The organism is Rhodococcus ruitaii (assembly GCF_055230935.1).
This window is the reverse complement of sequence record NZ_JBUYWC010000019.1, coordinates 1-56874: the sequence shown is the minus strand read 5'-3', so window position 1 is coordinate 56874 and position 56874 is coordinate 1. Positions and strand designations below refer to the sequence as shown.

Below are 56874 nucleotides of genomic sequence, written 5' to 3'. Positions count from 1 at the left end.
GCAGTGAGATCGGCGCCGGCACAGAAATGGCCCCCGGCTCCCCAGAGGACCGCGACACGCTGCTCGTCGTCGGCGTCGAACTGTTCGAATGCCTCGCGGAGCTGCGCAGCCATCGGCCCGTCCACGGCGTTCCTGCGCTCGGGACGGTTGAGCACGATGGTGGTGACGGCACCGTCTCGTTCGACGACCACGTCAACGTCACCACGATCCGGGGCAGACATGAGTTGTTTCTAACACCCGCCGAGGCCGCAGATCTGCCGTATGGCGCGATTCGTCGGCCCTGCATGCGAACATATGTTCGTGTCCGCCCGAGCAACGATCCTCCACGCCGATCTCGACGCGTTCTACGCGTCCGTCGAGCAACGCGACGATCCGTGGTTGCGGGGCAAACCCGTGGTCGTCGGTGGCGGGGTCGTTCTGGCTGCAAGTTACGAGGCGAAGGCATACGGAATCAAGACACCCATGCCGGGCCGTGCAGCACGTGCACTGTGCCCGCACGCGATCTCGATGCCGCCACGCATGGACGCCTACTCGCGGGCCTCGCAGGAGGTGTTCGCAATCTTCGATCGGGTCTCGTCCGTCGTCGAAGGGATTTCCATCGACGAGGCCTTTCTCGACGTATCGGGGCTGCGGCGTATCTCGGGCGAACCGGCCGACATCGCGGCACGCCTGCGCGCCACGGTCCGGACCGAGGTCGGTCTGCCGATCACCGTCGGTGTGGCCCGGACGAAATTCCTTGCGAAGGTCGCGAGCGGAGTCGCGAAACCCGACGGGTTGCTCGTCGTCCCACCAGACCGAGAACTCGAGTTCCTCCATCCGCTGCCCGTCGAACGCCTGTGGGGTGTGGGTGCGGTCACCGCCGCGACCTTGCACGCACGCGGGATGCGCTCGGTCGCCGATATCGCTAACGAATCCGAATCCGACCTCGTCGCGCTGCTGGGCCGAGCTACAGGCCGACACCTGCACGCGCTCGCGACCGGACACGACCCACGACCGGTCCACCGCCGACGCCGACGTTCGATGGGTGCCCAGCACGCGCTCGGCCGCGGAGCACACAGCATCGAGTCGGTGGACGCAACGCTGCAACTGCTCGTCCGCAAGGTCGCCGGCCGGATGCGCCTCGCCCACCGGATCGGCCGCACGGTGGTACTGCGGCTGCGCTTCGCCGATTACACGGGTGTCGCGCGGTCGCACACACTCGGTGTCCCTACCGCACGCACCGACATCCTCACCGACGCCGCACGCGCCCTGCTCGAATCAGCGAGGCCCCTGCTTACCGATCGCGGGCTCACCCTGATCGGGGTCACGGTGACGAATCTGGCTGGCGAGGGCATCGAACAACTCGAGCTTCCCTTCGACGAACCGGTGCCGCCACACGATCCGGTATCACACGAGATCCCCACGAGTCACCGTCCGATCGACAGGCACGCCCTCGACACGGTCCTCGACGAAATCCACAATCGTTTCGGCGCCGGCGCGCTCACCTCCGGGACGCTGATGGGCCGCGACCACGGGCAAGGAGTGCCGATGCTCCCCGACTGACCACTGAACTCAGACCGACGAGATGTCGTCGGGGCCGGGCAGCCCGTCCACGAACTCCTTGCCCTTCTCGAAATGCTCGTGCCCGACGATGACGAACAGTCCATGGGAGCTCCCCACGATCGCGTCCGGATCTGCGAACGGACCGTCGACGATGCGCACCTCGGCGCTCGTGTACACCTTGCGGCGCACCGTTCCCTCGACCCGGGCGGTGAATTCGAGGACCGCCCCCAGCGGAATGGGACGCGTGAAGTCGGTGCCCAGGTGACCGGTGACCACGGGCTTCCGGAGGACGGCGTTGCATGCGAAACCCTGGATTTCGTCGAACGCGGTCATGAGGATGCCGCCGTGGATGAAGCCGGGTCCGCCCTGGAACCGGGTGGCCACCTCGAAGCGGCCCTGAACGGAGAGTCCCTCTCCGACGGTGCACTGCATCGCGAGGCCGGTCGGCTGATCGTCGCCGCAACCGAGACATTTGGACCAGTGCTGCGGTATCGGCGTACCCGGACCGGGGAGATCCTCGCGAAGATCAGGAACGACGAGGTCGTCGGGCAGGGTCCAGAGACTACTCATGAGCAAGTAATGTAGTTGCGCGCTCGCTTGCGACTTTCCGTGGTCGGCGCAAGTGTGACGAGAACCGCACGTGCAGCCAGGAGGACTTCGCACATGATCGAGTCGGCCGACGCTGCGACGTTGAACGAGACAATCGCGCGTCTGGCACCCGGCACAGCACTGCGAGACGGCCTCGAACGCATCCTGCGGGGCCGCACGGGCGGTCTGATCGTGCTCGGCTTCGACGAGCGTGTCGCATCGATCTGCGACGGCGGATTCGAACTCGATGTCGAGTTCTCCCCGACCCGGTTGCGGGAGCTGTCGAAGATGGACGGCGCGGTGGTGGTGTCCACCGACGGCACCCGGATCGTGCGCGCGAACGTGCAGCTCGTGCCCGATCACCGCATTCCCACGGTCGAATCCGGCACCCGGCATCGCGCCGCCGAACGTACCGCCATCGAGACCGGGTATCCCGTGGTGTCGGTGAGTCAGTCGATGAGCATCGTCAGCGTGTACGTCGAAGGACGTCGGCACGTGATCGACGATTCGGCGATGATCCTCTCCAGGGCAAACCAGGCCGTGGCGACACTCGAGCGGTACAAGGCCCGTCTCGACGAGGTCACCCGGCAGCTTTCGGTGGTGGAGATCGAAGACATCGTGACGTTGCGCGATGCGCTCACGGTCGCGCAGCGCCTCGAATTGATGCACCGCCTGTCGGTGGAGATCGAGCAGGACATGCTCGAGCTCGGCACCGACGGGCGGCAGCTCGCCCTGCAACTCGAAGAACTCGTCGGCGACAACCTGCTCGCACGTCAGCTGCTCGTGCTGGACTATCTCGCCGGCACCGATTCACCGTCGGTCCTCGACGTGGAGCAAGCGCTCGACGCACTGGGCGGCCTGACCGACGTCGATCTGCTGGATCTGACGACACTCGCACGGGCGTTCGGCTATCCGAACACCATCGAGGCTCTCGACACCGCGATGAGCCCGCGCGGATACCGCGTCCTCAATCGTGTTCCGCGGCTACGGGCACGTCAGATCGACCGGCTGGTGAGCGCTTTCGGAACACTGCAGGGGCTGCTCGCCGCGACAGCCGCAGACCTTCAGGCCGTCGAAGGCATCGGGGCGCTGTGGGCGCGGTACATCCGTGAAGGCCTCTCCCGCCTGGCCGAGGCATCGATCAATCACTTCGACTGATCAGCACGACAGGACCTGACCCGATCCGGCCGAACGGCTCACGCTGTCACGTTGAACGGTTCCGGCGTGCTGCGCAGACCACCGAGTTGCCCGACGACCGTGTATGCCCCCGGTTGGACCGGTTCCCGCGGTGTCTCGCATCCGGGCTCGGACGTCGTTCCAGACCACCGCACGGAGAAGGCCGCCTGATCGCCGGGCTGGAGCGAACGCACGTCGGCGGTCGAGTCGGGGAAACAATCGGTGTTCGCCCATACACGCTGGTTACCGTCGAGGGTGTACACGAGAACCTGCTGGAGTCCTGCGCCGAGGTCGCGTTCGCACGAGGACGTCCCGATGTTGGTGATGACGATCGTGAACTCCGGTTCGGTTCCGACCTGATAGTTCGGCTCGCCGGCCGTCACACGCACCGCGAGCGATTGATCGGAACACTGCCCTGGCGCCGCCGATGCCGACGCCGCGGTGGTGCCTGATTCAGCAGCATCCGGCTCAGCATCCGAAGTGGTGGACGACTCGGAGGACTCCGACCCGGACGTCGTCGCGGAGTCGGTGCTGCCGGATCCACCGCCACCCGAGCCGCCAGTGTCCGAACCGGCCTCTACACCGGAGCCGTCCGGTGTGGTCGTGGTGGTCTCGGACATCGCGGTCTCGGAGGCCGCCGGGTCCGTTTCCGGATCGTCGCCGCCGGTGAAGGCGAGAACCGCCCAGACGACCAACGCCAACACGACCACCGCGACGACGATCGCGAGAACACGGCGTCGCCAGTAGATCTCAGGAGGAAGTGGTCCGTTGGGTTCAAACACCCTTCACACGGTATGTGTCAGCTCGGACGATAGCCACATGGTCGTCGGCGTGTCGCGTCAGTCTGTGTCGCGTTCAGTCCGAGGTCACACCGATGTCGCCGATGTGACCCTGCAGCTGTACGTGGCCGTCGTCGAGCTTGTACGTCACACCGGCGATAGCGCACCTGCCATCGGCAATACGTTCCGCGATGATCTGCGAGCGTTCGGTGAGCAGCTTGCCCGTTTCCACGACGTGGCGCGCCTCGAGTTCGTCGACGGTCTTGAGCCCTTCTCGGCGTCCGAGAAGAATCGACGGAGCAACCCGCTCGACGATGCTGCGGATGAAGCCCGACGGAACGTCGCCGCCGTCGAGCGCCGAGAGTGTCGCACCGACAGCACCGCAGGTGTCGTGCCCGAGCACGACGATGAGCGGCACGTCGAGAATCTCCACGGCGTATTCGATCGAGCCCAGCACGGAACTGTCGATGACATGCCCCGCGGTTCGCACGACGAACATGTCGCCCAGACCCTGATCGAAGATGATCTCGGCGGCGACGCGGGAGTCGCCGCAGCCGAAGAGAACGGCAGTGGGATGCTGACCGTTGACGAGTTCCTCGCGGCGGTCGATGCCCTGACTTGGGTGCAGCGGGGTGTCGCTGACGAAGCGCTGATTACCCTCGGTCAGGGCCTTCCACGCTGAGACGGGATTCGAGTTCGGCATATGCGCATTATCCACCCGCGCACATTGCGGGATTCACGCGGATATCTTTTTCCGGTGAACGACACCGAACTGCTGACACTGAAGGAGACGAGATGACGGTCGATTCCGCCACGTTGCTGCGCTGGTACGCCGCCGACGCGCGGGATCTTCCATGGCGCCGCGAGAGCGTCACGGGCTGGCAGATCCTCATGTCGGAGATCATGCTGCAGCAGACCCCGGTCGCGCGGGTCGCGCCGATCTGGGAGGAGTGGGTCCGGCGCTGGCCGGTCCCGTCGGTGATGGCGGCGTCGAGCCAAGCCGAGGTGCTGCGGGCGTGGGGCAAACTCGGATATCCGCGTCGTGCGTTGCGCTTGCATGAGTGCGCCGGGATCCTCGCCGCCGAACACGACGACCGGGTGCCCGACGACGTCGAGATCCTGCTGTCGCTCCCGGGGATCGGTGAGTACACGGCACGGGCGGTCGCGTGTTTCGCGTACGGGCAGCGTGTACCCGTGGTCGACACCAATGTGCGACGTGTCGTCGCCCGAGCCGTCCTGGGCAATGCGGAACCCGGAAACCCCTCCACCCGAAAGGATCTCGCCGCAGTCGAAGAATTACTCCCGCGCACCCGGACGCACGCCGCGACATTCTCTGCTGCGCTGATGGAACTCGGCGCGACGGTGTGCACCGCGCGGAACCCGGCGTGCGATCGCTGCCCGCTCCCCGAATGCGCGTGGGTGCAGGCCGGCCGACCCGCTCACGACGGACCGGCCCGGCGCGTACAGAAATTCGCCGGCACCGATCGTCAGGTGCGCGGAAAACTGATGGCCGTCCTCCGCGAGAGCGAAATGCCCGTCGAACGTCCGGCACTCGACCAGGTGTGGCTGACCGACCCGGGACAGCGCGACCGGGCACTGCATTCGCTGCTCGTCGATGGGTTGGTCGAACAGACCGACGACGGGCGCTTCGCCCTCGCCGGTGAGGGCGCGCGCTAGCCGAGGCGCTGTCCGGGCCGGTCGAGAGTTTTCAGGAATCGTTCCACTTCCGTGCGGTACGCGTCGGGTCTGTCGTCGTGAACGAGATGCCCGGCGCCGACGATACGCACGTAATCCGTACCGGGCCGGGCGCTCATCTCACGCATCTGCCCGTCCGGGGTGATGGTGAACTCACCCTCGATGAGCAGTGCGGGGACCCGGATCGAACACCATTCGTTCCAGAAGTCGCGGGTGCCCCATTCCTCTGAAATGTCGCGGAACGTCGCGACCGCACCGTGGAGATGCCAGCCGTCGTCGCGGCGCTCGAACGAGTCCAGGAAGTACCGTCCGGCCACCGGACCGAAGAAGTCGATCATCGCCTGGTCGGTGGCGAACGGCTGAGGCCACTGCTCGATCATCGCGGCCCAGTTCGCTGCCGTACGTCCGCGGAAATCCGGAGCCATGTCCTCGATCACCAGGGCCGCCACACGATCGGGATGCGCGGCCGCGAGGCACCATGCGTGCAGCGCGCCCATCGAATGCCCGACGACCACGAGTGGCTCGTCGAACCCGTCGAGGTGGGACACCAGATCCTCGACGAACGCGTCGGTGGTCAACTCCGGAGGCGCGGAGCGTCCGTGCCCCGCCGCATCGAAAGTGTGGACGTGACCGTACTCGCGCAGCCACGGCACGTGGCGTCGCCAGGTGCGCGCGCTCCCCATCAATCCGTGCAACAGCAGGATCGGACGTCCACTACCACCTTCGTCGTGCAACACAGTCGCCCAAGATAGCGGAGTAGGCTCGCGCGCATGGCAGTCGTGAAGATCAACGCAATCGAAATCCCTGAGGGTGCAGGCCCCGAACTGGAGAAGCGGTTCGCCAATCGTGCGCACACCGTCGACAACTCCAAAGGCTTTCTGGGATTCCAACTCCTCCGCCCGACGGCGGGCGAGTCCCGCTACTTCGTCGTGACCCAGTGGGAGACCGAAGAGGACTTCGCTGCGTGGCGCGACGGTGATGCCCGCGCAGCCCATGCCGGCGAGGCCAAGAAGCCTGTTGCGTCGGGTGCATCCCTGCTCGAGTTCGAGGTCGTCCTCGACGTCAAGAAGTCCTGATGGTCGTGCCCGGTGGATCCGGGCGCGAGTTCACCTGTCCCGATGTGAGCGCCGGCCGGAGAAACATCACTCCGGCCGGCTACCGGTCGCTGGAGATGGTGCGTGAACTGGGTACCGACGACGAGATCTTCGATGCCGCATCCGACCGGTTGTTCGGCTGGCACATGCATCGTGCCGCCGGTATCCGGGTGGCGCACGGAACACCGCCGCCCGCTGTCGACGTCGATGTATGCCTCGAATGGGGCATCGGTCCGATTCGAGCGTCGGCCTGGTGCCGGGTGATCGAGGTCGTCGACGAACCCGACCGTCGAGGTTTCTCGTACGGCACGCTCACCGGGCATCCCGAGAGCGGCGAGGAGACGTTTCTCGTCGAACGCAACGCCGACGGACGCGTCACCGCTCGGATCTCCGCCTTCTCCCGCCCCGCACGCTGGTACACCCGGATCGCGGGCCCGCTCGGTCGCCTGGTGCAGCGCCGGATCACGCAGCGCTACCTCGACGGGATCGCCGACGATCAGTGCTGAGCGCGCGGATCGAAACCGTCTGGAGCACGGTCCAGAAATGTCGTCACACCAGATACCCGGCCCCGATCGTCCACGACGAGAATGTCGGTTCCCGTCGCGAACGGATCCGCTTCGGGAGTGATCAGCTCCCAGAGCACCCGCGCCCGATCGTGATGGACATCAGGCTCACCGCGAAGTCCGAATTCGTAGCCCCTCATATGTTCACCGAACTGCTTCCGGAAGTCGACGAGCGCGTCCGGACCGGCGAGTACGCCCACCGGGGCGCAGTATTCGACGTCGTCGGACCACGTGTCGCGGGTGAGCGCCTCGTCGTAGCCGGAATTCCAGAACCGCACGTACCGCTCGATCGCGGCCGCAACGTCAGTTCCTTCGAGGTTGGTCGTATCGGTCATGTCGTCCTCCTGTCGGACTCGTGGTCGCGCAGGATTGCGACCGACTCGAAGCCTGCTCCACCCGGAGGCCGCAGTCGATGACGTCGGAAGTCATTGCCGCACCGCACGCCGTCGCGGATCGTGGAGACATGGCCGATCACCCCGCAACACGCACAGGTCCCGCAACATGCACAGACGATGTGGGGCGGCTGCTGAAGTCGTGGCGGGAACAACGCGGACGCTCCCAACTCGAACTGTCGATCGCTGCAGATCTGTCGACCCGGCACCTCAGCTACGTCGAGACCGGTCGATCCGTCCCCGGCCGCGGTGTGATCGAACGATTGTCGGACGAGCTCGGAATCTCGCTCCGCGAACGCAATCGGCTGTATCTCGCGGCAGGTTACGCGCCTGTCTATCCCGAGCATCCACTCGAGGATCTGGGGGCCGCGCGGGATGCTGTGGAGGCGGTGCTCAGGGGACACGAGCCGAATCCGGCGATGGCGGTGAACGCACGCTGGGAACTACTTACGGCGAACGGGCCCGCGAACGGCCTGCTCGCGGGCATCGCACCCCATCTACTCGAACCGCCCGTCAACATCCTCCGGGCGACGCTTCACCCAGAGGGCCTGGCGCCGGCGATCCGCAACTTCGTGCCGTGGCGAGCCCACGTCCTCCGGAGGGTCGAACGCCAACTGTTGCACACCGCGATGCCGGACCTCGCACAGTTGCGCGACGAACTTGCGGAATATCCAGTGTCGGGGGGACAGCGCGACGCCCACACAATTCCGAACGATCTCGCGATGCCTCTCGTGGTCGCAACGGTCCATGGCGACCTCGCCCTGCTCTACACGACAACGGTGTTCGGGTCCCCGCACGATGTGACACTCGACGAGATCGCGGTCGAGACGTTCTTTCCCGCCGACGCCGGGACCGCAAGGATCCTCCGATCGATGTGACCTCCGCTCATACGACGCAGCTGTCTCCCGCGCATCCGTCAGCGTCATCGGCAAGCGGATTTCCAACGGGTTCGGCGCTGTCTGCATCGGAAACCGCGCGTTCCAGCAATGCGAGGAACACGTCCTTCGTCTGGGCACCCGACACCGCGACCGCGCGGTTGGCGACGAAGAACGGGACACCCGTGACACCCAGCTGCCGGGCTTCGAGGAGGTCTGCACGCACAGCATCCGCAGCAGTGTCGGAGTCGAGATCCGCGCGGACCTGATCTGCATCGAGCCCCACCGAAGCGGCGATACGCACCAGCACCTCGCGATCGTCCACAATCTCACCGTCGACGAAATGGGCACGAAACAGTACCTCGAGCACCTCGTTGCGCTTGTCACCGGCGATGTGCAGGAGTCGGTGCGCGTCGAAGGTGTTCGCCGCAATGACGGTGTCGAAATCGATGTCCAACCCGATCTGCGCGGCGGTGGCAGATACCTGCGAGAACATCTGCCGCACCTGCTCGGCGGGCATACCCTTCATCTCGACCAGCGCATCGATCTCGGGCTTCCTCATGCCAGTTGGGGTGTCGGGCGCCAGCTGATACGACCGCCATGTCACCGTGATCCGATCACGCTGCGGGAATCCGGCTAGGGCATCGCCGAATCGGCGCTTGCCGATGTAACACCACGGGCACGCGATGTCCGACCAGATCTCGATATGGGCGATGGGAAGATCGATGTCGGTGGATGTGCTCACGAATCGAACAACGGCATCGTGGCCGCGGATTGTTCCCCGGCCACCGTCTGCCTCATTCGTTCAGGATTCGAGCGCAGCGTCGAGCGCGATCTCCACACCCGTCAGCGCCCGGCTCACCGGACAGGTCTCTTTGGCGGTCTGTGCCGCCTTCGCGAAGCCGTCGGCGTCGAGTCCTGTGACTTCACCGCGGACCGTCAGCGTGATCCCGGTGAGCCGAAACCCGGACTCGGGGTGCGGCCCGAGTGATACGTCGGCCTTGACCTCGAGGCTCTGCGGGGTGCCACCGGCTTCGGCGATGACCGCCGACAACTGCATTGCGAAGCACGCCGAGTGAGCGGCCGCGATCAGTTCTTCGGGGCTCGTGGCGCCGTCGGCGTTGTCGGCTGCCCGCTTGGGAAACGAGACATCGAATGTGCCGCGGCCCGAGCTGGTCAGTTCGACCTGGCCCGAACCGTCCTCGAGTCCTCCGTTCCATGCAGTCCGTGCAGTCCGTGTTGGCATTGTTGCTCCTCCATCCGGCCGGAAATTTTCGGTCTGGACCGAACCTACGCCGTCGGCTCGGCCGCGGCCCCCGGTTCGCCGACAATCAGGAAACGTCGCTGGCCTGTCACCCATGGCGTGCCGCGAGTCGCAGCGCCCCCGCTCGGATCTGGTCGCGAAGGTCGGACGGCGCGAGAAGTTCGGCATCGTCCCCGAGTTGCCACATCACCGCCCCCGCGTGGCCGGCACTGCCGAATTCCACCTCGATACGACACCACCCATCGTCGGCTGCGTCACGTTCGCTGAGGGCGATCGCGACCGCAGCGAGTTCTTCGCGGCGGTTTTCACGCACTCGAAGGGTGGCCGAGATCGTGGCCATGCCTGCCCGGAACCGTGCCCGCCTGCGATGCCAGATCTCAGCGAGGTCGACGTCGGCGGGTCGCTCGGCCGCGGCGTCCAGCATCTTCACCTCGTCGATACGCGAGAGCCGGTACGTCCGTTCGTCGCCGCGATGCAAGGCCACGAGATACCAGCGCCCGGCGGCGCTGACCACACCGAGCGGGTCGACGGTCCGCCATCTTGGATCCCGGTCGCGCGGGCGGTACCGGATTCGTAGCCGGACGCCATCGAACACGGCCTGTTGCACCGCGCCGAGGTGCGGGTCGACCGAGGCCTCCGTAATCCACCCTGCCCCGGTGACGAGGATCCGTTCCGACGCCCGGATCGCCGCCGCGCGACCCGCCTCGGGCAGCGCATCGGTGACCTTCCGCATCGCAGCAGCGAACGCGGGTGCCATCCCGAGGGCCGTCGTGTCGGCAGAGGTGCTCGCCGCGAGCAACGCGGTTGCCTCGTCGATCGTCAGCCCGGTGAGGTCGGTGGTGAATCCGGGTAACAACGCGAACCCGCCGTCGCGTCCACGTTCCGCGTACACCGGGATACCCACCGACGACAGTGCCTCGACGTCGCGAAGGACGGTCCGCACCGACACTTCGAGTTCGCGGGCTATCGCCGGGGCGGTCATCCGACCTCGGCTTCGAAGCATCAACACCAACGACAGCAATCGTTCCGCGCGCACCATCGGATCATCGCACCGAAACCTGACAGGGAATGTCAGGTTCGACTCCGGGATCAGGGCCCTTCGGTGATGCTGCGATGCCGGTACGACGACGGGGATTGACCGCAGAAGTCGCTGAACGCCCGGGCGAACGAACTGCCGTTGTCGAATCCGACGGCGCGGGCGGTTTCCTGAACAGATTGTCCGGGCGACGCGAGGAGTGCCATTGCTCGCAGCATCCGGGCCTGGAGAAGGTAGGTACGCCACGACATGCCGACGTGCTCGTCGAACAGTCGCCGCAGAGTGCGTTCGGACACCGATACTGCGCAGCCGACCTCACCGATGGTGACGTCGCGGAGATTCGCCTTGGTGAACGCCATCGCGTCATGGACCACCGGATGGTCCGACATCGGAAGGCTGAGCAGGGCTTCGTCGGAATCGATGGCTTCGAGCACGAGCCCCCCGAGGGTTGCGAAGAAGCGCTCCGCGGTGGCGTCGTCGGAAAGCCGGCCCACGGGCCACCGCTGCGCATGGATGATCATTTCCCGGATCAACGGCGAGACGTCGAGGACTGCCGCTCGGTCGCCGTGATACTTCACCAGTTCCGGGTCGAACATCACGGCGATCGAACGCACCCTGGGGCTCATCGTCGCTTGATGGCGCAGTCCCGCCGGTATCCAGACCGCTTGCTGAGGCGGCAGCAGATAGTGGGTGGTGGCGGTCTCCACTTCGACCACGCCACCCACGGCGTACTCGATCTGATGCATGTCGTGACTGTGCCAGTCGGTCACGAGGCTCCCACCTTCGTACAGGTAGCTACCGGCGGTCACGGCCGCACTGCGACGCAAACTCTTGAGATTGGCCGATTCTGCACGATGCATGGCCGATGGTGTGGAGACGGTCATGACTATGAACGGTACAACAGGAGTAACCACTATGTGACGAGCAGCACCCAGGAGGGGAAATGCAACTCGACGACATGATTCTCGTGAGCATCGATGACCACGTGGTAGAACCACCCGATATGTTCGCCCGCCACGTACCTGCCAAGTACAGGGACGAAGCGCCCAAGGTGATCGTCACCGAGCAAGGTATCGACCAGTGGGTCTACCAAGGAAGGCCGACCGGAGTCAGCGGTCTCAACGCGGTGGTCTCATGGCCGGCAGAAGAATGGGGTCGCGATCCCGCCCGGTTCGCCGAGATGCGCCCCGGCGTGTACGACATCCACGAGCGCGTGCGCGACATGGACCGCAACGGCATCGTCGGGTCGATGTGCTTTCCCACATTCACCGGCTTCTCGGCCCGTCATCTGAACCAACACCAGGCCGAGGTGACCGTTGTGATGGTGCAGGCCTACAACGATTGGCACATCGACGAATGGTGCGGCGCGTACCCGGACCGCTTCCTGCCCCTCGCGCTCCTGCCCACATGGAACGTGCCGGCGATGTGCGACGAGATCCGACGTGTTGCGGCGAAGGGCTGCCGGGCTGTCACCATGCCCGAGCTTCCCCACCTCGAGGGACTGCCGAGCTACCACGACATCGAGTACTGGGGCCCGGTATTTCAGACCCTGTCCGACGAGGGCGTCGTGATGTGCCTGCACATCGGTTCCGGGTTCGGCGCCATCTCGATGGCGAAGGACGCCCCGATCGACAACTTGATCGTGCTCGCCACCCAGATCTCTGCCATCGCCGCGCAGGATCTTCTGTGGGGCCAGGCCATGCGTTCCTACCCGGACCTGAAGTTCGCCTTCTCGGAAGGCGGAATCGGCTGGATCCCATTCTTCCTGGACCGCTGCGACCGGCACTACACAAACCAGCGCTGGCTCCGTCGCGACTTCGGCGGCAAGCTGCCCAGCGAGGTCTTCAAGGAGCATTCGCTCGCCTGCTACGTCACCGATCCCACCGCATTGAAACTGCGTCACGAGATCGGCATGGACATCATCGCGTGGGAGTGCGACTACCCCCACTCCGACTGCTTCTGGCCCGATGCACCGGAGAAGGTACTCGGTGAACTCGAGGCAGCGGGAGCGACCGACGCCGAGATAGACAAGATCACCTGGCAGAACTCCTGCCGATTCTTCAACTGGGATCCGTTCTCGAAGATCAAGCGCGAAGACGCGACCGTCGGAGCGCTGCGAGCGGGGGCGACCGACGTGGACGTGTCGATCCGATCCCGCGCCGAGTGGGCGAAGCTTTACGAGGCCAAGCACAAGGATTCCGTGACGGCAGGATGATTTCCACTTCCGAATCGATCGGAAACACATGACAGGAAATACCTGACAGAGGATGTCATGTTTCGGGCGCATGCTGTGTGCCATGACGACGATGCAGACAGACCCACGCCCCCTGTTCCGTGACGCCCTCGACTGGGTGGCCGGACTCATCGACGGAGTCCGGGCGGACCAGTTCACCGATCCGACACCGTGCCCCGAGTTCGACGTCCGTTCCCTCATCGGACACCTCGTGTCCACCATCGACCGGGGCCGCGTCATCGGCGTCGGCGGCGACCCACTGACCGTCCCCGAAGTAGTCACCGAGCCGGATGGCGGCTGGGTCGCCGCGCTGCGCACGAGCGCCGAGCGCTATTGGGAGGTGTGGAACGACGATGCCCTGCTCGACACCACCGTCACAGCACCGTGGGGCACCTTCCCGGGGCGCGCGGCAGTCCTCATCGCACTCAACGAAGCACTCGTGCACGGGTGGGACCTGGCAACCGCAACCGGACAGCACGCGGAGGCCGATCCGGCTCTGGCGAACGCAGCGCTCGGCATCATGCAGCGTGCGCTCCCCGACACCCCGCGCGGGGGGCCCGTCCCGTTCGGCCCGGTGGTGGAATCGGTTCCGGGCGCCGGGGCAACCGAACGCCTCGCCAACTGGTCGGGGCGGCCGACCAATCCGGTGAAGAGCTGACACCCGGACGAACCCCACAGGTTCTACAACGCCTCAGGGGCGGCACCCGAAATGGAGTGCCGCCCCTGAGGCGTATGTGCGTACTGCTACTGGGCGTCTGTTTCGCCCTCGCTGCTCTTGGCGAGCACGACCGCCGGGGTGTCGGGCACCTCGGCCGGCTTCTCGGTCGGTGTGAAGGTGAACTTCGCGTTCTCGCCGGCACCTTCGCCGTCCCAGCCCTCGACGTCGACCAGGATGATGTGGCCGGCGCCGATCTCGCCGAACAGGATCTTCTCGGACAGTTGATCCTCGATCTCGCGCTGGATGGTGCGACGCAGCGGACGTGCACCGAGGACCGGGTCGAATCCTCGCTTGGCCAGCAACGCCTTCGCCTTCTCGGTGAGCTCGATCCCCATGTCCTTGTTCTTGAGCTGAACTTCGACGCGGCCGATCATCAGGTCGACCATCTCGATGATCTGTTCCTGAGTGAGCTGGTGGAAGACGATGATGTCGTCGATGCGGTTGAGGAACTCCGGCCGGAAGTGCTTCTTGAGCTCGTCGTTGACCTTGTTCTTCATCCGCTCGTAGTTCGACTGGTCGCCCTTCCCGGAGGTGAAGCCCAGCCCGACTGCCTTGGAGATGTCCGACGTACCGAGGTTCGACGTGAAGATCAGCACCGTGTTCTTGAAGTCCACCGTGCGGCCCTGACCGTCGGTCAGGCGACCATCTTCGAGAACCTGCAGGAGCGTGTTGTAGATCTCCTGGTGAGCCTTCTCGATCTCGTCGAACAGGACGACGGAGAACGGCTTGCGGCGGACCTTCTCGGTGAGCTGGCCGCCCTCTTCGTATCCGACGTACCCGGGAGGCGCACCGAACAGACGTGAGGCGGTGAACCGGTCGTGGAACTCACCCATGTCGATCTGGATGAGGGCGTCGTCCTCGCCGAACAGGAAGTTCGCGAGTGCCTTGGACAGCTCGGTCTTACCGACGCCGGACGGGCCGGCGAAGATGAACGAGCCCGAGGGGCGCTTCGGATCCTTGAGGCCTGCACGCGTACGACGGATCGCCTTGGCGACCGCCTTGACGGCATCCTCCTGGCCGATGATCCGCTTGTGCAGCTCGTCCTCCATACGGAGCAGACGGGTGGTCTCCTCCTCGGTGAGCTTGAACACAGGGATACCGGTCCAGTTCGCGAGAACCTCCGCGATCTGTTCCTCGTCGACCTCCGCAACCACATCGAGGTCGCCTGCTCGCCACTGCTTCTCCCGCTCGGAGCGCTGAGCGACGAGTTGCTTCTCCTTGTCGCGAAGGCTCGCGGCCTTCTCGAAGTCCTGCGCGTCGATCGCAGACTCCTTCTCGCGACGTGCGTCGGCGATCTTGTCGTCGAACTCGCGCAGGTCCGGCGGAGCGGTCATCCGGCGGATACGCATCCGGGCGCCTGCCTCGTCGATGAGGTCGATCGCCTTGTCCGGCAGGAAGCGGTCGTTGATGTAGCGATCAGCAAGAGTTGCCGAGGCCACGAGCGCCTTGTCGGAAATCGACACACGGTGGTGCGCCTCGTAGCGGTCGCGCAGACCCTTGAGGATCTCGATGGTGTGCTCGACCGTCGGCTCACCGACCTGGACGGGTTGGAAACGGCGTTCGAGCGCGGCATCCTTCTCGATGTACTTGCGGTACTCGTCGAGTGTGGTCGCGCCGATCGTCTGCAGTTCACCGCGAGCGAGCTTCGGCTTAAGGATCGACGCGGCGTCGATCGCGCCTTCCGCCGCACCCGCGCCGACGAGCGTATGCAACTCGTCGATGAACAGGATGATGTCGCCGCGGCTGTTGATCTCCTTGAGGACCTTCTTCAGGCGTTCCTCGAAATCGCCGCGGTAACGGCTGCCGGCCACGAGAGAACCCAGGTCGAGCGTGTAGAGCTGCTTGTCCTTGAGGGTCTCCGGCACTTCGCCGTTGACGATAGCCTGAGCCAGTCCCTCGACCACGGCGGTCTTACCGACGCCGGGCTCACCGATGAGCACCGGGTTGTTCTTGGTACGACGGGACAGCACCTGCATGACCCGCTCGATTTCCTTCGCACGACCGATGACCGGATCGAGCTTGCCTTCGAGAGCGGCCTGCGTGAGGTTCCGGCCGAACTGGTCGAGTACGAGTGACGTCGACGGGGTACCGGTCTCGCCGCGACTGGTGCCTGCTTCCTGCGGTTCCTTGCCCTGGTAACCCGAGAGCAACTGGATGACCTGCTGGCGGACGCGATTCAGGTCGGCGCCGAGCTTGACGAGCACCTGAGCTGCCACGCCTTCGCCCTCGCGGATCAGACCCAGGAGGATGTGCTCGGTGCCGATGTAGTTGTGACCGAGCTGCAGCGCCTCACGCAGGCTGAGTTCGAGCACCTTCTTGGCACGGGGAGTGAACGGGATGTGCCCGGACGGAGCCTGCTGCCCCTGGCCGATGATTTCCTCGACCTGACTGCGGACACCTTCCAGGGAGATCCCCAACGACTCGAGCGACTTCGCCGCCACGCCCTCACCCTCGTGGATGAGGCCCAGGAGGATGTGCTCCGTGCCGATGTAGTTGTGGTTGAGCATCCTGGCTTCTTCTTGAGCCAGGACAACGACGCGCCGCGCGCGATCGGTGAACCTTTCGAACATCGCACTCCCTCACACTCTCGGCCGACGGGTCCGGTACGAGGTTGTCCCAGACCCCGGCAGCCGCTTTTCGCTCCGGCACTCGAGTCGGTCACATCGAACCCAGCGAAGGTTCCAACGATCCCACTCGACACTCTAGTTGGCGTGATTTCCACTCGCTCCCCCTCCACCATGGCAGGTGGTCGCGGAAAACACGGCTACAAGAGGTAACGCTGCACGTGACGCATACGTTTCCGCAACCTGTACGCCAACAGCGAACAGGCGGTCAGCGAGTGAGAACCTGCCGGATTCGCCGAGCGGCACACATCGGCACCTGCTCCGGATCCGTGGACGCGTTCTCCGCGAGGGGCTGCCCTCCTTCCCCACGGTACCCGGCTGAACGGACGCGGGGAACGACCCGCATCGACCTGCAACCGTTCGGTCGCGAACAGAAATGCTGCGTCGGAAACTACCCGGATCAGCGCACGCGAACGGAATACGACAGCGCCGTCGGCGCCCGCACTGTCGGACACCGACGGCGCTGTCGGCCGAGGTGGGAAGAAACTCAGTGCGCGTTGTTGTACTGCTCGATAATGTCTGCCGAGATCCGCCCACGCGCCGAGACCTGGAGATCGTTGTTTCGCGCCCATTCACGGATAGCCGCCGTCTGCTCGCGATCCGTAGTTCCCCGCGACGACTTACTTGCCGCCGGTGCACTCTGCACGGCTTTGCTGCGCTTACGGCCGCCGACCTTACGTGCGTGCTGAATCCAGTAATCCAACTGTTCCCGCAACGCTGCCGCATTGTCTTCCGCAAGATCGATCTCGTAGGTCACGCCGTCGAGCCCGAACTCTACCGACTCATCTGCCGCCGTTTCCTGGTCGACATCGTCGATAAGTGTGACGGTGACCTTCTTTGCCATGTGCTGGAAACCCTCTCGATCAAGAAATGCACTTCCCCCCACGGGACGAGACCACAATACCTCGCAATTAGCGCATGTCTATACCGAAAGGTTCCAGATATTCAGCGAGCGGTCGGACGAACAATGGGGAAGAGGATAGTTTCCCTGATTCCCAGACCGGTCAGCGCCATCAGCAAGCGGTCGATTCCCATCCCCGTCCCAGTGGTGGGCGGCATTCCCTGTTCCATAGCGGCAAGAAAATCCTCGTCGAGAGCCATTGCCTCGTCGTCACCCTCGGCCGCAAGACGCGCCTGATCCATGAACCGCTCGCGCTGGATCACGGGATCGACGAGTTCCGAATAGCCAGTGGCAAGCTCGAACCCACGTACATAGAGATCCCACTTCTCGGTGACTCCGCGCACAGTGCGGTGATCGCGGGTGAGCGGCGAGGTCTCGACAGGGAAATCACGGACGAATGTCGGCTCGTCCAACTGGTCGCTGCACATGTGCTCCCACAGTTCCTCGACGAGCTTACCGTGACCCCAGCCCTTGCCTTCGGGAATTTCGAGCCCGACCTTCCCGGCGAGAACGGTCAATTCTTCGATCGTGGTATCGGGGGTGACTTCGGTTCCGATCGCCTGCGACAACGACGGGTACATTTCGAGGACTTTCCATTCCCCGCCGAAGTCGTAGTCGGTGCCGTCGGCCAGGGTGACGACGTGGCTGCCGAACACGGCGCGCGCAATCTCCTGGACCATCTCGCGAATCATCCGCGCGGAATCGTCGTACGTACCATAGGCCTCGTAGGTTTCGAGCATCGCAAATTCGGGCGAATGCGTGGAATCGGCGCCCTCGTTGCGGAAATTGCGGTTGATTTCGAAGACCTTGTCGATGCCACCGACGACACAGCGCTTGAGGAACAGTTCAGGCGCAATGCGCAGATACAGGTCGATGTCGAGCGCATTCGAATGCGTCACGAACGGGCGCGCCGCAGCGCCGCCGTGCAGCGTCTGCAGCATCGGTGTTTCCACCTCGAGGAATCCTCGGCGCTCGAGCGCGTTACGCAATTCACGCACCACCTCGACACGCATCCGGGCGTTCTTGCGAGCCTCCGGACGGACGATCAGATCGACGTAGCGCTGCCGAACCCGGGACTCCTCGTTCATCTCTTTGTGCGCGACGGGGAGCGGGCGCAACGCCTTCGACGCCATCTCCCAGAAATCGGCCATAACACTGAGCTCGCCGCGTCGTGAACTGATCACCTCACCATGCACGAACACGAAATCGGCCAGGTCGACGAGTGCCTTCCATTCGGCGAGGGAGTCCTCCCCCACAGCGGCGAGGCTGATCATCACCTGCAGCTGGGTTCCGTCGCCTTCTTGCAGGGTGGCAAAGCACAGCTTGCCGGTGTTACGCATGAAGATCACACGTCCGACCACCCCGACCTGCACGCCGGTCGCGGTGTCCGGTTCGAGGTCTGGATACTCGGCACGGATCTGCGCGAGGGTATGCGTGCGCGACACGACGACGGGATATGCGTCCTTGCCTGCAGCGAGGAGTCGTTCGCGCTTTTCGCGGCGGACCCGGATCTGTTCGGGGGTATCGTCGGGCTGCTGAACGCTGGCATCACTCACGGGTAACCAGACTATCCGAGATCACCGCGTCACCATGTCGCAGCCGGGCACTTCCTCCTACCGCGCGACATCGCCCATGTCGGTAAGCCGCGACATGGCCCAGTCAGTGAGCCGCGACGCGCTCCACGTCGGCCACGATGTGCTGAGCCCGCGTGACGGCATGAACCATACGGGCCGTCCTGATCGCGTCGTACCCGCCCGCCATGTGGGTGACACGGCGCAGGCCCTGCTGCTGCAGGTCCGTCACCAGGCGGTGCGAGTCGGTGCCCTCTGCCGACACCAGGATCCACTCGACATCCAGGTCGACGGCGACGGCCAGCCGGCCGGGATTCGACGGGTCGAGTCGGGCTGCCACCAGCTCCGCGGGGATCGCCAGGGCCCCCGGCAGGGTGCCCTGAGCATCCCGCTGAGCGTGGGTGCGGACATCGACGATCACCGCGCCGCGAGCGACGGCGGCAGCCAACTCGGTGGGATAGGTGCGCTCGACGGCCAGCGGCAGAAGCGCAACCGGAGCGGAGGCAGATCCAGAAACGGACGGAACAAGCGCAGCGCGCATGAGAAAGCTCCCAGGAATGTGTTATCGGTCGAGGCGGACGTCAGCCTCGACAACACTCCTGGGCACACATGCGGCGGATCACGGGAGACATTCTTACACAGAATTCCGTCGCACGGAAGCCTCAGCAGGACCTCTCCGCGATGCACGCCGTTCCTGATTCCGTTCGTAGACCAGCCGTAGACCTTCGAGGGTCAGGTCGGGTTCGTGGTGCTCGAGCAGATTCGACTCCTCCATGATCAGCGGCGCGCTGTCGCCGGTGGCGATCACCACGACGTCGTCACCACCGAATCCGGGGACTTCCGCGCACACACGACTCACAAGCCCGTCTACCATGCCGGCGAAGCCGAAAACCGCGCCGGATTGCATGCATTCGACAGTGTTCTTGCCGAGCACCGCACGTGGGCGCACAAGTTCGACCATGCGCAATGCCGCGGACTGCGACGCCAATGCGTCCATCGAGATCTCCACACCCGGGGCGATGCATCCACCGAGGAACTCACCCTTGGCGGACACCACATCGACACAGGTCGACGTACCGAAATCCACGACGATGCAGGGCCCACCATAGAAGTGGTGGGCAGCAAGGCTGTTGACGATCCGGTCGGCACCGACTTCCTTCGGATTGTCGACCAGCAACGGAACACCTGTGCGCACACCGGGTTCGACCACTACATGTGGAACCCGATCCCAATACCGGGTGAGCATCACCCTCAACTCTCGCAGCACCGAAGGAACCGTCGACAGCGCAGCGACACCGGTGATCTGCTCCACCTCCTCGCCCAGCAACCCTCTGAACGCGAATGCGAGTTCATCCGCAGTCATCCGCGAGTCGGTACGAATACGCCAATCCCGCAGCAGTTTTGCGTGCGAACCGCCGCCGGTGAACAGGCCCAGAACGATATCGGAGTTCCGGACATCGACAGCCAGGAGCACCGCTACACCATCGATGCGTCGAGAGTCGACAGCATCCGCGGAGTGATCAGGCCGGACCCCTCGGGGGCGTGCGCAGGATCACTGCCCAGCTCCACCTGACGGTTCTCCGCATCGACGAACACGACGCGCGGCGCGTAGCTCTTGCATTCCTGCTCGTTCATCACACCGTAGGCGATGAGGATGACCAGGTCACCTGGATTCACGAGATGTGCTGCAGCGCCGTTGATCCCAATGACACCCGACCCGCGTTCGCCAGCGATGACGTATGTCTCCAGACGGCTGCCGTTGTCGATGTCGACAATGCACACCTGCTCGCCTTCAAGCAGATCCGCAGCATCCATCAGGTCCTGGTCGACCGTCACCGAACCGACGTAATGCAGGTCGGCGTGCGTCACCGTTGCGCGGTGGATCTTCGACTTCATCATGGTGCGAAACATGGCGGTCCTCAGTTCTTCCTTCTCGTCGTGGACTCGAGTCAGCGAGTAAGCAGGTCGTCTTCCGCACCGGGATCGCCCTGGCCGGTTGCCCGTTCCAGGAAACCGGTTCCGACTGCGACACCGACGTTGTCGATCAAACGGGTGGAGCCCAGTCGCGCGGCCACCAGCAACCGGCCGTCGCCGCGCTCTGGCGCTTCGCCGAGGTCGACGGCGCGCAATTCCAGATAATCCACTTCGATCGCGGGTGCGGAGGCCAACACCCCGTGCGCCGCCGACAAGATCGCGTCGGCACCGCCGGCAGCGGCATGCGCGCCTGCGACAAGCGCCGCAGACAAGGCGGTGGCGATCTCGCGTTGTTCCGGGCTCAGGAAGCGATTGCGCGACGACAATGCAAGACCGTCCGATTCACGGACGGTGGGCACACCGATGATCCGCACATCGAAGTTCAGGTCGATCACCATCTGGCGGATCAGAGTGAGCTGCTGGTAATCCTTCTCACCGAAGAATGCACTGTTCGGCCCGACGATCTGCAGCAGTTTCGCGACGACCGTGAGCATGCCTGCAAAATGCGTCGGGCGGGATCCGCCCTCGAGTTCGGCGCCGAGCGGGCCCGGATGGATGAGGGTGCGGCGTCCGGCCGGATACATCGCAGAGGCGGACGGAACGAACACGAGCTCCACACCGGCGTCGCGCAGCAACTCGAGGTCCGCATCGACAGTGCGCGGGTACGCGTCGAGGTCTTCGTTCGCGCCGAACTGCAACGGATTGACGAAGATCGACACCACCACGATCGCGCCGGTCAGCTTCGCCTGCCGCACGAGTTCGAGGTGCCCGGTATGGAGCGCACCCATCGTCGGAACCAGCGCGACGGTACGGCCGACACCGCGCAGCGCCTTGGTGACCTTCGTCAGAGCAGCGGGGTCGTGGTACACGGTCAGCTCACCCCGCGCATATCCGCGCTGTTCCGTCTCACTCACCGTGATCAGCCCCTTCGAGGATTTCCATCAGTTCCGGTTTCGAACCGGTGCGCTGCGCCGATCGCAGCGACAATGCGCGGTATCCGGCGGCGATCTTCGGATCGACCTCCTCCAGTACGTGCAGGTGTGTGGCAACGGCATCGGCATCGCCGCGTGCTACCGGACCGGTCAGGGCCGACGGGCCGCGCCGCAGCACGTTGTCGAGAGCTGCAGTGAGCAGCGGTGCAATGACGCGCTCGGCGACTCCGCCGGGCTCGGCGTCGACGAGTTGCTGGCCGAGGAGTTCGTCGCCCTCGAGCGCGACCCGGAGCGCCTCGACGGCGTCGGATACCAGCGTGACCAGGTGATTACTGCCGTGGGCGAGAGCCGCGTGGTAGAGCGGGCGCATCGCCTCGGAGACGCGGACCGGTTCCCCACCGATCTCGATGACGAGTGCCTGCGCGATCGCGTAGCCGATCTCGTCGGCAGCGGTGATCCCGAAACACGCCGACGACAGGCGCGCGGTGTCTTCGTCGTGGCCGGTGAAGGTCATCGCGGGATGGATCGCGAGCGGCGTCGCACCGGCTGCGGTGAGCGGCACGAGAATTTCGATGCCGTGGGCACCGGAACTGTGCGCGACCAACGTTCCGGGACGCACGACTCCGGTGGCTGCGAGGCCCGCGACCAGCCCGGAGAGCTCTGAATCGGGTACTGCGAGCAGAAGCAGATCGCACTTGCCTGCGACCTCGTCGACAGGCAGGATCTGCGAATCCGGTAAACGTGTGTGGGCGCGATGCTTGGATGCTTCGGACACTGCCGAACACGCGATGACGACGTGGCCGACGCGTTCGAGCGCCGCTCCGAGTGCGGTACCGACACGTCCTGCGGAGACGATGCCCACGGACAACCGGGCAGGTGCAGGCGCGTTTGTGATCCCGAAGGACGTCACGGGGGTCCTCTCGTTCGTTCCAGTCCCGCGCGGCGGGTACCAGACGTTCCGCACGACAATAGCGCGTGGCCTCCGCGACAGGCCATGGAGATCCGGCGTGATCTACACCTCACCGGTGCGACCCGGAAACTCTGGTGTCAGCGATCCGACGACAGGTTCGCCAGGATTTCGGCGACGGAACGTCCCTGAGTGTGGCTTCCGGACTCTTCCGCATCGCGGCGACGCCGGGCTCGACGACCTGCGGGTACGCCAGCGGCATGCGGTGTCCCGTCCCCTGCGTCGGCGCTGTCCGTGTCGGCGCTGTCCGTCTCGGCGTCCACCGCCGATTGCTCCGCACCGGGAGCCACGATTTCCGTCTCCGCGGTCAGCGGTTCGTCGTCGGGCGACGCGAATGCCGGACCGGAGGGGTTCGGTGCGTTCACCCGAGGCGTGCCGTCGAGTTCGCGGACGAAGACCCCCTTCAGCGCGGGAGCATCGTCGGGGAGCTTCCCGTCGAACAATGCTTCGAGACTGCGGCGCAGCGCTGCAAGCTCGGTCCGCAGGGCGGCCATCTCGCCCGCATCGATCCCGAGCTCGGATCGGACCCTCTCCTCGACACCCAACTCGTACTCGCGGCGCGCCGAGATCTCTCGATCGAGCTGCAACTCGTACACGGTCTTGAGGTCTTCCGCTTTGGCCTTGTCGAGCGCCGACTCGCGGCGATACTTCGTCATCGCGATGGCCCCGACCACCGCGCACCACAAGGCGACGACCACGGCGATCCGGAGCATCTGGATGCTGTCGCTGAACACCAGTAGCAACGAGGCGAGCATGGCCAGCGCGAGCAGTCCGGCGACGATGACCGAGCCGGAACTACGCCACAGCCGGCGATCCTTACTCTCTCGCCCCCGAAACACCATGCTTGCCAGCGTACTGGTCGATAGCCGACACAGGCAGACCTCACAGCGACACGTGGCCGCGTGTGCACCGGCGATCAGCGGCAATCTCCGAACACGCCGTCAGGTGGCAGGCTCGGACGGTTCATCCGGATCCTCAGGTGTCCGGCAACAATGTTCGAGCCACAATGCTGCGGCGACGAGCACCACTCCTGCGAGCCCGCCCACGATCACACCCGAAGCATCCTCCGACGCCGCCTGCACCGTGCCCCGCTGCGGCAGGAGATACAGCAGAAAGCCCACCCACACCCCGGCGCTCGCCGCACCGACGAGCGCAGAGGCCTTTGCCAGCGCAACCGACCGCGCCGCGGTGATCGGGTGCAGCTGGCGGGGGCCGTCGCCGAGCTGATGATTGTTCACACGCGAGCGGATCATGAATGCGAGCACCACTTCGAGCGCAGCCACCGGATACAGCGACGCGCCGGCATAGACCGGGATCGGTGGCAGCGATCCGTACATCGTGCGGATCAACAACCACGCGATCGCCGCGGCGAGCAGCGCAAGAGCAATCAGGTCGCGGATCCGGGTCGCTTTCATCACGGGCGCTCTCCGCGGCCGGCCTGGACGCCCTGCGCCGGATCGGCGAGTGCGAGGCCGGTGCGGTGCACCCCGTCGCGTTCGGCCTCGTCGAGGTCTGCAAGCCAGTCCGAGATCGGCCGGGTACGCCCGTTCGCGATGAGACTCGCGTCCGGCTCGACCTCGAGCCAGGGCACCAGGACGAAAGCCCGCTCGTGCGCACGAGGATGCGGCAGGAGCAACTCGGGATCGTCGCTGCGCACCTCCCCTGCACCCGTCCGGCACACCACGACGTCGACGTCCAGGCTGCGCGGACCCCAACGCTGGACCCGCACGCGTGCGGCAGCAGATTCGAGTTCACGACCCAACGTCAGCCAGTCGTACTCGTCGAAATCCTCGTCCTCGGCCACCACGACGGCGTTGAGGAAATCCTGTTGCTCCACACCGCCCCACGGCGCAGTGGAATACACGCTCGACACCGCGCGCACGCGCAGACCGAGCACGTCGACAACCGATTTCAGGTGCCCGAGCCGGTCGCCGAGATTGGAACCGATCGACAGCACCGCACAGCTCATTCGGTGCCCCGCGTACGGTCCACCACCACGGCCACATCGGCGAACGTCAGCGGAATCGGCGCCGATGGCTTGTGCACGGTCACCTCCACCCGCGAAACCCGGCCATCTGCCAGGACACCTTCTGCGATCCGGCCGGCCACGGTCTCGATCAGATCGTGCGCGGGACCGGCGACGATCGCGGCGGCCCGCTCGGCGAGCCCCCCGTAGTCGAGGGTGTCGACGAGATCGTCGCTGGCTCCGGCCGGAGCCAGATCGAGCCACGCGACGACGTCGATCAGGAAGTCCTGTCCGTCACGCTTCTCGTAGTCGAACACACCGTGGTTGCCGCGGACCCTCAGCCCGCGCAGCTCGATGCGATCACCCATCGTGCACACCTTCCGCACTGCCTCGTTGCCATGCCCGGACGACAGCGAGTGCATCGCGACTCGCCTGCACATCGTGCACCCGCACACCCCACGCACCGTGTGTCGCGGCGAGAGCGGAGACCACCGCGGTCGCGACCTCCCGCCCGTCGGGCGAGCGTACGGTGCCGTCGGGCGCCGCGAGCAACGATCCGAGAAACCGCTTGCGCGACGCTCCGATCAGCACCGGGAATCCGAGCTCGGTGAGCTCGGGCAGCCGCTGCAGGATTTCCCAGTTGTGCTCGGCGTTCTTCACGAACCCCAGACCAGGATCGAGGACGAGGTTCTCGCGAACGACACCCGCCGCCAGAGCGGCATCGACCTGGGTGAGCAGTTCGTCGCGAACCTCGCGCACCACATCGTCGTAGTGGGTGCTCCCACCGGCGTGGACGAACTCGCCGGTGGGCCGCCAGTGCATCAGAATCCACGGGACCTGCGCTGACGCCACCACCGACGCCATGTTCGGGTCCGCCCGGCCACCCGACACGTCGTTGATGATCGTCACGCCGGCCTCGATCGCGACTTCGGCGACGGACGCACGCATGGTGTCGACGCTCGTGGCGATTCCGGCCGAGGTGAGCGCCTCGATGACCGGCACGACACGCGCGGCCTCGATCGCGGGATCGACCCGTGCTGCACCGGGACGAGTCGATTCACCGCCGACGTCGACGATGTCGACACCGAGTTCGCGGAGTTCGAGCCCGCGGGCGATCGCGGTGTCACGGTCGAGATAGCGTCCGCCGTCGGAGAAGGAGTCGCTGGTGACGTTGAGTACACCCATCACGATGGGCCACTGTGCGTCCCGCACCAAGGGCCACGGTATGCCCGGAAGGATGCTCACCGGCGCAGGATGAGATCCAGGGCTTCTGCGCGAGACGCCGAGCTCGTCTGGAACAGCCCGCGCACCGCCGACGTCGTGGTACTCGCTCCAGGTTTGCGGATGCCGCGCATTGCCATGCAGAGGTGTTCGGCCTCGACGACGACGATGGCGCCGCGCGGCTCGAGCTTACGCACCAGCGCGTCGGCGATCTGGCTCGTCAGACGTTCCTGCACCTGCGGGCGCTTCGCGTAGAGGTCGACGAGCCGTGCGAGCTTCGACAGCCCCGTCACGCGCCCCGTGGGCCCGGGGATGTATCCGACATGGGCGACACCGTGGAACGAGACCAGATGGTGCTCGCACGTCGAGTACATCGGGATGTCGCGCACCATGACGAGTTCCTGGTGGCCTTCGTCGAAGGTGGTGTTGAGCACCTCGTCGGGAACGGTGAACAGTCCGCTGAACACCTCACGGTACGCCCGGGCGACACGCGACGGGGTGTCGCGCAGTCCTTCACGCTCGGGATCCTCTCCGACGGCGATCAGCAGTTCACGTACCGCCTCCTCGGCCCGGGCCTGATCGAAGGGCCGACCCGTGGACAGGCTCAACGACTCGGCGCCGTCATGGCCGTCCGAGGCAGAACTCGCCTCTGCATTGAGGTGATTCACCGACACCCGACGTCCTCCACTTTCTGCTGTGATCTGGGAACTACGCTGCTACCGACGATGTCAGCGGTGGTTTGCCGGACCGTCCCACGGTTGGGTGGGGGGAGGCTCCGGCGTTGTCCGACCTTCGTCGTCACGCTGCGAGCCGGTGTCACCACCTGCACTGTTCACGCCCTCGGTGTTGCCCTGCTGCGTCCAGTCGGGGTATCCCCGCTGATAGATCCCGCTCGGCTGGTCCTGCGACTGGTTCGGCCTGTCCTGCGGCGGCCAACCCGGTGCCGACCAACCCGCGGGGGCACCGTAATCAGGCCGGGTCGCGTGTCGCGGCCCACCTGGGTATTGGTCTGCGGCCGGCGGGAAGCCCGGCATGGGCTCCGATGCGGGTACCGGCTGCGGAGACTGGTAGCCGTTGCCCTGACCGGACTGCTGTTGCGGCGCTGCGCCAGACGGTTGCTGCGGCTGCGGCTGTTGCTGCGGCGCCGTGCCGGACGGATACGGAGCCTGACCTGTGGACGGCTGCCCGAACATCTGCTGTGTCGGAGCCGATCCGGCAGGCTGTGTCGGAGCCGATCCGGCAGGCTGTGTCGGAGCCGATCCGGCAGGCTGTGTCGGAGCCGATCCGGCAGGCTGGGGCGCCGGACCTGGAGGCTGCTGGTACGGGTACGGCTGTTGCTGCGGCGGGAACTGCTGTTGCTGCGGCGCCTGCGGCTGTTCCTGCGTCACCGGTTTGGTGAGCGACGGCGGCTCCGGCGGCCACGGCTCGCCGCGTTCCTTGGCGAGTTCGCCGGGAGTCTTGATCGGCGGTTTGTCCGACGGAACACGGTCACCGAAATCGTTGAACGTCGTGATCCGAGGACGTTTCTCCACCGACGCGAGAATCCGCTCGAGGTCCTTGCGGGTGAGTGTCTCGTGCTCGAGCAATTCACCTGCGATCAGGTCGAGTGCGTCGCGATACTGGTTGAGAATCGACCAGGCCTCCGTGTGCGCCGCCTCGATCAGGTTGCGCACCTCCTCGTCGATCTCCCGCGCGACCTCGTGCGAGTAGTCGGACTGCACGCCCATGGACCGCCCCAGGAAGGGGTCGCCCTGTTCCTGGCCGTAACGGACAGCGCCCAACTTCGCGCTCATGCCGTACTCGGTGACCATGGCGCGCGCGATCTTGGTTGCTTGATCGATATCGGACGACGCTCCGGTCGTGGGCTCGCGGAACACCAGTTCTTCCGCAGCGCGGCCACCCATCGCCATGACGAGGCGGGCGATCATCTCGGAGCGGGTCATCAGGCCCTTGTCGTCCTCGGGCACCGTCATCGCGTGTCCGCCGGTTCGACCACGCGCGAGAATCGTGACCTTGTAGACAGGTTCGATGTCGGGCATCGCCCACGCGGCAAGGGTGTGACCGCCCTCGTGATACGCGGTGATCTTCTTCTCGTGCTCGCTGATGATCCGACTCTTGCGACGTGGGCCACCGATGACGCGGTCCACGGATTCTTCGAGGATCGCCTCGGTGATCACGGTGCCGTTCTCACGGGCGGTCAGCAGCGCTGCTTCGTTGATGACGTTCGCAAGATCCGCACCAGACATACCGACAGTGCGCTTCGCCAGGCCTTCCAGGTCGGCGTGCTGATCGATCGGCTTACCCTGCGAATGCACCTGGAGGATCGCGCGCCGCCCGGCGAGGTCGGGGTTGCTGACAGGGATCTGACGGTCGAAGCGACCGGGACGCAACAGCGCAGGATCGAGGATGTCGGGACGGTTGGTCGCCGCGATGAGGATGACGCTCTGTCGGTCGCCGAACCCATCCATCTCCACCAACAGCTGATTGAGGGTCTGCTCTCGCTCATCGTGTCCGCCGCCGAGTCCGGCGCCACGCTGGCGGCCGACCGCGTCGATCTCGTCCACGAAGACGATGCACGGCGCGTTCTGCTTGGCCTGCTCGAACAGGTCGCGCACGCGCGAGGCGCCGACACCGACGAACATCTCGACGAAATCAGAACCGGAAATCGTGAAGAACGGCACACCGGCTTCACCCGCGACCGCACGCGCGAGCAGGGTCTTGCCGGTGCCGGGAGGCCCGTACAAGAGTACGCCTCTGGGGATCTTCGCGCCCAATGCCTGGTAGCGCGCGGGGTTCTGCAGGAAGTCCTTGATCTCGTAGAGCTCTTCGACGGCCTCGTTCGCGCCGGCGACGTCGGTGAAGGTCGTCTTGGGCATGTCCTTGGACAGCTGCTTGGCCTTCGACTTACCGAAGCCCATCATGCCGCCGCGGCCACCACCCTGCATCCTGCTCATCACGAAGATGAAGACGCCGAGAAGAATGAGCATCGGCAACACGAACAGGAGAATCGAGGACAGCCAGCTGTCCTGGGTGACCTGCGTGTCGAATGATTCGGCATCGGACGCGGCGACCTTGTCGAAGACCTGCTCGGACGCCGAGTCCGGGTACTTGGCAAGAATCTCGGTCGAGCCCTCGGTCGCGTCGTTACCGCTGTCGAGCCACAATCGGACCTGCTGCTCGCGGTCGTCGATCTGCGCTTGGTTGACGTTGCCCGCGTCGAGTTGCGCGATCGCGACGGACGTATCGACCTTCGTGAAGCCGCGCGTGTCGTCGCCGAAGTAGCTGAAGGCATAGATGACCAACAGGATGCCGAGGACTATCCCCAGATTACGAAACACTGTCTTGCGGTTCATACAGGTTCGGCCGGTTCGGCCGGTCCTTTCGATAGTGACGTCAGCAATGTGGTCGTTGTGGCACTTCCCATACCCGTGACCAATCGGGCACCGCAAGGTTACCGCGTGACGCTGCCATGACGCCCCTGCGTGGTCGGCCTGCTATACCAACGCGCGGGATCATGCCTCAGGTTCCCTCGGCGTCCGGCAGTGCAGTGTGCCGTATCCGATGCAGCGACATGTGGGAAAATCGAGCATGGCCACGCGGAATCCGGAACCGGCCCGGACCGCCGGGACCGCTGCGGTACCCGACACTACGGTTCTCGATACCACGCAGACGTCCGACAGGACACAACCTGCGGAGACCGCCCGTGCGGCCGACACCGTCGACCTCACCGTCACAGCGCAGACGCGCCCCGACATCCTGGATTCCGGCGACCCCATCACCCTCGACGATGTGGAGGCCGGACAACGCATCGATGATTTCGATCTGCTCACTGCACTGGGAACCGGTGCGTTCGGGAGAGTGTTCCTGGCACGGCAGCAGTCGATGCAACGTCTCGTCGCAGTGAAGGTGTCACGGAACAGCGGAAATGAGGCGCAGACTCTCGCCCAGCTCGACCACGACTACATCGTTCGGGTCTTCGACCAGAGAATCCTTCCCGATCACGGACTGCGACTGCTCTACATGCAGTACATGCCCGGCGGAACTCTGCTGCGCGTACTCCACAAGGTACGCAAGACACCGCCCGAGCAACGGTCCGGCCGACTGCTGCTCGACTCCGTCGACGAAGCCCTGCAGGCCAAGGGTGAGATCAGGCCGTCCGAATCACCCGTCCGGGAGCGCCTCGGGCGCCTGACCTGGCCCGAGACCGTGGCATGGTTGGGACGGCGCCTCGCCGAGGCGCTTCACTACGCCGAGCACCGAGGCGTTCTGCATCGCGATATCAAACCGGCGAACGTACTGCTCACCGCGGAAGGCGTGCCGAAACTGGCCGATTTCAACATCAGCTTCGCCGAATCGGTGGACGACAGCTCACCGGTCGCCTATCTCGGCGGCTCGCTCGCATACATGTCACCCGAACAACTCGAGGCCTGCCATCCTCACCTGCCTCGGAGTGCCGCCGACCTCGACACCCGCAGCGATATCTACGCGCTCGGTGTGATGCTGTGGGAATTGCTCACCGGCAGCAGACCCGGCGACGACCGCGACGCCCACCTCGCGGAGGCGCCCACGACGGACGCACTCCAAGCCATGCTGCGCACCCGCCGTCACCCTCCGGAAGGCGACGCACTCACGCAGTTGCCGAGCGATTGCCCGCAGACTTTGCGCCGTGTGCTCACACGGTGCCTCGCACCCGAGCCCACTGCCCGGTGGGCATCCGGCGCCGAACTCGCGCAGCAATTCGATCTGTGTCTCGACGCACGTGCCCGCGAACTCGTGGACCCGCCACCCGAGAGTTGGCGAGCGCGGCTGCGCAGGCCCGTCATCCCGTTGATGATCGCGGCGGTCGGCCTTCCCAATGTGCTGGGTGCGCTCTACAACTTCCAGCACAATCGGAATCTGATCGTCGGGCAACTGTCGCCGGACGCGCAGCTCCAGTTCCAGACCATCGCGCTGATCATCAACGCCGTCGTGTTTCCCCTCGGCGCGCTGGTGATCGTCTACCTTGCGCGGCGACTGATCACTGTGCCACGTGGACTGCGCCGGGGGCGGCAGTACGACGCCGCCGAGCTCGCGCGTGCCAGACATGACGCACTGCTCATCGCCGATCGCATCACAGCGGTGGTGATGACGCTGTGGGTGCTGTCCGGAATCCTGTTCCCGGTGATCATGGAGTCCGTGTCGGGGGCGCTCGACAGCAGGGCGATCACCCATTTCGTCACGTCGATAGTCGTATGCGGAACGATCGCAGTGGCATACCCGTTCTTCTTCGTCTCGTTCTACATGGTGAGGTCGATCTACCCGGCGTTCCTGCCCCACGGAGCGACCGACACCACCGATGCCCGCGAACTCGAGGGGCTGCACCGACGCAGCATCCGCTATCTTGCCGTCGCGGCGGCAGTACCTCTCGTCGCGGTCGCGGGGTCGACCTTCCTCACGGTCGACGAGATCACCCAAGTTCAGCTCGCGGTGCGTGTGCTCTCCGTGGGCAGCATCGGCGCGTTCCTGTTCGTGTACTGCCTGTTCCGGCTCATGGAGCAGGACCTCGAGGCACTGCAACGGTCCGTCGCGGTGCGTCCGGGAAATCCGCTTCCTCTCCGGTGACCCACTCAGCTCTCGCTGCTGTACACCTTCGGATCGAGCGTGCCGATATACGGTAGGTCGCGATACCGCTCGTCGTAATCCAGACCGTATCCGACGACGAATTCGTTGGGGATGTCGAAGCCGACGTCCGCGACCTCGATATCGATCTTGGTGGCATCGGGTTTACGCAGCAGGGTGACGACCTCGAGCGACGCGGGGTTACGGGTCTTGAGGTTGCGGAGCAGCCACGACAGGGTCAGTCCCGAATCGATGATGTCCTCGACGATCAGCACATGGCGGCCGGCGATGTCCTTGTCGAGGTCTTTGAGGATGCGCACCACACCCGACGACGATGTCGACGAACCGTACGAACTGACGGCCATGAACTCCATCTGCGTCGGGATCGGCAACGCGCGAGCGAAGTCGGTCATGAAGAAGATCGCACCCTTGAGGACGCCGATCAGAAGCAGGTCGCCTTCGGGAGCACCCGGCGGATACCGCTTGGCAACGGACTCTGCCAGTTCTGCGATGCGCTTGTCGATCTCTTCCTGCGAGATCAGCACCGACGCAATATCGCCTTCGTACACCGGGTCCTACCTACCTTCCGTCAGTCGTCCGCACACCGTTGCTGGTCGACGAACTCCACGCTCAGAGTGCCACGCCGTCGTGCCACCACCAACCTGGTCCCTCGCTCGGGACCCCGGCCGACCGCCACCGGACCCTGCCCACGCCACTCACCCACGAGGGCATCCACGGCACGCAGAGTTCGGTCGGGCGGTGACGACGCTCCCCTTTCGATCAACCACGCCCGCACCGCGCGACGCCGGATCGCGGGTGGCGCCGACGCCAATGTCGCGGTATCGAGTTGCGACTCTCCGGCAGGGCCGTCCCGTCTTCTGAGAGAGTCGGCGAGCACGTGGTCCGCGGCAGCGTCGAGGACCTCGCCATCTTCGCGCAATTGCGCCGCGGTCCGTGCGAGTGCCGCAGCCACTCCGCCGCCAAGAACCTCCTCGAGCAGCGGAAGAACCTCGCTCCGCAGCCGCACCCGGGTGAACCGCGGGTCCGAGTTGTGCGGATCCTCGTACGGACGGTAGCCGAGTTCCTCGCACGCCCGCCGGATGGTGTCACGGCGGACACCTAGGAGGGGGCGGCCCCATGGGTCGTCGAACGGCGCCATCCCGCGGATCGATCGCAGCCCCGAGCCGCGGCCGAGGCCCAGCAGTACGGTCTCGGCCTGATCGTCGAGAGTGTGCCCGAGTAGCACCGGATGGCCGCACCGCACGTCGTCGAGAGCCCGGTAGCGCGCGTGACGGGCGGCAGCTTCGAGGCCGCCCGGGCCGCTCACATCGACCGCGTGCACCCGCGCCGAGGTACATCCGACCGACTCCGCGAACTCCACGGCCCGTGCGGCCACCAGGTCGGATCCGTCCTGCAGACGGTGGTCCACCACCACTGCGTGTACGGCATCGGCCTCCGCGACAGCGGCAGCGGTCAGAGCTGCCGAGTCGGCACCACCGGAGAGTCCGACGACGACAGTGCTCGCGTCGTACTCGGCGAGCCAGGTACGCACTGCCCGGCGGATCTCGTGGATTGCCGGCATCTCCGGAAGCAGGGGTGGCGATGCTGCGGCCACGGTCAGCCCAGCACTCGCGCGATCCAGGTTTCCGGCTTGTCGATCTCGCCGAGAGTCGGTAGCGCGTCCGGACCGGACCAGACTGCGTTGAACTCCTCCATCCCCACCTTCGCCACGACGGTGTCGACGAACCTCTTGCCGTGGACGTACTGCGCGATCTTCGCGTCCATCCCGAGTAGCATGCGGATGACGCGGTGGATCGGATTGCTGCTGCGTCGACGGCGACTGTCGAATGCCCGCCGGATGCGGACCACCGACGGCACCACCGACGGCCCGACGGCATCCATGACGTGATCGGCGTGCCCCTCGAGGAGAGTGCCGAGCGCAAGCATTCGATCGAGGCTTTCGCGTTGGGGTTCGGCCTGCACAGCACGTATCAGACCGACCATGCCACGCTGCGACATCGGTTTGTCGTCGGGTCTCCGCACCTCGCGGACTGCTGAGACGACACGTCCGGCGATGTCGCCGATCGACTCGTCGACGGCGGCCGACAGCTGCCCGGCGGCGTCGCGCATGAGGTCGGCCATCCAGGGCGCTTCCGCAAACTGCACCCGGTGGGTGACCTCGTGCAGGCACACCCACAGCCGGAAGTCTGCAGTGGGCACCTTCAACGCACGTTCGACGGTGACGACGTTCGGGGTGACCAGCAGTAGCGTCCGGGAGAACGGGTCGTACTGCCCGAGCACGGCCGAGGACAGGTAGGCGAGCATCGCCCCGGCCTGTGCTCCGGCGGGCTTCGCGGCCCACGAGCGGTTCTCGCCACCGCCGACCAGTTCGGACATCGAGGCGGCCGCGGCGTGTACCCACCCCGGCCGATCGACGACGAGCGCCGGCGGCGGCGCGGCATCACTGCCGAGCCCGGTCAGATTCCGGACGGGGGCCTCTGCCCGGTCGGAAGCCGACGCGAGTTCGGCGGCCGCGGTGTCCTGGGTGTAGCGCGACATCGCCGGTGCCGGACGCGCCAGCCGCGCACCGACGCCCGCCGCGAGCGACCAGTCGATCGCGTCGCCGAGTGCGCGGTCGGTGTCATTCATCTGCAATCACATTCATCGGCATCCACATTCTCGGAGGACCGCGGCCACCGCGTCCAGCGCAGGCCGGGCTTCACTGGGAGAACGCTCGTTGGACAGCAACGCGAACGAGAGCACGCGGCCGTCGATGTCGACCACATAACCCGAAAGCCCGCTCACCAGATCCAGTGTGCCTGTCTTGGCGCGAACCCACCCGGCTCCGGCGCGATTAGTCGTGCCGTAACGCTCCGCGAGGGTGCCGGTGCCGCCGGCAACAGGCAGGTAGTCGAGTATCGGGCGCAATTCCTCACGGTCCGGGGCCGCCGCAGCCGCCATGATGGCGTCGAGCAGGCCGGCCGTGATCCGATTGTCGACCGACAAACCGCTGAGGTCGGAAAGCGTCACGCCGGAGGTGTCGAACCCCCCGCCCTGCAACGTGCGCAGGACGGCATCGGTGGCAGCAGAGAAGGATGCTCCGGCCCCGGCGTCCATGGCGACCTCGCGGCCGATGGCCTCGGCAAGCACATTGTCGGATCGGCTCACCATCTGTCCGAGCCGGTCACGCAGCGGTGCCGACTGCACCGACGCCATGGGGGTCGCGCCGGGAGCAGCAGATCCGAGAGCAACGTTCGCGGGATCAGCGCCGAGCGCAACAGCGAGTGCCCGACCCGCATCCAAGGCCGGTGTCGCGCTGCGCGCCGATTCGTCTTCGAGCGGGTTGGATCGCCCAGCGTCGAGCATCACCGGTTCCATCGGGGCGACGAACCCGGCGGGGATGTCCTCGGGGAACCACCCGGGTGCGAGGACGTCACCGCTGTATACACCGATATCGACGAGCACGGTGTCGACGGCGACGGCGGAGCGTGAGATCTGATCGGCGAGATCGGCGATGCGCGGCGCCCCGGGATAGAAGCCGTCCTCACCGATGGGTTGCGCCGTCAGAGTCGGATCTCCCCCAGCGACCAATACGATTTCGCCGGGCCGGGATCCGGATACCACCTTCGTCGTGACCCGATGGTCGCTCGGCAGCGCGATCAGGGCGGCCGCTGCGGTGAGCAGTTTCGTGGTGGACGCCGGCGTCATCGGACGTTCGGGCTCGTGCGACCAGAGCACCGTACCGGTCGTGGTGTCGGTGACCGACCCGGTGAATTCACCGAGTCCGGGATTCGTCACAGCAGCACGGAGTGCCGCGGTGAGTCCGGTGGGGCTGGGTGCGGGGGCCGCGTCGGTGACGGCCGCGACCTGCGGAGCGGCGATGACGGGTGCGGGGGCGGGGACGATGGCAGCAGAAGCGGTGGTGCGCACGTCGTAGACCGCGAATGCGCCACCGACCACGAGCGCGAGGAAACCCACGATCCAGATACCCAGCAGGATCCGAAAGCTCCGACGCTTGCGGGTTTCGAGCCCACCGTGCTTCTTGCTGTTACCTTGCCCCGCCAACACGCCTCCGCTGTGTTCAACCAATCGGCCCTACACACTCGCGCCCTGGTGGTCGCGTGGTGGTCCGGTACCTGCACCTACAGCGTAGCGCCGGGGCGGTTATCCTCACTTCGGACCATCGCCGCAGATACGGGCGCCGTATCGACGGGCAAACATCGACGAAGTGAGGCAAGGCGTGGAGTTCGAGGTCACCATCGAGATCCCGAAGGGGCAGCGCAACAAGTACGAGGTCGATCACGAGACCGGCCGCGTCAAGCTCGACCGCTACCTCTACACCTCCTTCGGATACCCGGCCGACTACGGCTACATCGAGAACACGCTCGGGGAGGACGGCGATCCGCTCGACTGCCTGGTGCTACTGCCCGAGTCCGTGTACCCCGGCGTGCTCGTCGATGCACGCCCGGTCGGCATGTTCAAGATGGTCGACGAGGCCGGCGGCGACGACAAGGTCCTGGCTGTTCCGGCCGGCGATCCGCGTTGGGACCACATCCAGGACATCAGCGATGTGCCGCAGTTCGAGCTCGATGCGATCAAGCACTTCTTCGTCCATTACAAGGACCTCGAGCCGGGCAAGCACGTCGAGGCTGCCGATTGGACCGGACGGGCCGACGCCGAGGCTGAGGTCACAGCCTCGATCGCGCGGCTGAAGGACAACGGCGGGCACTGAAGCCCACAGGACGGCGGACCCGAGTCCCCGAAGGGCGCCCGGCCCCCCGAAGACAAGATCTCCCGGCCGATCATGATCGGCCGGGAGATTTCTTCCTGTGGAAGGTCGCGTTCCGGCAGTCCTGAACGTCCTAGCGGCCCTTGAATTCAGGCGCGCGCTTCTGCATCACAGCGGTGATCGCCTCGGTGAGATCTTCGGACGGCAGGAACGCAGAGTTCCACGCGGCGACGTAGCGGAGGCTGTCGTCGACCTGCGCGGAGCGCGTGTGGTCGAGGACGTCCTTGATGCCGTGGACCACGAGGGGCGGGTTGGCTGCGATCTCGGCGGCCGTCGCGTGTGCGGCGGCGAGAGCCGCGGCAGCGTCGTCGAAGACGTCGCTCACGAGGCCGATCTTCTCGGCGCGTGCGGCATCGATGTCCTTGCCGGTCAACGCGAGTTCGCGTAGATGGCCGTCTCCGATGATCAGGGGAAGGCGCGCGAGACTACCGACGTCGGCCACCATCCCGACCTTGACCTCGCGAACGCTGAACCGGGCATCGGCACTCGCGTACCGAATATCGGCTGCCGAGATGAGGTCGACGCCGCCGCCGATGCACCAGCCCGAGACTGCGGCGACGACGGGTTTGCGGCAGTCGGCGACCGCTGTGATGGCGCCCTGCATGCGCTTGACCATCGCGTGGAAGTCGGTGCGGGGCTTCGCCTGCGCCTTGTCTGCCAGTACCGACCCGAGGTCGCCGGCCATGGCGGGCAGGTCGAGTCCGTATGAGAAGTGCCGTCCGGAGCCGGTGAGGACCACGGCGCGCACCTCGGGGTCGGCGTCGAGTTGCGCAAAGATCTTGGGCAGTTCCGACCAGAAGTCCGGTCCCATCGCGTTGCCTTTGCCCGGGCCCATGAGTGTGACCTGGGCTACGTGTTCGGCGCGCTCGACAGTGAACGCCTTCCAGCTGGATGAATCAGTCATTACTCCAGAGTAATATTTTGCTGCTCGCATCGCACCGAGCTTCCGATCACGTCGATCCTTGCCGATCCGGTCACAGCGGTCACCGGTTTTCATAGGGTGGCATCATGCCCAGGCCATTGCATCCGAATGCCGCCCGAGTCGCCGACACACTCATCGCTCGCGGACATCACGGCCTGATCACCACCCAGTCGATTCCGGTGCACACCGCAGAGCAGGCAGCGGCGGCCGTGCATGTCGACATCGGGGCGATCGTCAAGTCTCTCGTGTTCCTCCTCGACGACGACCCCGTCCTGATTCTCGTCTCGGGCTCGCACCGGGTATCGCTCGAGCGCACCGGTACCCGATTGGGCGGAACTCTCACCACCGCGCCTGGCAACCTCGTCGCGGAGGTCACCGGCCAGGAACTCGGCGGCGTGGCCCCGCTCGGGCACCCCACCAACCTGCCGACCTACGTCGACAGCGCGCTGGCGGGATACCCCGAGCTGTGGGCATCGGGCGGAAGCCTGGACACCCTCTTCCGCACCTCGTATACCGAACTCCTACGGGTGACCGCGGGGGTCGACGTCGTGGTGGACTGAGCCTCGCCCGGCCGATCGGGATACGAGCGCGGCATCGAGACGCGATCGTTCAGACGCACTCCGCCGCACCGTCGCCCGACTGCGTGAGACCGGGCCGGGTCTCCGGCGTCGGATTCCATGCCCCGTCGGTCTTGGCGTACGACCACGACGGCCCCTCCACCACCAACTGCCGAAGCGCCGCGAGTAGACGGTCGACGTCCGCCGACGAACTTCCCAGCCCCAGGGATGCCCGCACCGCGCCACCGGGAAGTCCGACGCGGGAAAGTAACGGATGAGCGCAGAAACGGCCGTCACGAACCCCGATGCCGTGTTCGGCTGAGAGGTAGGCGGCGATTTCACCCGGTTCGAAGCCGTCGATACCGAAAGTGACGATTCCGACGCAGTCCACCGAATCCTCCCACAGCCGAAGAATTTCCACACCGTAGATGTCGCGCAGGCCGTCGACGAGCTGCGCACACAACAACTCCTCGTGACGCGCAACCGACTCGGCGTCGTGTGATGCGAGGGTGTCGCACGCCGCAGCGATCGCCGCGACCCCCAGTACGTTCGGAGATCCGGCCTCGTGACGGGCCGGAGCACACGCCCACTCGGTGTGGTCGAGGGCAACCTCGCGTACCGCACCGCCACCAGCGAGATACGGCTCGGCCGCATCGAGCCAGTCACGACGCCCGACCAGCACACCGGCACCGAACGGTGCGTACAGCTTGTGGCCCGAGAACGCCAGATAGTCGACGCCGAGTTCAGCGAGATCGACACGACGATGCGGAACCAGCTGGGCACCATCGACGAAGATCCGCGCACCGCACGCGTGGGCGAGGTCGGCAAGCTCGCCGATCGGCAGAACCTCGCCCGTGACATTGGAGGCTCCGGTCACGGCGAGTAGCGCTGCCGGGGCACGTTCCAGCTCGACGGCGATCCGCCACATGGTCTCCGAGACTGAGTCCGCGGCTTCGACCACACGAGTGTTCTTCCACGGCAGCAGGTTCGCGTGATGCTCGATGTCGAGGACCACGACATCGCCGGGGACTGCACCGGCAAGCAGGTTGATCGAATCCGTGGTGTTGCGGGTGAAGACCACGACCTGGTCCTCGTCGGTGCCCACGAATCGGGAGACCGACGCGCGTGCATCCTCGTAGCTCGTGGTGCTGATACGCGATGCGTAGCCCGCGCCGCGGTGCACGCTGGCGTAGAACGGCAACAGTTCGGAGATCCGGTCGGTCACGCTCGCCAGAGCCGGTGCGCTGGCCGCATAATCGAAGTTCGCGTAGGTGCAGGTACCGCCCTGTACGAGAGGGACCTGCACGTCACAGCCCGACACGCGAGCAAAGGGAGCGACACAGGTGGTGGTGGCAACAGTCATGACGAATTTCCCTCGTGTATCAGGGACCCGTCGGTGATCGCCACGACGAAGGTGAATCGTTCGCCGGCGGAGTCCGCGCTTGCTGCGCCCGGGTTCGGTACGTCAGCCAGGTCGTCACCCGGAGCACCCCACCGCGGCGGAGGGTTGCCGACCAGCGAGCCGGGGCTTGACGCTGGTACTCATGACCTGCCGAAGACAATGACACCGGGCACACTTCGTGTCAAGTCGAGACCTCGATCGTGGCCCGCCCCTCATTGTCGGGAAGAAGTGAATTTCTCCCCCTGACCTGCAAAGAATCCATCATCGTGCTTTGCTCTGACGGGTGCTTCGGCGCCGCGCGCCCTCCGGCCCACACACACCGAAAGTTCATCTGTTGTCCACCTTCACATGAAATAACACCGGATCGCCCAGCCGAGTAGCCCAACCGAGTAGAAGGACAGCGGATTGTCTGCTCAACTCCCACCCGCAGCCGACGACACGTCGCTCGTGCCGGGGATCTTCCTGCGCGGATCGCACGCGCCGGCGCCACGCACACTCATCGACGTGCTGCGCGTCACCGCTGAATCGCATCCGCGCGCGCCCGCGATAGACGACGGCACCACGATGCTCGAGTACTCCGAACTCCTCGATCTGGTGGATACGGGAGCGCGCGGACTCGCGGAGGCCGGTGTGGGCGCCGGTGATCGCGTCGGTGTGCGCATGTCGTCCGGGTCCAAGGATCTGTACGTCACCATTCTGTCCGTTCTCGCGGCGGGAGCCGCCTACGTCCCGGTGGATGCCGACGACCCCGACGAACGTGCCGAGTTGGTCTTCTCCGAGGCGAAAGTCACCGCCATCGTCACTGACGCGGGGATCGGCCCCGGCACCGCGCCACCGGCCGCTGAACCGGACGTGCGTGAGCCGACCCTCGACGACGACGCATGGATCATCTTCACGTCCGGCTCCACAGGCACCCCGAAGGGTGTCGCCGTCACACACCGCAACGCCGCGGCCTTCGTCGACGCCGAAGCGAACCTGTTCTGCCGGGACGAACCGCTCGGCCCCCACGACCGGGTGCTGGCGGGTCTGTCCGTCGCCTTCGACGCATCGTGCGAGGAGATGTGGCTGGCCTGGCGACACGGCGCGTGCCTGGTGCCGGCGCCACGGTCGCTGGTGCGCACCGGCATGGATCTGGGCCCGTGGCTGGTGTCCCGCAGCATCAACGTGGTCTCCACGGTCCCGACCCTGGCGGCGATGTGGCCCGGCGAAGCACTCGAAGCGGTGCGTCTGCTCATCTTCGGCGGAGAGGCCTGCCCGCCCGACCTCGCCGAGCGTCTCGCCGTGCCGGGCCGGGAGGTGTGGAACACGTACGGCCCCACCGAAGCGACGGTGGTCGCGTGTGCCGCGATCATGGACGGCACCGGGCCCATCCGTATCGGCCTGCCGCTCGACGGCTGGGATCTCGCGGTTGTCGATACCGAGGGGATTCCCGTCGCAGAAGGACAGACCGGTGAACTCGTCATCGGCGGTGTCGGGCTTGCCCGTTACCTCGACCCGGACAAGGACGCCGAGAAATACGCGCCCATGCCGACCCTCGGCTGGGACCGTGCCTACCGCAGCGGCGACCTCGTCGTACTCGACAGCGCAGGGCTGCTGTTCCAAGGACGCGCCGACGACCAGGTCAAGATCGGCGGACGACGCATCGAGCTCGGCGAGGTCGACAACGCTCTGCAGAATCTGCCCGGTGTCGCCGGGGGTGCGTGCGCGGTCCGAAAGACGTCGGCCGGAAGTTCGGTCCTCGTCGGCTACATCGCCTCGACCGATCCCGACTTCGACGTCGCCTCCGCCCACGACCTGCTGTCCGAACAACTTCCTGCCGCCCTCGTACCGCGTCTCGCGCTCGTCGACGAGCTGCCCACGCGAACGTCCGGGAAGGTCGATCGGGGCGCACTGCCGTGGCCGCTGCCCGGTGCCGACGCCGACTCGGTCGAAGCACTCGGCCTCCCCCCGACCGCGGAATGGGTCGCGGGGCTGTGGTCCTCATTGCTCGGCGCCCGGATCGAGGGGCTCGGCGACGACTTCTTCGAACTCGGTGGAGGTTCCCTGTCTGCCGCACAGCTCGTCACCGCCTTGCGTGAGCGCTATCCCGAAATGACGGTCGCCGAGCTCTACGACCGGCCTCGTCTCGGGTCCCTCGCCACCTATCTCGACGAACTCGCCCCGACGGAAACCGTGGCCCGCCGCGCGGTCGTCCCCGTGTCGCGGTGGGCGCAGTTCCTCCAGCTCGCCGCGACAGTGCCGCTCATGACGTCGACCGGCCTCCAATGGATCACCTGGCTTGCGATTCTGAACAACATCATCGCGATCGCCACCGATGTGCCGTGGACCGTGACGTTGTCGTGGTGGTGGGTCGCGGCCGGCATCGTCGTGTTCCTGTCGCCGCTCGGCCGGATGAGCATCGCGGTCCTGGGTGCCCGGCTACTTCTACGCGGACTCGAGCCGGGTAGTTATCGCCGCGGCGGCGCGGTCCACCTGCGGCTGTGGACCGCGCAGCGCCTGTCGGAGGCGTCCGGCGCGACCAACCTGTCGGGCGCACCGTGGATGCGTCAGTACGCGAGGGCACTGGGCGCGAAGATCGGCCACGGCGTCGACCTGCACACTCTGCCCCCGGTCACCGGCATGCTCGAACTCGGAGACGGGTGCTCGATCGAACCCGAGGTGGACCTGTCGGGGTATTGGGTGGATGGCGACGTCGTCCACATCGGGAGCATCCGCATCGGTGCCGGTGCCTCGATCGGTGCGCGCTCGTTCCTCGCCCCGGGTTCACGCGTCGGCAAGAACGCGGAGGTCGCGGCAGGATCGGCTGTGTTCGGCCGCGTCAAGGCTGGGCAGCACTGGGCGGGCTCGCCCGCACAAAAGACCGGAAAAGCAGAACCGCAATGGCCTTCCGAGGATCCGCCACGCGGAGCCCGCTGGCTTCCTGTCTTCGGTGCGACGTCGATCCTCCTCGCGGGGCTTCCGATCATGTCGATCGGCGCGGGTGTCGCACTCCTGGTCTGGTGGGTGAAGGACACCGTGAGCGTGTCCGAGGCCGTGGTCCGTTCCCTGATGATGCTCCCGGCCGGCGGAATCCTCACCATGGCGGTGTTCGCCGTGCTCACCCTGATCACCGTGCGACTGCTGTCGATCGGCATGACCGAAGGCTGGCATCCGGTCCGAAGCCGCGTCGGGTGGCAAGTGTGGGCCACCGAACGCCTGATGGACTCCTCGCGCACGTTCCTGTTCCCGCTCTACGCATCGATGCTCACCCCCATCTGGCTGCGGCTGCTCGGCGCCGACATCGGTAAGGACGTCGAGGCGTCGACCGTGCTCATGGTCCCCAAGTTCACCAAGGTCGCGGACGGCGCGTTCCTCGCCGACGACACCATGGTCGCCTCGTACGAACTCGGCGGCGGTTGGCTGTACATATCTCACGCCAAGGTCGGTAAGCGGGCCTTTCTCGGCAACTCGGGCATGGCCGCACCCGGTCGTCGCGTGCCGAAACACGGTCTGGTCGCGGTGCTCTCGGCCGCACCGGAGAAAGCGAAGTCGGGTTCGTCGTGGCTCGGCAGCCCCCCGGTGCGGTTGCGTCGCGCCTCCGGCGAGTCCGATTCGAGTCGCACGTTCGAGCCACCTGTGAGACTGAAGATCGCGCGCGGGGCCGTCGAGACCTTCCGCCTCGTTCCCATGATGGTGACCTTCGGGATCGGACTGATGGTCCTGTTTGCACTGAATTCCCTTGCCGTCCACATCGGCTACTGGGCAGCGGCATTGTTCAGCGGGCTCGTGCTGATGGCCGCAGGTGCGGTGGCGTGCATCATCACCATCGCAGCGAAGTGGATCATCGTCGGGCGCATCGGGCACGAGGAACACCCGCTGTGGAGCTCGTTCGTGTGGCGCAACGAGGTGTCCGATACCTTCGTCGAGATGGTCGCCGCGCCGTGGTTCGGACAAGCGACCCCCGGCACCGCCGTGATGAACCTGTGGTTGCGTGGTCTGGGCGCGAAGATCGGCCGTGGTGTGTGGTGCGAAAGCTACTGGTTGCCGGAGGCCGACCTCGTCACTCTGGGTCCCGGTGCGACAGTAGAGAGGGGGTGCGTGGTTCAGACCCACCTGTTCCATGATCGGATCATGTCCATGGACACCGTGACCCTCGACGCCGGAGCTACGCTCGGCCCGCAATGTGTCGCGTTGCCCGCATCGGGGATCGGCGCCGGCGCCACAGTCGGACCAGCGTCCCTCGTGATGCGCGGCGACGTGGTCCCCCCTTCCACCCGCTGGCAGGGCAATCCGATCGCGCCGTGGACCCGGCCTGGTGATTGGTCGCCGCGGTGAAGCCCCTCAAGCCCGCGAAACCGATCGCACCCACCGGGCCCGATCGTCCACTCGACCCATACCTCCCCCAGAGCGGGAACCGTGGGTATCTCGTGTCGCGGTACGAACTGGACTTGACGTACAAGGTGACCGCCAACCGACTCGAGGGTCGCGCCACCGTCATCGCCACCGCGACGGACGTCCGCGCAAAGTTCACGCTGGACCTCGCACAGGCAATGCGCGTGACGAAGGTGTCGCTCAACGGGCGACGCCCCTCGAAGTTCACCCACCGCAATGACAAACTGACGGTGACGTCGTCGCAGACCGCTCCGGTAGGTGCGGCCCTGACGTTCACCATCCAGTATTCCGGCACCCCGACCCCGAGGCACACCATGTGGGGTGAGGTCGGCTGGGAAGAACTCGACGAGGGTTCACTGGTGGCCAGCCAGCCGAACGGTGCGCCGACGTGGTTTCCGTGTGACGACCATCCCGGATCGAAGGCCACCTACCGTGTCACGATCACGACCGACGCACCATTTCATGCGGTCTCCAACGGGACGTTGCTCCGCAAGACGACGAAATCCAGTCGCACCACATGGGTGTACGAGCAACCCGAACCGATGTCGACGTATCTCGCGAGTGTCCAGATCGGTAACTACGAGGTCCGCAAGGTCTCGTCGTCGCCCATACCACAGTTCGCCGTGCATCCACCGCGTCTGCGAGACGAGTTCGACAGGGACTTCGGACGTCAGCCGCAGATGATCGAGGTATTCACCCGGCTGTTCGGACCATATCCGTTCTCGCACTACACGGCGCTCGTCACCGACGACGACCTCGAGATCCCGATCGAGTCCCAGGGAATGTCCGTCTTCGGGGCAAACTTCTGCAGCGGGCATCGCGATGAAGAACGCTTGGTTGCGCACGAGTTGGCACACCAATGGTTCGGTAACAGCCTGACCTTGAAGCGATGGAAAGACATCTGGCTCCACGAAGGCTTCGCGTGTTATGCGGAGTGGTTGTGGGCGGAGAATTCCGGAGGCCCCTCGGCGCACGAACTCGCGCGGCACGCGCACAACCGGCTCGCCCGCCTACCGCAGGACATCCTCCTGGGCGACCCGGGCCCGAAGGACATGTTCGACGACCGGATCTACAAGCGCGGCGCCCTCACCTTGCACGCGTTGCGGCTACGACTCGGCGACGAGCGGTTCTTCACACTTCTGCGTACGTGGACCACCGAGTACCGGCACTCCAACGTCACCACCGAACAATTGACGGATCTGGCAACGAGATTCACCGATCAATCTCTACGAGCGCTGTGGGATGCATGGCTCGGCACCACCGCACTGCCCTCGCTTCCGCACGGACGACTGTCCTAGATCAGGGAAGGTCCACCTGCGAGGCCAACCAGCGGCCGTCGACGAGTTCGAGTGTCATGAGCACGCGGCTGCGATCGAGTCGCGGTTCGGGGACGACGGAGTTCGTCACCACCTGGTCGATGAACAGCAGCACCTCGACGCGATCGGTCGTGGCCGATTTGACGCCGGACTCGACCACCGTGCCTTCCGCCTGCGCGTTGTTGTCGACGAGCAGTTGGCGTAGTTCCCCGCTCGACTGCGCGTACATCTCCTTGAACTCGCCGGTGGCGCCGTCCAGAACTGCGTCGAAGTTGCCGTCGAGTTCACCCGGGTCGACCGAGGTCAGCGTCACCGCGTAGTCCTGCGCGGTTGCCAGGGCCGTGGCGGCTGCGGCGTTGACGGACCTGACTTCGTGTGCCTTCCACGCGAAGAACGCGGCGCAGGCCACCGACGTCACCGTGATCACCACGAGCACAGCGGTACGGATCCGGCGTGCGCGTCGACCCGGACCGGCCTCGGTTCCGGTGCCATCGCGGTCAGTCGTCGCGGCATGGGACTTCTCGGTTCCGGCTTCCTCGGTGACATCCTGCTGTGCCGCGCTCGCGGTATCGGTCGTCTGGTCGTCGGCCGCCAGGGCGGAACTGGACTTGCTCATGTGTGTTCTCCTTCCAGAGGGGTTGGTGTGCACGAACCCATCCGTCATCTCGGGTGGATGTACTCGGCAGGCGGCCCCCCGTAGGTCAACGGAACCGACAGCGGTCCGATCGGCGTGGGGTCGGCGGTACGGGCCGGGTCGGCACCCGGCGGAAGTACGGCCTCGTCTTCTTCTCCCGGCGCGCGCGGAGCGTTCTGTGCGCCGCGGATGAGAACGGACGGGTCCGGATTGTCGCAGTAGGTGTACAGGTAGGGCTCCGGAAAATCGGGCACCGACGGTGGCCGCCGCGGAAGGTCGTAGTCGCAGGTGTAGCGCGGATACAGGTTGACGTACGCCCAGATGCCGCCGTCCCGGAACGCGGTCCCGATCGCTTCGAGTGTCGAGCCGTCCCGCTCGGTCGGGAAGAAGAACTCCTGCAGGGCAGGCACTCGTACGTATGCCATTTGCGAGACCGTTGCAAGGTTTCCGAGCAGTTGGACCATCGTGGGGGAATTGTCCGCAATGATCGAGTCGAGTGCACCGAGGGTCGCGGGAGCGTTGTCGACGAATGTCCGGAAGCCCTGATCCATCGACTCGACACCTTGCAGCAGACCGGACAGGTTGGCCGATGTGGCCTGCAGCCCCGGACTTCCCTCCGCCAACGTGTTCAGCACCACCTTGCTGGTATTGAGAACCGAGATAGTTTGTGGCAAAACAGAATCGAGAGTCGAGATGAGGAAGGTCCCGCCATCGATGATGTCGGAGAGCTTCTCCGGCGCCTGGGGGCTCACCCCCAGCTCTTCGACGATGACCTGAACCTCGGCCGGATCGATCTGTGCGAGCATGCCGTCCAGATTGTGCATGAGGTCCGACAGCGGTACCGGTGTGGAGGTATCCGCCGTCGAGATCACAGCGCCGTCCGTCAGATACGGCCCGTCGTCGGTGCTCGGACGGAAGTCGAGATATTGCTCCCCGGCAAGCGACAAGCCCGCGACACGTACCTCTGCTCCTTGGGGGATCTTGGTCTGCGAATCGATCGAAGCGACTGCAACGACACCGTCGCCCGTGAGATCCACCGACGTCACACGACCCACCGGAACTCCGCGTAAGGTGACGTCGCGATCGGGGAGAATGCCGCCGGACTGATCGAAATGCACCTGCACCTGAATCTTTCGGTCTGCAGGATCGAGTTCGAAGACACCGAATACGAGATAGGCGATTCCGAGCACGAGAGTCAATGCCAGCGCCGTCAAGGACAATCCGAGACGATGCCGGTAGCCCGTCCGGACCGCACCGACCACCGGCGCTGCAATTCGGTCTGTCGCAGTCATCTTCTTCGTCACCCTCCCGCCCCTGTCAATCTGCCCTGCAGACGTAGCAAGGAGTGGGTGATGGCACCCACCATCGTGTCGATGTCCGACGTCTCGGGCAACCGGCTTCCGGGATCCCCGGAATGTCCAGGTGACGGAATCGCGCCGAGAATGAGTTGCTGCCAGTCTGCGTCAGCACTGGCCGACGTCGAGTTCGTCGTCTTCATGATCGGAGCAAAGAGGCTGTTGACCGCTTCGAGTGAGGCATCGGGGGACGTCGCCGCGTTGTTGAGTTCGGCCGCGATCCGGTTGATATCGGCGACCATCGACCGCGTGTCGGTACCGTTGACCGACGGGAATTTCGCCATCTGCCCACTGATCCGATCCACCTGGGTCACGAGGTCGAGTATCTCCGCGGTGTCCCCGGCGATGACCTCGAGCGCCGGACCGGCCGCGGCAACCACCTCACGAATCGTCGATTTCCGTTCCGCCAGTGTGGCGATGAGCATGTCCGTCTGGACCAGAGAGTGTTCGATCTCGGCGGAGCGCGCGCCGAGTTGCGTGACCAGACGGGCGGAGTCATCGAGGAGGCTCTCGATGTTCGCACCCCGACCGTCGACGGCGTGACCGAGCCCGTTCACGATCTTGGTGAGGTTACGCACCGCACCTCCGTTGACGAGAACCGATGCGGTCGAGAGCAATTCCTCGATTGTTGCGGCTGCCGAGGTGTCTGCGATCGGAATTGCGTCGCCGTCGCCGAGTGGAGGTGGTGCGGCCATAGCTTCCCCTTCGGGCGCCTGTAGCGCGATGAAGACATCACCCAGAGGCGTCGCCGAACGTAGTTCGGCAGCGCTACCGATGGGCACCACGACACCCTCGGAAACTCGCATGGTCACGACCGCCTGGTATCCCTCCACTGCCATCGATTCGACCTCCCCCACATCGACGCCGTCGAGTTTGACCTTGGCCTTCGTCGGGAGGTTCAGCGCGTTCCCGAAGGTGGCCGTGAGAGTGTACGAGTCGCCACTCAATCCCGGAGCCGGCAACGGAAGCTGTTCCAGCCCCACCGAGCACGCCGCGGTCGACGACGCCACAACCATCACGCAGGCAGCGCCCAGACATCGTCTGATCCTGAGCTTCACTGGTGCATCCCCGCTAGTCCTTCGAGCATCCCCGACATCCCGAAATCCGGACCGAAGTCGCTGACGGTGCCGGTGTCACAACCCAGATCCCGCATCCCCATGAGATTGCAGACCTCCTTGACCAATTGACCATCGAGCGCGACCCGCTCGAGCAGTCCGTGTACGCGGGCTCCGCCGTTCTCCTGATCCATGACGTTGTAGGCGTTGTTCAGCAGGAGCGGGGTCAAGTCCAAGAACTCTCCGATCTCCCGTTGATAGTCGGCGAGCGCACGGGTGAGCGTCTCGGCATTCGTCGCCGTCGCCTGCACCGCCCCGCGGTTGGCCGTCAGTAGATCATTCGTCTGCAGCAGAATGTCATTGATCATGGATCCGGTGTCGCCGAGACCTATTCCGGATTCGGCCAGCACGGCACTGAGCCGGCTCGTCACTTCACCGAACTCACGAATGTCCTGATCGTTGGCCGCAGCAGCCTCGGACAGCACCGCGAGATTGTCGACGATCGCGGTCAGTTCGTTACGGGTCCGGGCGCCCCCATCGGGACCGATCCTCAAAGCCTCCGACAATGTTCCGAGTGCGGATCTGATACTGCTGCCCTGACCGTCGGTCATCGATGCGCCCGCACTGAGCAGTTCGGCGACGGCTCCGTTACCTTCGCCGTCACCTTGGAGTTCCAGCGCCATGGTGTCGGCCATGGCAAGAAGCCGGTCGAACTCGATGGGGGTACGGGTCCGCTCGAGTCCGATCACCGCCTCGTCCTCGAGGGTGTCGCCGCCGCGATACACCGGGGTCAGCTCCACGTGCCTGTCGGTGAGCACCGACGTCGAGACTGCAACTGCGTGCGCATCGGACGGAATATCCATGCCGCCGTCGATACTCATCGTCACCGCCACATGAGTCCCCTGTGGTTCTATCGAGGTCACCTGGCCGACCGCGATACCCAGTACCGCCACGGTGTTCCCTACGTAGAGCCCCGCGCCGTTGTCGAACTTCGCAGTGACGGTGATCTCGTCGTGGCCGGCAAACCACGACCGAGCCCCGAGTAGCGCAAACCCCGCGACAACGGCGATCACCGTCACTATCGACAACCATCTGCGTGTCTTCATTGGCAGTCCTCGAAATAGGGAGGGAGCGAATGCAGTTCCGCGTTCCCGCTGATCGCGCACATCCAAGAGTCGATGAACGGTCCGGCGACGGAGGTGAAGTCGAGTTCGGGTCCGGTACCGGTCGCGTTCGTGAAGTTGCGGATGGGCACCGGGAGAATCTGAAGAATGTTTCGGAGCAATGCATCCTGATTTCCGAGGCTCTGCAGCATCGAGTCGAGGTCGGTGATCAACGCATCGAGTGACTCGCGATCATCGACGACGATCGTATGCAGTTGCTGCACCAGACCGGTGGTGGACGACAACAACCGTTCGACCAGATTCTGCCGAAGGGCCAGTTCCTTCACCATGTCGCTCCCGTCTCGCACGAGAGAGCCGATGTCGCCCTGCTGGGCACGGATGATCTCCGTGAGTTCGTAGGTTGCGGATACGAGAGATCCGACCTGATCTCGACGGTCTGCTATTACCCTCGACAGGCTCTCGACATTCTCCAGGGCTTGCGGCATCAGCGCAGGAAGATCGTCCAGCTCTCCGGCCAGCTCGTTCAGTGTCGCACCCAATCGTTCCGCGTCGACCTGCTCGAAAGTCGTTGTCGCGTCGGCGAGGACAGCTTGGAGATCGTAGGGGACAACGGTATTGGACAGTCTTATCCTCTTGTCCGGGATACTCCCCCCACCTGCCGGGCGCAACTCCACATAGCGCGACCCGAGCAGTGTGGTGAGCTTGATCGACGCGACCGTGTCGGCACCCAGATTCACATCGTTGTCGATCATCATCTCGACAACCACGTGATCCCCCTCGAGTCGCGCGCCTTCGACAGTGCCCACCTGGATTCCGGCTACCGTCACCCCATCGCCGGCTGCCACCTGAGCGGCCTGAACGAATTCGGCTTCATAGGTGGACTTTCCGATTCCCAGGTTCGCAACCCCGACCGTCGCGACCAATAGTGCAACGATGGCCACCACGGTCACTGCGCCGAGGGAGACAGCGCGATACGACTCGACCGGTCGCAGCCGGAATCTCCGAGCGGATGTGGTTCTTGTCCGTGTCATGGCCGTCACCTACAGATCGGGGATTGCTTGATTTCGCCGCCAGGTGTGGCACCTGCCACGATCGACGGGATGACATGGCTGAGCTCGGGAACCAGAGTTGCGTTGATGTTGCACAGGTAGGCGTTCAGGTAAGAACCGTCCTCGCTCACACGGGCCAACCCTTTGAGTAGGCCGGGGAGATTGAATCCGAAGTACTCCCACGATGGTTTGGTGTCGACGAAGTGTCCCGTGAAGCCTGGTTGCCTGCGCAGAAGTTCCTGCAGGTCCGGCTGCACTTCGCCGGTGAGCGCTGCAAGACTGTCGGTCGTGGTGGCAATCCTGTCGAGCGAACCGACGAGTTCCGGGCGCCTGGCGTTCAACTCCGCGAAGATCGAGTGGGCACCGGCGATCACCGAATCGACCTCACCGCTTTGCGATGCGAGATCGGAGACAATGCCGTCGAGGTTGACGATGATGTCGCCGAGGATGCGGTCCGGCTCGGCCATCGACTCCGCAAGTCTCGATGTCTCGGCCACAAGGGTGGTCACGGATCCGGAGTCGCCCTGGAGCGCGGCGATCACCGAGGCCGTGATGTTGTCCACCTGTTCCGGGTCGAGCACGCTGAACAGCGGTTCGAAGCCGTTGAGCAGTACCGAGATGTCGAATGACGGCTCCGTTCGCGCGAGGGGTATCTCGGCGCCGGCTTCGAGGATCGCGGTCTCCGGGTTCTGCCCCAGTGAAAGTCCGAGATAGCGCTGGCCGATGATGCTCTGATAGGTGATCGCCGCCTCTGTGTTCGCGTATACCTGCTGAGCCGAGTCGATGCTGAACCCGACCCGCGCAACCGTCTCGTCGAGCGAGATCGAATCGACCCGGCCCACTCGCACACCGGCCATTCGGACGTCGTCGCCCACACGCAGACCCGATACATCGCTGAACACTGCAGAGTACGAACTCGTCGAACCCTGAACTCCTCGCTGCAGGGTGACCACGACCGGCCAGGTCAATCCCACCGAGATCAACAGGAACACAATGAGCCCGATCAGCGGTTTCCGTATCGTCATCGCGGACCTCCGTCCGTCTCGGGGGTCACCAGGATGTCGACGCCTCGTGTGATGGGTCCGAGGAGGAGGTCGGCCGCCCCGCCGAAGTCACCACCGAGGATCTGATCGACGATGTCTTTCTCCGCGGGTGCACCGACCTGCCCCACGTTGCCTCCTATCGGGGCTCGCTCGATCGTGCGTGTCGATCCGAGTTGTTCGGCCACAGGTGGAGCCCCCGTGTCCGGGGCCGTGGCGCAACTGGGTCCGGCCAGATTTCCGTAACGGGGGCAATCGGTGCGCGTGTACGTGATGTGCGGCGTCGCCTGGAAGACGAACTTGCCTGTTCCGTTCTGCTGGCCGACCGGCCAGAACTCCGTCCACCACTTCCCCGAAATCCAATTCATCCTGGTGACAATCGGTGTGAATTCGTGGGCACCGTCGGCGACCACTCCCAGCACCGGCTCGAGTTGGGTGGTGATGCCGACGATTCGGTCGGTGTTGTTCTCCAGCGATGTCGCCATTGTCGAGAGCGTGTTGGCGCTTCCGAAGAACAGCGTCGAGAGCTGCTCCTGCTTCTCCGCAATCGTGCGCATGGGCACGACAGCATGATTGACGGCATCGAGCAGTTCCGGCGCCGAATGCTGCAAACCTTCCACTGCGTCCGCCAGCGCAGACAGCGTCGACGGGCCGCCGTCGGGGGTCACGACGGCACCGACCTCGTGCACGATACGCTGCAATTGCCCTCCCGCACGGACGATGTCGTCGCCCCTACGATCGGTAGCCTGCGCCACGGTCGCGAGGACGCCGAGGGTTTCCTGAGAGCTGAGACGCGCGGTCGCGGCTGTGAGGTCGCGAAGCTTCGTCAGTGCCGTTTGCAATTGCACGGTGGACAGGCTCTCGTCCTGAGGGATCGTTGCCCCCGCTTCGAGATGGGGTGCGGGCCCGTTGTCGACCAACTGGACGGACGAGACGGCAAAGACGTTGCTCGGCACCACGCGCGCGGTCACCGTCGCGGGGATTCCTGCGAGATGTTCGGGGTGGATGGAGATGTTCACGAGATTGGCGCCGTCGCCCGCAGGGAGTTCGACGTCGTTCACTTCCCCGACGAGGACGCCACGGAATTTGACATCGGACCTGGCGGGTAAGCCGTCCCCGACATCGGCCAGGATTGCGGTGACGTCATGTCCCCTGTCGAAAACACCGCTCATCTTGGCGAAGATCCCCCCAACGAACAACACCGCCACCACGAGCGCAATACCGCCCCGCAGGACCAGGCCACGAAGTGAGGTCCTGTGCGGATCACTCTCCAACAGAAACGACATCGGCTACCCCCCAAGCCTTGCACCGGAGCCGAGACCCCAAAAAAGAAGAGTAAGAAGAAGGTTCATCACGATCATCGCGGAGATGCTCGCTCGCATCGCTCTCCCGGCTGCAGTACCGACTCCCTGCGGGCCGCCAGCGGCGTAGTAGCCGTAGTAGCACTGGATCGTGGTGGTGATGATGACGAAGACGATGGTTTTCAGGAGCGAGTAGAAGATATCGGCACCGCTGAGCACCAGTGAGAAATAGTGGTCATATGTTCCGGACGAGACCCCACCGGCCATGCCGATCACAACCTGCACCGCCACATAGTTGACCGCCAGGCAGACGAGGTAGAGGGGAATCACCGCCACCACCGACGCAAGAAGCCTGGTCGTTACGAGGTAAGGGATGGACCGAATAGCAAGCGTTTCCATCGCGTCGATTTCCTCGGAGATCCGCATGGCGCCGAGCTGCGCGGTGAATCGGCATCCGGCCTGCGCAGCGAAGGCGAGCGACGCCATGATGGGCGCGAGCTCCCGCGTTGTAGCGGTGGAGGAGATCATTCCGGTTGCCGGCTCGAGACCGAGGAGGTGCAACGCGTTGTACCCCTCGATTGCCACGATCGCTCCCGCGGCCGCACCGAGCACGATGATCACGCCGGCCGTACCACCACCAACGACCAGGGACCCGTTACCCCAGGTCACGTCGGAAAGAATCCGAAGGAACTCTTTCCGGTAGTGCCGCAGCGTCGTGGGGATCGCGGCGACTGCTCGCACCAGGAAGGTCACCATGTGGCCGAGTCGGGCGATCACAGTGGCCTGTGCCCTGGCGGCAGTGAGGATCGGCCTCACCCCTGGAGGAAAATAGCGGGAAGCCACTAGAACCCCGTCCGCGGAAACAGCAGTACGTACAGCTGCGTGAAGGCGACGTTGACGACCATCAGAAGCAGGATCGACGCCACGACCGTGGCGTTCACGGAATTTGCTACGCCTGCGGGGCCGCCACTGGTCGACAGCCCCTTCTGACACGCAACAACCGCCACGATCGCGCCGAACACCATTGCTTTGATCATCGTGAGGACGAAGTCACCGACGGTCGCGAACGACGCGAACGTGGCAACGAAACTACCCGGCGTACCGTTCATCACGAAGGTGTTGAACAGATATCCGGACAGGAATCCGACGAAACACACGAGCCCGGTCAGTGCCAGCCCCACAACGATCGCAGCCGCCAGGCGCGGTACCACCAGACGGCGGATCACCGAGACACCCATGACCTCGAGAGCGTCGATCTCGTCGCGGATCTTGCGTGAACCGAGATCTGCACATACGGCCGAGCCGGCGGCCGACGCCATCAACAACGCCGCGACCATCGGTGCGCCTTGCTTGATCACCGCGAGCCCGCTCGCCGCTCCCGCCAGCGACGTCGCCCCGACCTGCCCGGCAAGCAGCCCGAACTGGATAGAGAGCGTCACTCCGATCGGGATTGCGACGAACATGGTGGGCAGCGCCGAAGCCGACGCCATGAATGCCGCCTGGCGGATGAACTCGGCAAACGGGAACCGGAGCGTGACGATATCGACGACAAGGTGTTGGACAGTCCGGACGCCGAGCTTGCATTGTTCGCCCACCGTTTCCAATGCGGCGACCGGATGCCGCCGAACATATCGGCGTGTCCATTCGTCTACCTCGCTGCTAGCGGACCGGCTATGAGTCGAGGTGGCACCATCTTCTGCCACAGTTGATTCCCTTCGCGAGCGGTGGAACCCGAGAAACGACACCGACGTTGACCGGCTGTCGCCCATACTCTTTTCGAAAGATGCTGCGCACGTGCAGAAATGAGAGAAGGTTGAGTCGAACTACGTTCACTCTGCCGATCAGGACACCTCGAGCAGTATCCGTCGAATCCGGCACCTGGCCGGACCCCGCCCCCTCGGCAGGACCGGCCGTTCAAACGAACGAGCATCTGACATGCACAAAAGTAGAATAGAGTTCTCTCAAAAGCAACGATCGCCGCTCACTCGGGATCGAAAATTTCCTCGCAACTTGGGTTGCCTATGGTCCCACCTGCAGCGATGTCTATTCGTCGAACATACTCAGACACCACTCGACGAGCTCGACGGTCTCCTCGTGGCCCGCCGTCACCCCCAACGACTCCTCCATCACCACCACTCGGGACAGGCTGGTCATGAGTACGGACACCACGACCGGAGACATCTTCTCGGGGAGCTCCACGCGGTCGAGAACCTTGGCCAGCGCATCTCGCTGCCCGATGCGGAACCGTTCGGAGTAGTCCGCGATCGCCGCACGCAGGACGTCACGATGACGGGACATGGCGATGAACTCCATCGTCACGGCCACACCCGCGGGATCCGTACTGAACTGCCAGAGTGCACGCAACGGATTGGGCGCGTCCATCAACTGCGCCTGGATGACCAACCCTTCCTCGGCGCGACGGCGGAAGATCTCGAGGAACAGGTCGTCCATCGTGCGGAAGTAGTAGTGCACCAACTGCGGCTTCAAGCCCGCCGCATCGGCCACCTTTCTGGACGTAACTGCGGCATAGCCTTTTTCGATCATCAGCCTCTCCGCCGCATCGAGCAGAACGGTTCGATTCTTTGCGTCCGGCGCACCGAGCCTGCGCGACGATGTCATCCGTCAACCTCCATCCACTCAGTTGCACCACTGCAACTTTTCGACATACTAACGCGCCATCACGCATGTGATGTTGACCATTCGGCAGTCAGTATGTTATCTATGTCATAGGTAATGCTATGCAGGTGCACAGCGCACGGAGGTCGCCACCCCCTCAGCTCGGACCTCCTTGCTGGCATCGAGGAATCTCTATGTACTGCAATGCATTACATCGAACTGATGTAATGCTGCCCGAGAGGATGGACTTGAACGATTTCGGCACGAAGGATTACTCACAGCCCCCTCCCCCGTCACCGATCCCCATCCATTCCTCGACTGTCACCGTTCGAAACGTCCGATACGACGACTCGAGGCCTCGCAGATACGTCATCGCCGGCTCTCCCGACGAGCGCGGTCGAGTTCCTGGATGAGAGGTTCACGGCGTTCCTCGAAGACCGCGAACCCGGATCGGAGCTCCAACTCGAATTCACGGCCGCCCCCTGAGAGGACGAATGATCACATGGTCGACACCAACACTGGCGCCGACGCCACGAACAGAGTCGCCGTCATCACCGGCGCAGGATCCGGTATCGGTCTTTCCGTGGCACGGCAACTCGCCGCACAGCAACACCCGGTCGCGCTGCTCGACCAGAGCGGTGCCGCAGTGCAGAAAATCGCCGACGAACTGAACGAGCAGGGTGCAACCGCCCGTGCTTTCGAGGTGGACGTCGTCGACCGACCCGGGGTGGACGCTGCGATCGCCAAGGTCCGCGCCGAACTCGGAGCCATCAAGATCATGGTCACCAGCGCCGGCATCGAAGCGACCGCTCCGTTCACCGACATCGACCTGGCCGACTGGAAGCACATCATCGACGTCAATCTCACAGGTACATTCAACAGCGTGCAGTCGGCAGTGCCCGACATGATCGAGGCTGGGTGGGGACGCATCGTCACCATCTCGTCGTCCAGCGCGCAGTCCGGCGCCCCCGATCGGGCGCACTATGTGGCGTCGAAGGGCGGAGTCATCGCGCTCACCAAGGCCCTTGCGTACGAGTTGTCGCCGAAAGGGATCACCGCCAATACGGTCCCGCCATCGATCATCGATACACCCATGGCGCGGGCCGCCGAGGAGTCCGGCGAAATGATGATCAATTTCGAGGCGCTTGCCAGCATGACCCCGGTACGCAGAACAGGGACACCTCACGACGTCGCGGCGGCGACTGCGTTCCTCTGCTCCGACGATGCAGGCTTCATCACCGGCCAGGTCATCGGCGTCAACGGCGGTTGGTACCTCTGACCCGGACGCGGGGAGGCACGTGGCGACCATGATGGGAGTCGTCACACGGGGGATGGAAAAAGTGTGTGGGGACCCGCATCAGCGGGTCCCCACACATTTTCGGCGACCACCACTGCGGGCAACTCCGAATGAACTGCGGTCGATACAGCCGGCGCGTACTCAACAGAATCAATTCGGACTAGTCCGGAAAACACGAAAGGGGACCCACAAAAGTGGATCCCCTCCCGCAACGGGTGTTCGGCAGCGACCTACTCTCCCACACCCTGACGAGTGCAGTACCATCGGCGCAGACAGGCTTAGCTTCCGGGTTCGGAATGAGACCGGGCGTTTCCCTATCGCTATAACCACCGAAACT

At 65.0% G+C, this 56874-nt stretch carries 55 protein-coding genes, 1 rRNA gene and 1 riboswitch (1 of these 57 only partly in view); of the genes, 14 read left to right on the top strand and 42 right to left on the bottom strand.

The annotated features are described in order from the left end of the window. Positions 1 to 221 carry the 5' portion of a crotonase/enoyl-CoA hydratase family protein gene (locus ACZI8W_RS22400; protein WP_463370718.1) on the bottom strand. Its footprint begins 574 nt before the window's first position, so only the first 221 of its 795 coding nucleotides appear in the window; its start codon is at positions 219 to 221; its stop codon lies off the left edge, out of view. A 73-nt stretch (positions 222 to 294) separates the two neighbouring features. On the opposite strand from ACZI8W_RS22400, the gene dinB reads away from it, so the two are divergent. Continuing rightward, a complete protein-coding gene (gene dinB / locus ACZI8W_RS22395; RefSeq protein WP_463370717.1) occupies positions 295 to 1542 on the top strand; it encodes a DNA polymerase IV in 1248 nt (415 codons plus the stop codon). A gap of 9 nt (positions 1543 to 1551) precedes the next feature. Here dinB and ACZI8W_RS22390 read toward each other — a convergent pair whose 3' ends face one another. Next, on the bottom strand, positions 1552 to 2112 hold the full coding sequence (locus tag ACZI8W_RS22390) for a PaaI family thioesterase (protein WP_463370716.1): 561 nt from the start codon (positions 2110 to 2112) through the stop codon (positions 1552 to 1554). A 93-nt stretch (positions 2113 to 2205) separates the two neighbouring features. Between ACZI8W_RS22390 and disA the strand changes: the two genes are divergently transcribed. Further along, a complete protein-coding gene (gene disA / locus ACZI8W_RS22385; RefSeq protein WP_463370715.1) occupies positions 2206 to 3288 on the top strand; it encodes a DNA integrity scanning diadenylate cyclase DisA in 1083 nt (360 codons plus the stop codon). 38 nt (positions 3289 to 3326) lie between these two features. Here disA and ACZI8W_RS22380 read toward each other — a convergent pair whose 3' ends face one another. Both ACZI8W_RS22380 and ACZI8W_RS22375 read right to left on the bottom strand, forming a co-directional pair. Continuing rightward, positions 3327 to 4088 (bottom strand): hypothetical protein, encoded by a 762-nt coding sequence (locus ACZI8W_RS22380; RefSeq protein WP_463370714.1) that lies wholly within the window; start codon positions 4086 to 4088, stop codon positions 3327 to 3329. 73 nt (positions 4089 to 4161) lie between these two features. Next, positions 4162 to 4788, bottom strand: coding sequence for a carbonic anhydrase (locus tag ACZI8W_RS22375; RefSeq protein ID WP_463370713.1), 627 nt, complete (start codon positions 4786 to 4788; stop codon positions 4162 to 4164). Positions 4789 to 4880: 92 nt separating this feature from the next. Here ACZI8W_RS22375 and ACZI8W_RS22370 point away from each other — a divergent pair, with 92 nt between their 5' ends. Further along, complete coding sequence (locus ACZI8W_RS22370; RefSeq protein ID WP_463370712.1) at positions 4881 to 5762, top strand: HhH-GPD family protein; 882 nt, start codon at positions 4881 to 4883, stop codon at positions 5760 to 5762. Here ACZI8W_RS22370 and ACZI8W_RS22365 read toward each other — a convergent pair. Then, the gene (locus ACZI8W_RS22365) at positions 5759 to 6517 is read right to left on the bottom strand and encodes an alpha/beta fold hydrolase (protein WP_463370711.1); all 759 of its coding nucleotides are present in this window, start codon (positions 6515 to 6517) and stop codon (positions 5759 to 5761) included. The two genes, ACZI8W_RS22370 and ACZI8W_RS22365, sit on opposite strands and share 4 nt — an antisense overlap. A gap of 33 nt (positions 6518 to 6550) precedes the next feature. Here ACZI8W_RS22365 and ACZI8W_RS22360 point away from each other — a divergent pair, with 33 nt between their 5' ends. Together ACZI8W_RS22360 and ACZI8W_RS22355 are read left to right on the top strand one after the other, a co-directional pair. Beyond that, positions 6551 to 6856, top strand: a complete 306-nt coding sequence (locus ACZI8W_RS22360; RefSeq protein ID WP_463370710.1) for an antibiotic biosynthesis monooxygenase family protein — start codon at positions 6551 to 6553, stop codon at positions 6854 to 6856. Continuing rightward, positions 6856 to 7380 (top strand): DUF1990 domain-containing protein, encoded by a 525-nt coding sequence (locus tag ACZI8W_RS22355; RefSeq protein ID WP_463370709.1) that lies wholly within the window; start codon positions 6856 to 6858, stop codon positions 7378 to 7380. Before ACZI8W_RS22360 ends, ACZI8W_RS22355 begins: the two co-directional genes overlap by 1 nt. On the opposite strand, the gene ACZI8W_RS22350 is transcribed toward ACZI8W_RS22355, so the two are convergent. Beyond that, positions 7371 to 7772: a nuclear transport factor 2 family protein gene (locus tag ACZI8W_RS22350; RefSeq protein ID WP_463370708.1), complete on the bottom strand. Its 402-nt coding sequence runs from the start codon at positions 7770 to 7772 to the stop codon at positions 7371 to 7373. The genes ACZI8W_RS22355 and ACZI8W_RS22350 overlap by 10 nt on opposite strands. 77 nt (positions 7773 to 7849) lie before the next feature. Between ACZI8W_RS22350 and ACZI8W_RS22345 the strand changes: the two genes are divergently transcribed. Further along, entirely contained in the window at positions 7850 to 8707 is an 858-nt protein-coding gene (locus ACZI8W_RS22345; protein ID WP_463370707.1) for a helix-turn-helix domain-containing protein, read from the top strand. Between the two features lie 7 nt (positions 8708 to 8714). Here the strand turns inward: ACZI8W_RS22345 and ACZI8W_RS22340 are convergent, their stop codons facing one another. The 4 genes from ACZI8W_RS22340 to ACZI8W_RS22325 all read right to left on the bottom strand — a co-directional run bounded on the left by ACZI8W_RS22340 (position 8715) and on the right by ACZI8W_RS22325 (position 11888). Then, entirely contained in the window at positions 8715 to 9449 is a 735-nt protein-coding gene (locus ACZI8W_RS22340; RefSeq protein WP_463370706.1) for a DsbA family oxidoreductase, read from the bottom strand. A gap of 60 nt (positions 9450 to 9509) precedes the next feature. Continuing rightward, positions 9510 to 9950, bottom strand: a complete 441-nt coding sequence (locus tag ACZI8W_RS22335) for an OsmC family peroxiredoxin (RefSeq protein ID WP_463370705.1) — start codon at positions 9948 to 9950, stop codon at positions 9510 to 9512. A gap of 106 nt (positions 9951 to 10056) precedes the next feature. After that, a complete protein-coding gene (locus ACZI8W_RS22330; protein ID WP_463370704.1) occupies positions 10057 to 11004 on the bottom strand; it encodes a helix-turn-helix transcriptional regulator in 948 nt (315 codons plus the stop codon). A gap of 53 nt (positions 11005 to 11057) precedes the next feature. Beyond that, the gene (locus tag ACZI8W_RS22325; RefSeq protein WP_463370703.1) at positions 11058 to 11888 is read right to left on the bottom strand and encodes an AraC family transcriptional regulator; all 831 of its coding nucleotides are present in this window, start codon (positions 11886 to 11888) and stop codon (positions 11058 to 11060) included. A 59-nt stretch (positions 11889 to 11947) separates the two neighbouring features. Between ACZI8W_RS22325 and ACZI8W_RS22320 the strand changes: the two genes are divergently transcribed. Continuing rightward, positions 11948 to 13219, top strand: a complete 1272-nt coding sequence (locus ACZI8W_RS22320) for an amidohydrolase family protein (RefSeq protein ID WP_463370702.1) — start codon at positions 11948 to 11950, stop codon at positions 13217 to 13219. A gap of 82 nt (positions 13220 to 13301) precedes the next feature. Further along, complete coding sequence (locus ACZI8W_RS22315) at positions 13302 to 13895, top strand: TIGR03086 family metal-binding protein (protein WP_463370701.1); 594 nt, start codon at positions 13302 to 13304, stop codon at positions 13893 to 13895. Positions 13896 to 13981: 86 nt separating this feature from the next. On the opposite strand, the gene ACZI8W_RS22310 is transcribed toward ACZI8W_RS22315, so the two are convergent. From ACZI8W_RS22310 to ftsH, 15 genes are all read right to left on the bottom strand, one after another. Continuing rightward, complete coding sequence (locus ACZI8W_RS22310) at positions 13982 to 16525, bottom strand: ATP-dependent Clp protease ATP-binding subunit (RefSeq protein ID WP_463370700.1); 2544 nt, start codon at positions 16523 to 16525, stop codon at positions 13982 to 13984. A gap of 541 nt (positions 16526 to 17066) precedes the next feature. Then, a complete protein-coding gene (locus ACZI8W_RS22305) occupies positions 17067 to 17423 on the bottom strand; it encodes a histone-like nucleoid-structuring protein Lsr2 (protein WP_463370699.1) in 357 nt (118 codons plus the stop codon). Positions 17424 to 17524: 101 nt separating this feature from the next. Next, positions 17525 to 19036: a lysine--tRNA ligase gene (gene lysS / locus ACZI8W_RS22300; RefSeq protein WP_463370698.1), complete on the bottom strand. Its 1512-nt coding sequence runs from the start codon at positions 19034 to 19036 to the stop codon at positions 17525 to 17527. Positions 19037 to 19139: 103 nt separating this feature from the next. Further along, entirely contained in the window at positions 19140 to 19592 is a 453-nt protein-coding gene (locus ACZI8W_RS22295) for a rhodanese-like domain-containing protein (RefSeq protein ID WP_463370697.1), read from the bottom strand. A gap of 93 nt (positions 19593 to 19685) precedes the next feature. Then, the gene (locus ACZI8W_RS22290) at positions 19686 to 20525 is read right to left on the bottom strand and encodes a type III pantothenate kinase (protein WP_463370696.1); all 840 of its coding nucleotides are present in this window, start codon (positions 20523 to 20525) and stop codon (positions 19686 to 19688) included. A 2-nt stretch (positions 20526 to 20527) separates the two neighbouring features. Further along, the gene (gene panD / locus ACZI8W_RS22285) at positions 20528 to 20962 is read right to left on the bottom strand and encodes an aspartate 1-decarboxylase (RefSeq protein ID WP_463370695.1); all 435 of its coding nucleotides are present in this window, start codon (positions 20960 to 20962) and stop codon (positions 20528 to 20530) included. 38 nt (positions 20963 to 21000) lie between these two features. Next, entirely contained in the window at positions 21001 to 21939 is a 939-nt protein-coding gene (gene panC, locus ACZI8W_RS22280) for a pantoate--beta-alanine ligase (protein ID WP_463370694.1), read from the bottom strand. Continuing rightward, positions 21932 to 22867: a Rossmann-like and DUF2520 domain-containing protein gene (locus ACZI8W_RS22275; protein ID WP_463370693.1), complete on the bottom strand. Its 936-nt coding sequence runs from the start codon at positions 22865 to 22867 to the stop codon at positions 21932 to 21934. The genes panC and ACZI8W_RS22275 overlap by 8 nt, the downstream gene beginning before the upstream one ends. A 137-nt stretch (positions 22868 to 23004) precedes the next feature. Continuing rightward, on the bottom strand, positions 23005 to 23766 hold the full coding sequence (locus ACZI8W_RS22270; RefSeq protein ID WP_463370692.1) for a DUF6779 domain-containing protein: 762 nt from the start codon (positions 23764 to 23766) through the stop codon (positions 23005 to 23007). Between the two features lie 99 nt (positions 23767 to 23865). Then, positions 23866 to 24339 carry a DUF3180 domain-containing protein gene (locus ACZI8W_RS22265; protein WP_463370783.1) on the bottom strand — a complete coding sequence of 158 codons (474 nt, stop codon included), beginning with the start codon at positions 24337 to 24339 and terminating at the stop codon, positions 23866 to 23868. Beyond that, positions 24339 to 24893 (bottom strand): 2-amino-4-hydroxy-6-hydroxymethyldihydropteridine diphosphokinase, encoded by a 555-nt coding sequence (folK, locus tag ACZI8W_RS22260; protein ID WP_463370691.1) that lies wholly within the window; start codon positions 24891 to 24893, stop codon positions 24339 to 24341. Before folK ends, ACZI8W_RS22265 begins: the two co-directional genes overlap by 1 nt. Then, positions 24890 to 25258 carry a dihydroneopterin aldolase gene (gene folB / locus ACZI8W_RS22255; protein WP_463370690.1) on the bottom strand — a complete coding sequence of 123 codons (369 nt, stop codon included), beginning with the start codon at positions 25256 to 25258 and terminating at the stop codon, positions 24890 to 24892. The genes folK and folB overlap by 4 nt, the downstream gene beginning before the upstream one ends. After that, positions 25251 to 26075: a dihydropteroate synthase gene (folP, locus tag ACZI8W_RS22250; RefSeq protein ID WP_463370782.1), complete on the bottom strand. Its 825-nt coding sequence runs from the start codon at positions 26073 to 26075 to the stop codon at positions 25251 to 25253. Before folP ends, folB begins: the two co-directional genes overlap by 8 nt. A 56-nt stretch (positions 26076 to 26131) precedes the next feature. Beyond that, positions 26132 to 26785 (bottom strand): GTP cyclohydrolase I FolE, encoded by a 654-nt coding sequence (gene folE, locus ACZI8W_RS22245; RefSeq protein ID WP_463370689.1) that lies wholly within the window; start codon positions 26783 to 26785, stop codon positions 26132 to 26134. Between the two features lie 54 nt (positions 26786 to 26839). Beyond that, positions 26840 to 29464: an ATP-dependent zinc metalloprotease FtsH gene (gene ftsH / locus ACZI8W_RS22240; RefSeq protein ID WP_463370688.1), complete on the bottom strand. Its 2625-nt coding sequence runs from the start codon at positions 29462 to 29464 to the stop codon at positions 26840 to 26842. A 235-nt stretch (positions 29465 to 29699) separates the two neighbouring features. On the opposite strand from ftsH, the gene ACZI8W_RS22235 reads away from it, so the two are divergent. Further along, positions 29700 to 31712 (top strand): serine/threonine-protein kinase, encoded by a 2013-nt coding sequence (locus tag ACZI8W_RS22235; RefSeq protein WP_463370687.1) that lies wholly within the window; start codon positions 29700 to 29702, stop codon positions 31710 to 31712. A gap of 5 nt (positions 31713 to 31717) precedes the next feature. Here ACZI8W_RS22235 and hpt read toward each other — a convergent pair whose 3' ends face one another. The 4 genes from hpt to dacB are packed head-to-tail and all read right to left on the bottom strand — an operon-like array spanning position 31718 to position 35777. Next, positions 31718 to 32278 (bottom strand): hypoxanthine phosphoribosyltransferase, encoded by a 561-nt coding sequence (gene hpt / locus ACZI8W_RS22230; protein WP_463370686.1) that lies wholly within the window; start codon positions 32276 to 32278, stop codon positions 31718 to 31720. Positions 32279 to 32298: 20 nt separating this feature from the next. Then, positions 32299 to 33291 carry a tRNA lysidine(34) synthetase TilS gene (gene tilS / locus ACZI8W_RS22225; RefSeq protein WP_463370685.1) on the bottom strand — a complete coding sequence of 331 codons (993 nt, stop codon included), beginning with the start codon at positions 33289 to 33291 and terminating at the stop codon, positions 32299 to 32301. 35 nt (positions 33292 to 33326) lie between these two features. After that, entirely contained in the window at positions 33327 to 34358 is a 1032-nt protein-coding gene (locus ACZI8W_RS22220; protein WP_463370684.1) for a zinc-dependent metalloprotease, read from the bottom strand. A 12-nt stretch (positions 34359 to 34370) separates the two neighbouring features. Beyond that, complete coding sequence (gene dacB / locus ACZI8W_RS22215) at positions 34371 to 35777, bottom strand: D-alanyl-D-alanine carboxypeptidase/D-alanyl-D-alanine endopeptidase (protein ID WP_463370683.1); 1407 nt, start codon at positions 35775 to 35777, stop codon at positions 34371 to 34373. 172 nt (positions 35778 to 35949) lie between these two features. On the opposite strand from dacB, the gene ACZI8W_RS22210 reads away from it, so the two are divergent. Then, positions 35950 to 36441 (top strand): inorganic diphosphatase, encoded by a 492-nt coding sequence (locus ACZI8W_RS22210; protein ID WP_463370781.1) that lies wholly within the window; start codon positions 35950 to 35952, stop codon positions 36439 to 36441. Between the two features lie 130 nt (positions 36442 to 36571). Here ACZI8W_RS22210 and ACZI8W_RS22205 read toward each other — a convergent pair whose 3' ends face one another. Continuing rightward, the gene (locus ACZI8W_RS22205; RefSeq protein WP_463370682.1) at positions 36572 to 37402 is read right to left on the bottom strand and encodes a crotonase/enoyl-CoA hydratase family protein; all 831 of its coding nucleotides are present in this window, start codon (positions 37400 to 37402) and stop codon (positions 36572 to 36574) included. A 104-nt stretch (positions 37403 to 37506) separates the two neighbouring features. Between ACZI8W_RS22205 and ACZI8W_RS22200 the strand changes: the two genes are divergently transcribed. Further along, positions 37507 to 37980 carry a YbaK/EbsC family protein gene (locus tag ACZI8W_RS22200; RefSeq protein ID WP_463370681.1) on the top strand — a complete coding sequence of 158 codons (474 nt, stop codon included), beginning with the start codon at positions 37507 to 37509 and terminating at the stop codon, positions 37978 to 37980. Between the two features lie 49 nt (positions 37981 to 38029). Here ACZI8W_RS22200 and ACZI8W_RS22195 read toward each other — a convergent pair whose 3' ends face one another. After that, positions 38030 to 39340, bottom strand: coding sequence for an aminotransferase class V-fold PLP-dependent enzyme (locus ACZI8W_RS22195; RefSeq protein ID WP_463370680.1), 1311 nt, complete (start codon positions 39338 to 39340; stop codon positions 38030 to 38032). A gap of 70 nt (positions 39341 to 39410) precedes the next feature. Further along, positions 39411 to 39527, bottom strand: a riboswitch (SAM riboswitch). 257 nt (positions 39528 to 39784) lie between these two features. On the opposite strand from ACZI8W_RS22195, the gene ACZI8W_RS22190 reads away from it, so the two are divergent. Next, on the top strand, positions 39785 to 43693 hold the full coding sequence (locus ACZI8W_RS22190) for a Pls/PosA family non-ribosomal peptide synthetase (protein ID WP_463370679.1): 3909 nt from the start codon (positions 39785 to 39787) through the stop codon (positions 43691 to 43693). Then, the gene (locus ACZI8W_RS22185; protein WP_463370678.1) at positions 43690 to 45048 is read left to right on the top strand and encodes a M1 family metallopeptidase; all 1359 of its coding nucleotides are present in this window, start codon (positions 43690 to 43692) and stop codon (positions 45046 to 45048) included. Before ACZI8W_RS22190 ends, ACZI8W_RS22185 begins: the two co-directional genes overlap by 4 nt. A gap of 1 nt (position 45049) precedes the next feature. Here ACZI8W_RS22185 and ACZI8W_RS22180 read toward each other — a convergent pair whose 3' ends face one another. The 10 genes from ACZI8W_RS22180 to ACZI8W_RS22135 form a co-directional block, all read right to left on the bottom strand. After that, entirely contained in the window at positions 45050 to 45682 is a 633-nt protein-coding gene (locus ACZI8W_RS22180; protein ID WP_463370677.1) for a hypothetical protein, read from the bottom strand. 44 nt (positions 45683 to 45726) lie between these two features. Beyond that, positions 45727 to 46992 carry an MlaD family protein gene (locus tag ACZI8W_RS22175; RefSeq protein WP_463370676.1) on the bottom strand — a complete coding sequence of 422 codons (1266 nt, stop codon included), beginning with the start codon at positions 46990 to 46992 and terminating at the stop codon, positions 45727 to 45729. An 8-nt stretch (positions 46993 to 47000) separates the two neighbouring features. After that, positions 47001 to 48113: an MlaD family protein gene (locus ACZI8W_RS22170; RefSeq protein ID WP_463370675.1), complete on the bottom strand. Its 1113-nt coding sequence runs from the start codon at positions 48111 to 48113 to the stop codon at positions 47001 to 47003. Next, on the bottom strand, positions 48110 to 49216 hold the full coding sequence (locus ACZI8W_RS22165; protein WP_463370674.1) for an MCE family protein: 1107 nt from the start codon (positions 49214 to 49216) through the stop codon (positions 48110 to 48112). Before ACZI8W_RS22165 ends, ACZI8W_RS22170 begins: the two co-directional genes overlap by 4 nt. Further along, the gene (locus ACZI8W_RS22160; RefSeq protein ID WP_463370673.1) at positions 49213 to 50265 is read right to left on the bottom strand and encodes an MCE family protein; all 1053 of its coding nucleotides are present in this window, start codon (positions 50263 to 50265) and stop codon (positions 49213 to 49215) included. Before ACZI8W_RS22160 ends, ACZI8W_RS22165 begins: the two co-directional genes overlap by 4 nt. A 5-nt stretch (positions 50266 to 50270) precedes the next feature. After that, a complete protein-coding gene (locus ACZI8W_RS22155) occupies positions 50271 to 51308 on the bottom strand; it encodes an MCE family protein (protein ID WP_463370672.1) in 1038 nt (345 codons plus the stop codon). Continuing rightward, complete coding sequence (locus ACZI8W_RS22150; RefSeq protein WP_463370671.1) at positions 51305 to 52609, bottom strand: MlaD family protein; 1305 nt, start codon at positions 52607 to 52609, stop codon at positions 51305 to 51307. Before ACZI8W_RS22150 ends, ACZI8W_RS22155 begins: the two co-directional genes overlap by 4 nt. Before the next feature lie 3 nt (positions 52610 to 52612). Beyond that, the gene (locus ACZI8W_RS22145; protein WP_463370670.1) at positions 52613 to 53467 is read right to left on the bottom strand and encodes an ABC transporter permease; all 855 of its coding nucleotides are present in this window, start codon (positions 53465 to 53467) and stop codon (positions 52613 to 52615) included. Next, complete coding sequence (locus tag ACZI8W_RS22140; RefSeq protein WP_463370669.1) at positions 53467 to 54393, bottom strand: MlaE family ABC transporter permease; 927 nt, start codon at positions 54391 to 54393, stop codon at positions 53467 to 53469. The genes ACZI8W_RS22145 and ACZI8W_RS22140 overlap by 1 nt, the downstream gene beginning before the upstream one ends. Before the next feature lie 274 nt (positions 54394 to 54667). Continuing rightward, positions 54668 to 55243 carry a TetR/AcrR family transcriptional regulator gene (locus tag ACZI8W_RS22135; RefSeq protein WP_463370668.1) on the bottom strand — a complete coding sequence of 192 codons (576 nt, stop codon included), beginning with the start codon at positions 55241 to 55243 and terminating at the stop codon, positions 54668 to 54670. 499 nt (positions 55244 to 55742) lie between these two features. On the opposite strand from ACZI8W_RS22135, the gene ACZI8W_RS22130 reads away from it, so the two are divergent. Then, entirely contained in the window at positions 55743 to 56519 is a 777-nt protein-coding gene (locus ACZI8W_RS22130) for an SDR family NAD(P)-dependent oxidoreductase (RefSeq protein ID WP_463370667.1), read from the top strand. A gap of 235 nt (positions 56520 to 56754) precedes the next feature. Here ACZI8W_RS22130 and rrf read toward each other — a convergent pair. Further along, positions 56755 to 56871, bottom strand: a 5S ribosomal RNA gene (gene rrf, locus ACZI8W_RS22125). Positions 56872 to 56874 lie beyond the last annotated feature (3 nt).

What these genes read in the sequence shown, in the direction of transcription:
- folB (WP_463370690.1), bottom strand. Translation starts at nt 25,258, where the DNA reads ATGGGTGATCGCATCGAGCTGCGCGGGCTGAGGGTCCGCGGCAACCAC.
- folK (WP_463370691.1), bottom strand. Translation starts at nt 24,893, where the DNA reads ATGAGCTGTGCGGTGCTGTCGATCGGTTCCAATCTCGGCGACCGGCTC.
- ACZI8W_RS22135 (WP_463370668.1), bottom strand. Translation starts at nt 55,243, where the DNA reads ATGACATCGTCGCGCAGGCTCGGTGCGCCGGACGCAAAGAATCGAACC.
- ftsH (WP_463370688.1), bottom strand. Translation starts at nt 29,464, where the DNA reads ATGAACCGCAAGACAGTGTTTCGTAATCTGGGGATAGTCCTCGGCATC.
- panD (WP_463370695.1), bottom strand. Translation starts at nt 20,962, where the DNA reads ATGTTTCGCACCATGATGAAGTCGAAGATCCACCGCGCAACGGTGACG.
- ACZI8W_RS22160 (WP_463370673.1), bottom strand. Translation starts at nt 50,265, where the DNA reads ATGACACGGACAAGAACCACATCCGCTCGGAGATTCCGGCTGCGACCG.
- ACZI8W_RS22175 (WP_463370676.1), bottom strand. Translation starts at nt 46,992, where the DNA reads ATGACTGCGACAGACCGAATTGCAGCGCCGGTGGTCGGTGCGGTCCGG.
- ACZI8W_RS22295 (WP_463370697.1), bottom strand. Translation starts at nt 19,592, where the DNA reads ATGCGCGCTGCGCTTGTTCCGTCCGTTTCTGGATCTGCCTCCGCTCCG.
- ACZI8W_RS22320 (WP_463370702.1), top strand. Translation starts at nt 11,948, where the DNA reads ATGCAACTCGACGACATGATTCTCGTGAGCATCGATGACCACGTGGTA.
- ACZI8W_RS22140 (WP_463370669.1), bottom strand. Translation starts at nt 54,393, where the DNA reads ATGGGCGACAGCCGGTCAACGTCGGTGTCGTTTCTCGGGTTCCACCGC.
- ACZI8W_RS22355 (WP_463370709.1), top strand. Translation starts at nt 6,856, where the DNA reads ATGGTCGTGCCCGGTGGATCCGGGCGCGAGTTCACCTGTCCCGATGTG.
- ACZI8W_RS22205 (WP_463370682.1), bottom strand. Translation starts at nt 37,402, where the DNA reads ATGACTGATTCATCCAGCTGGAAGGCGTTCACTGTCGAGCGCGCCGAA.
- ACZI8W_RS22370 (WP_463370712.1), top strand. Translation starts at nt 4,881, where the DNA reads ATGACGGTCGATTCCGCCACGTTGCTGCGCTGGTACGCCGCCGACGCG.
- ACZI8W_RS22200 (WP_463370681.1), top strand. Translation starts at nt 37,507, where the DNA reads ATGCCCAGGCCATTGCATCCGAATGCCGCCCGAGTCGCCGACACACTC.
- ACZI8W_RS22375 (WP_463370713.1), bottom strand. Translation starts at nt 4,788, where the DNA reads ATGCCGAACTCGAATCCCGTCTCAGCGTGGAAGGCCCTGACCGAGGGT.
- dinB (WP_463370717.1), top strand. Translation starts at nt 295, where the DNA reads ATGTTCGTGTCCGCCCGAGCAACGATCCTCCACGCCGATCTCGACGCG.
- ACZI8W_RS22335 (WP_463370705.1), bottom strand. Translation starts at nt 9,950, where the DNA reads ATGCCAACACGGACTGCACGGACTGCATGGAACGGAGGACTCGAGGAC.
- ACZI8W_RS22350 (WP_463370708.1), bottom strand. Translation starts at nt 7,772, where the DNA reads ATGACCGATACGACCAACCTCGAAGGAACTGACGTTGCGGCCGCGATC.
- ACZI8W_RS22220 (WP_463370684.1), bottom strand. Translation starts at nt 34,358, where the DNA reads ATGAATGACACCGACCGCGCACTCGGCGACGCGATCGACTGGTCGCTC.
- ACZI8W_RS22265 (WP_463370783.1), bottom strand. Translation starts at nt 24,339, where the DNA reads ATGAAAGCGACCCGGATCCGCGACCTGATTGCTCTTGCGCTGCTCGCC.
- ACZI8W_RS22270 (WP_463370692.1), bottom strand. Translation starts at nt 23,766, where the DNA reads ATGGTGTTTCGGGGGCGAGAGAGTAAGGATCGCCGGCTGTGGCGTAGT.
- ACZI8W_RS22310 (WP_463370700.1), bottom strand. Translation starts at nt 16,525, where the DNA reads ATGTTCGAAAGGTTCACCGATCGCGCGCGGCGCGTCGTTGTCCTGGCT.
- ACZI8W_RS22235 (WP_463370687.1), top strand. Translation starts at nt 29,700, where the DNA reads ATGGCCACGCGGAATCCGGAACCGGCCCGGACCGCCGGGACCGCTGCG.
- ACZI8W_RS22155 (WP_463370672.1), bottom strand. Translation starts at nt 51,308, where the DNA reads ATGACGATACGGAAACCGCTGATCGGGCTCATTGTGTTCCTGTTGATC.
- ACZI8W_RS22345 (WP_463370707.1), top strand. Translation starts at nt 7,850, where the DNA reads ATGACGTCGGAAGTCATTGCCGCACCGCACGCCGTCGCGGATCGTGGA.
- ACZI8W_RS22180 (WP_463370677.1), bottom strand. Translation starts at nt 45,682, where the DNA reads ATGAGCAAGTCCAGTTCCGCCCTGGCGGCCGACGACCAGACGACCGAT.
- ACZI8W_RS22325 (WP_463370703.1), bottom strand. Translation starts at nt 11,888, where the DNA reads ATGACCGTCTCCACACCATCGGCCATGCATCGTGCAGAATCGGCCAAT.
- tilS (WP_463370685.1), bottom strand. Translation starts at nt 33,291, where the DNA reads ATGCCGGCAATCCACGAGATCCGCCGGGCAGTGCGTACCTGGCTCGCC.
- ACZI8W_RS22130 (WP_463370667.1), top strand. Translation starts at nt 55,743, where the DNA reads ATGGTCGACACCAACACTGGCGCCGACGCCACGAACAGAGTCGCCGTC.
- ACZI8W_RS22195 (WP_463370680.1), bottom strand. Translation starts at nt 39,340, where the DNA reads ATGACTGTTGCCACCACCACCTGTGTCGCTCCCTTTGCTCGCGTGTCG.
- disA (WP_463370715.1), top strand. Translation starts at nt 2,206, where the DNA reads ATGATCGAGTCGGCCGACGCTGCGACGTTGAACGAGACAATCGCGCGT.
- ACZI8W_RS22360 (WP_463370710.1), top strand. Translation starts at nt 6,551, where the DNA reads ATGGCAGTCGTGAAGATCAACGCAATCGAAATCCCTGAGGGTGCAGGC.
- ACZI8W_RS22150 (WP_463370671.1), bottom strand. Translation starts at nt 52,609, where the DNA reads ATGTCGTTTCTGTTGGAGAGTGATCCGCACAGGACCTCACTTCGTGGC.
- ACZI8W_RS22305 (WP_463370699.1), bottom strand. Translation starts at nt 17,423, where the DNA reads ATGGCAAAGAAGGTCACCGTCACACTTATCGACGATGTCGACCAGGAA.
- ACZI8W_RS22315 (WP_463370701.1), top strand. Translation starts at nt 13,302, where the DNA reads ATGACGACGATGCAGACAGACCCACGCCCCCTGTTCCGTGACGCCCTC.
- folP (WP_463370782.1), bottom strand. Translation starts at nt 26,075, where the DNA reads ATGGGTGTACTCAACGTCACCAGCGACTCCTTCTCCGACGGCGGACGC.
- ACZI8W_RS22165 (WP_463370674.1), bottom strand. Translation starts at nt 49,216, where the DNA reads ATGAAGACACGCAGATGGTTGTCGATAGTGACGGTGATCGCCGTTGTC.
- ACZI8W_RS22390 (WP_463370716.1), bottom strand. Translation starts at nt 2,112, where the DNA reads ATGAGTAGTCTCTGGACCCTGCCCGACGACCTCGTCGTTCCTGATCTT.